The 57,671-nt window shown below is 61.9% G+C and carries 53 protein-coding genes, 1 pseudogene and 1 riboswitch (2 of these 55 cut by a window edge); of the genes and pseudogenes, 47 read left to right on the top strand and 7 right to left on the bottom strand.

Annotation, left to right across the window (positions count from 1 at the left end):
• The 6 genes from OSA81_07285 to OSA81_07260 form a co-directional block, all read left to right on the top strand.
• A protein-coding gene (locus OSA81_07285) for a pitrilysin family protein (protein MDE0898802.1) crosses the window boundary here: on the top strand, window positions 1-900 show its 3' portion. 378 nt of this gene lie to the left of the window's left edge; only the last 900 of its 1,278 coding nucleotides appear in the window; its start codon lies beyond the left edge, outside the window; its stop codon occupies window positions 898-900.
• The gene (locus OSA81_07280; GenBank protein ID MDE0898801.1) at window positions 897-2,261 is read left to right on the top strand and encodes a pitrilysin family protein; all 1,365 of its coding nucleotides are present in this window, start codon (window positions 897-899) and stop codon (window positions 2,259-2,261) included. Before OSA81_07285 ends, OSA81_07280 begins: the two co-directional genes overlap by 4 nt.
• A 238-nt stretch (window positions 2,262-2,499) precedes the next feature.
• Window positions 2,500-3,153 carry a sigma-70 family RNA polymerase sigma factor gene (locus OSA81_07275; protein MDE0898800.1) on the top strand — a complete coding sequence of 218 codons (654 nt, stop codon included), beginning with the start codon at window positions 2,500-2,502 and terminating at the stop codon, window positions 3,151-3,153.
• A gap of 181 nt (window positions 3,154-3,334) precedes the next feature.
• A complete protein-coding gene (locus OSA81_07270; protein MDE0898799.1) occupies window positions 3,335-3,886 on the top strand; it encodes a zf-HC2 domain-containing protein in 552 nt (183 codons plus the stop codon).
• Between the two features lie 47 nt (window positions 3,887-3,933).
• A complete protein-coding gene (gene holA / locus OSA81_07265; protein MDE0898798.1) occupies window positions 3,934-4,935 on the top strand; it encodes a DNA polymerase III subunit delta in 1,002 nt (333 codons plus the stop codon).
• Entirely contained in the window at window positions 4,932-5,855 is a 924-nt protein-coding gene (locus OSA81_07260; GenBank protein MDE0898797.1) for an SPOR domain-containing protein, read from the top strand. Before holA ends, OSA81_07260 begins: the two co-directional genes overlap by 4 nt.
• 232 nt (window positions 5,856-6,087) lie before the next feature.
• Here OSA81_07260 and OSA81_07255 read toward each other — a convergent pair whose 3' ends face one another.
• On the bottom strand, window positions 6,088-6,324 hold the full coding sequence (locus tag OSA81_07255) for a hypothetical protein (GenBank protein MDE0898796.1): 237 nt from the start codon (window positions 6,322-6,324) through the stop codon (window positions 6,088-6,090).
• Between the two features lie 48 nt (window positions 6,325-6,372).
• Between OSA81_07255 and OSA81_07250 the strand changes: the two genes are divergently transcribed.
• From OSA81_07250 to OSA81_07205, 10 genes are all read left to right on the top strand, one after another.
• Window positions 6,373-6,501 (top strand): hypothetical protein, encoded by a 129-nt coding sequence (locus OSA81_07250; GenBank protein MDE0898795.1) that lies wholly within the window; start codon window positions 6,373-6,375, stop codon window positions 6,499-6,501.
• Complete coding sequence (gene mutS / locus OSA81_07245) at window positions 6,488-9,106, top strand: DNA mismatch repair protein MutS (GenBank protein ID MDE0898794.1); 2,619 nt, start codon at window positions 6,488-6,490, stop codon at window positions 9,104-9,106. Before OSA81_07250 ends, mutS begins: the two co-directional genes overlap by 14 nt.
• Window positions 9,103-9,516 (top strand): energy transducer TonB, encoded by a 414-nt coding sequence (locus tag OSA81_07240; protein MDE0898793.1) that lies wholly within the window; start codon window positions 9,103-9,105, stop codon window positions 9,514-9,516. The genes mutS and OSA81_07240 overlap by 4 nt, the downstream gene beginning before the upstream one ends.
• 30 nt (window positions 9,517-9,546) lie before the next feature.
• Window positions 9,547-10,932 (top strand): pyridoxal-phosphate dependent enzyme, encoded by a 1,386-nt coding sequence (locus tag OSA81_07235; GenBank protein ID MDE0898792.1) that lies wholly within the window; start codon window positions 9,547-9,549, stop codon window positions 10,930-10,932.
• On the top strand, window positions 10,929-11,948 hold the full coding sequence (locus OSA81_07230) for a D-alanine--D-alanine ligase (GenBank protein ID MDE0898791.1): 1,020 nt from the start codon (window positions 10,929-10,931) through the stop codon (window positions 11,946-11,948). Before OSA81_07235 ends, OSA81_07230 begins: the two co-directional genes overlap by 4 nt.
• Window positions 11,949-12,054: 106 nt before the next feature.
• Window positions 12,055-12,903 (top strand): rhomboid family intramembrane serine protease, encoded by an 849-nt coding sequence (locus OSA81_07225; GenBank protein MDE0898790.1) that lies wholly within the window; start codon window positions 12,055-12,057, stop codon window positions 12,901-12,903.
• A 495-nt stretch (window positions 12,904-13,398) separates the two neighbouring features.
• Window positions 13,399-14,208, top strand: coding sequence for a hypothetical protein (locus OSA81_07220; protein ID MDE0898789.1), 810 nt, complete (start codon window positions 13,399-13,401; stop codon window positions 14,206-14,208).
• Window positions 14,208-16,025 carry a fumarate reductase/succinate dehydrogenase flavoprotein subunit gene (locus OSA81_07215; protein ID MDE0898788.1) on the top strand — a complete coding sequence of 606 codons (1,818 nt, stop codon included), beginning with the start codon at window positions 14,208-14,210 and terminating at the stop codon, window positions 16,023-16,025. Before OSA81_07220 ends, OSA81_07215 begins: the two co-directional genes overlap by 1 nt.
• Window positions 16,025-16,768 carry a succinate dehydrogenase/fumarate reductase iron-sulfur subunit gene (locus OSA81_07210; protein MDE0898787.1) on the top strand — a complete coding sequence of 248 codons (744 nt, stop codon included), beginning with the start codon at window positions 16,025-16,027 and terminating at the stop codon, window positions 16,766-16,768. Before OSA81_07215 ends, OSA81_07210 begins: the two co-directional genes overlap by 1 nt.
• Before the next feature lie 182 nt (window positions 16,769-16,950).
• Complete coding sequence (locus OSA81_07205) at window positions 16,951-19,506, top strand: acetamidase/formamidase family protein (protein ID MDE0898786.1); 2,556 nt, start codon at window positions 16,951-16,953, stop codon at window positions 19,504-19,506.
• Window positions 19,507-19,514: 8 nt separating this feature from the next.
• Here the strand turns inward: OSA81_07205 and OSA81_07200 are convergent, their stop codons facing one another.
• Window positions 19,515-19,955, bottom strand: a complete 441-nt coding sequence (locus tag OSA81_07200; GenBank protein MDE0898785.1) for a hypothetical protein — start codon at window positions 19,953-19,955, stop codon at window positions 19,515-19,517.
• A gap of 437 nt (window positions 19,956-20,392) precedes the next feature.
• On the opposite strand from OSA81_07200, the gene OSA81_07195 reads away from it, so the two are divergent.
• Window positions 20,393-20,749: a phage holin family protein gene (locus tag OSA81_07195; protein ID MDE0898784.1), complete on the top strand. Its 357-nt coding sequence runs from the start codon at window positions 20,393-20,395 to the stop codon at window positions 20,747-20,749.
• A gap of 39 nt (window positions 20,750-20,788) precedes the next feature.
• Window positions 20,789-20,897, top strand: a riboswitch (TPP riboswitch).
• Between the two features lie 61 nt (window positions 20,898-20,958).
• On the top strand, window positions 20,959-22,695 hold the full coding sequence (gene thiC, locus OSA81_07190) for a phosphomethylpyrimidine synthase ThiC (protein ID MDE0898783.1): 1,737 nt from the start codon (window positions 20,959-20,961) through the stop codon (window positions 22,693-22,695).
• A gap of 162 nt (window positions 22,696-22,857) precedes the next feature.
• Here thiC and OSA81_07185 read toward each other — a convergent pair whose 3' ends face one another.
• Together OSA81_07185 and OSA81_07180 are read right to left on the bottom strand one after the other, a co-directional pair.
• On the bottom strand, window positions 22,858-23,055 hold the full coding sequence (locus OSA81_07185) for a hypothetical protein (GenBank protein ID MDE0898782.1): 198 nt from the start codon (window positions 23,053-23,055) through the stop codon (window positions 22,858-22,860).
• Between the two features lie 52 nt (window positions 23,056-23,107).
• A complete protein-coding gene (locus tag OSA81_07180; GenBank protein MDE0898781.1) occupies window positions 23,108-23,590 on the bottom strand; it encodes a hypothetical protein in 483 nt (160 codons plus the stop codon).
• Window positions 23,591-23,789: 199 nt separating this feature from the next.
• Here OSA81_07180 and OSA81_07175 point away from each other — a divergent pair, with 199 nt between their 5' ends.
• The 3 genes from OSA81_07175 (at window position 23,790) to OSA81_07165 (ending at window position 27,294) form a co-directional block, all read left to right on the top strand.
• Complete coding sequence (locus tag OSA81_07175) at window positions 23,790-24,731, top strand: NAD-dependent epimerase/dehydratase family protein (GenBank protein MDE0898780.1); 942 nt, start codon at window positions 23,790-23,792, stop codon at window positions 24,729-24,731.
• A 13-nt stretch (window positions 24,732-24,744) separates the two neighbouring features.
• Window positions 24,745-25,971 (top strand): pyridoxal phosphate-dependent aminotransferase family protein, encoded by a 1,227-nt coding sequence (locus OSA81_07170; GenBank protein MDE0898779.1) that lies wholly within the window; start codon window positions 24,745-24,747, stop codon window positions 25,969-25,971.
• A gap of 147 nt (window positions 25,972-26,118) precedes the next feature.
• Window positions 26,119-27,294 carry a membrane dipeptidase gene (locus OSA81_07165; GenBank protein MDE0898778.1) on the top strand — a complete coding sequence of 392 codons (1,176 nt, stop codon included), beginning with the start codon at window positions 26,119-26,121 and terminating at the stop codon, window positions 27,292-27,294.
• Between the two features lie 95 nt (window positions 27,295-27,389).
• Here the strand turns inward: OSA81_07165 and OSA81_07160 are convergent, their stop codons facing one another.
• Together OSA81_07160 and OSA81_07155 are read right to left on the bottom strand one after the other, a co-directional pair.
• Complete coding sequence (locus tag OSA81_07160) at window positions 27,390-27,857, bottom strand: cytochrome c (protein MDE0898777.1); 468 nt, start codon at window positions 27,855-27,857, stop codon at window positions 27,390-27,392.
• Between the two features lie 73 nt (window positions 27,858-27,930).
• Window positions 27,931-29,886 carry a PQQ-binding-like beta-propeller repeat protein gene (locus OSA81_07155; protein ID MDE0898776.1) on the bottom strand — a complete coding sequence of 652 codons (1,956 nt, stop codon included), beginning with the start codon at window positions 29,884-29,886 and terminating at the stop codon, window positions 27,931-27,933.
• A gap of 139 nt (window positions 29,887-30,025) precedes the next feature.
• Between OSA81_07155 and OSA81_07150 the strand changes: the two genes are divergently transcribed.
• From OSA81_07150 to OSA81_07110, 9 genes are all read left to right on the top strand, one after another.
• On the top strand, window positions 30,026-32,866 hold the full coding sequence (locus OSA81_07150; protein MDE0898775.1) for a prolyl oligopeptidase family serine peptidase: 2,841 nt from the start codon (window positions 30,026-30,028) through the stop codon (window positions 32,864-32,866).
• A 153-nt stretch (window positions 32,867-33,019) separates the two neighbouring features.
• Window positions 33,020-34,678, top strand: coding sequence for an amidohydrolase (locus OSA81_07145; GenBank protein ID MDE0898774.1), 1,659 nt, complete (start codon window positions 33,020-33,022; stop codon window positions 34,676-34,678).
• Between the two features lie 83 nt (window positions 34,679-34,761).
• Complete coding sequence (locus OSA81_07140) at window positions 34,762-35,433, top strand: methyltransferase domain-containing protein (GenBank protein MDE0898773.1); 672 nt, start codon at window positions 34,762-34,764, stop codon at window positions 35,431-35,433.
• On the top strand, window positions 35,430-36,620 hold the full coding sequence (locus OSA81_07135; protein ID MDE0898772.1) for an NAD(P)/FAD-dependent oxidoreductase: 1,191 nt from the start codon (window positions 35,430-35,432) through the stop codon (window positions 36,618-36,620). The genes OSA81_07140 and OSA81_07135 overlap by 4 nt, the downstream gene beginning before the upstream one ends.
• A complete protein-coding gene (locus OSA81_07130; GenBank protein MDE0898771.1) occupies window positions 36,617-37,705 on the top strand; it encodes a type III polyketide synthase in 1,089 nt (362 codons plus the stop codon). Before OSA81_07135 ends, OSA81_07130 begins: the two co-directional genes overlap by 4 nt.
• A gap of 166 nt (window positions 37,706-37,871) precedes the next feature.
• A complete protein-coding gene (locus OSA81_07125; GenBank protein MDE0898770.1) occupies window positions 37,872-39,545 on the top strand; it encodes an amidase in 1,674 nt (557 codons plus the stop codon).
• 59 nt (window positions 39,546-39,604) lie between these two features.
• The gene (locus OSA81_07120) at window positions 39,605-41,287 is read left to right on the top strand and encodes an amidohydrolase (protein MDE0898769.1); all 1,683 of its coding nucleotides are present in this window, start codon (window positions 39,605-39,607) and stop codon (window positions 41,285-41,287) included.
• A 1-nt stretch (window position 41,288) separates the two neighbouring features.
• Window positions 41,289-42,893: an amidase gene (locus OSA81_07115; GenBank protein MDE0898768.1), complete on the top strand. Its 1,605-nt coding sequence runs from the start codon at window positions 41,289-41,291 to the stop codon at window positions 42,891-42,893.
• Between the two features lie 119 nt (window positions 42,894-43,012).
• Window positions 43,013-44,389 (top strand): hypothetical protein, encoded by a 1,377-nt coding sequence (locus OSA81_07110; protein MDE0898767.1) that lies wholly within the window; start codon window positions 43,013-43,015, stop codon window positions 44,387-44,389.
• A 545-nt stretch (window positions 44,390-44,934) separates the two neighbouring features.
• On the opposite strand, the pseudogene OSA81_07105 reads toward OSA81_07110, so the two are convergent.
• A pseudogene (locus OSA81_07105) lies at window positions 44,935-45,051 on the bottom strand (type II secretion system protein).
• Window positions 45,052-45,243: 192 nt separating this feature from the next.
• Between OSA81_07105 and OSA81_07100 the strand changes: the two are divergent.
• The 17 genes from OSA81_07100 to OSA81_07020 form a co-directional block, all read left to right on the top strand.
• Complete coding sequence (locus OSA81_07100) at window positions 45,244-45,990, top strand: YebC/PmpR family DNA-binding transcriptional regulator (protein MDE0898766.1); 747 nt, start codon at window positions 45,244-45,246, stop codon at window positions 45,988-45,990.
• 48 nt (window positions 45,991-46,038) lie between these two features.
• Complete coding sequence (gene ruvC / locus OSA81_07095) at window positions 46,039-46,548, top strand: crossover junction endodeoxyribonuclease RuvC (protein ID MDE0898765.1); 510 nt, start codon at window positions 46,039-46,041, stop codon at window positions 46,546-46,548.
• On the top strand, window positions 46,545-47,126 hold the full coding sequence (gene ruvA / locus OSA81_07090; GenBank protein ID MDE0898764.1) for a Holliday junction branch migration protein RuvA: 582 nt from the start codon (window positions 46,545-46,547) through the stop codon (window positions 47,124-47,126). The genes ruvC and ruvA overlap by 4 nt, the downstream gene beginning before the upstream one ends.
• A 9-nt stretch (window positions 47,127-47,135) precedes the next feature.
• Window positions 47,136-48,200 (top strand): Holliday junction branch migration DNA helicase RuvB, encoded by a 1,065-nt coding sequence (gene ruvB, locus OSA81_07085; GenBank protein MDE0898763.1) that lies wholly within the window; start codon window positions 47,136-47,138, stop codon window positions 48,198-48,200.
• The gene (locus OSA81_07080) at window positions 48,197-48,703 is read left to right on the top strand and encodes a hypothetical protein (protein MDE0898762.1); all 507 of its coding nucleotides are present in this window, start codon (window positions 48,197-48,199) and stop codon (window positions 48,701-48,703) included. Before ruvB ends, OSA81_07080 begins: the two co-directional genes overlap by 4 nt.
• A gap of 9 nt (window positions 48,704-48,712) precedes the next feature.
• Window positions 48,713-49,789 (top strand): tRNA preQ1(34) S-adenosylmethionine ribosyltransferase-isomerase QueA, encoded by a 1,077-nt coding sequence (queA, locus tag OSA81_07075; protein MDE0898761.1) that lies wholly within the window; start codon window positions 48,713-48,715, stop codon window positions 49,787-49,789.
• A 33-nt stretch (window positions 49,790-49,822) separates the two neighbouring features.
• Complete coding sequence (gene tgt, locus OSA81_07070; protein ID MDE0898760.1) at window positions 49,823-50,965, top strand: tRNA guanosine(34) transglycosylase Tgt; 1,143 nt, start codon at window positions 49,823-49,825, stop codon at window positions 50,963-50,965.
• On the top strand, window positions 50,962-51,288 hold the full coding sequence (gene yajC / locus OSA81_07065) for a preprotein translocase subunit YajC (GenBank protein ID MDE0898759.1): 327 nt from the start codon (window positions 50,962-50,964) through the stop codon (window positions 51,286-51,288). The genes tgt and yajC overlap by 4 nt, the downstream gene beginning before the upstream one ends.
• On the top strand, window positions 51,285-51,809 hold the full coding sequence (gene def / locus OSA81_07060; GenBank protein ID MDE0898758.1) for a peptide deformylase: 525 nt from the start codon (window positions 51,285-51,287) through the stop codon (window positions 51,807-51,809). Before yajC ends, def begins: the two co-directional genes overlap by 4 nt.
• A 7-nt stretch (window positions 51,810-51,816) precedes the next feature.
• Window positions 51,817-52,809: a methionyl-tRNA formyltransferase gene (gene fmt / locus OSA81_07055; GenBank protein ID MDE0898757.1), complete on the top strand. Its 993-nt coding sequence runs from the start codon at window positions 51,817-51,819 to the stop codon at window positions 52,807-52,809.
• Window positions 52,806-53,486 (top strand): thiamine phosphate synthase, encoded by a 681-nt coding sequence (locus OSA81_07050; protein ID MDE0898756.1) that lies wholly within the window; start codon window positions 52,806-52,808, stop codon window positions 53,484-53,486. Before fmt ends, OSA81_07050 begins: the two co-directional genes overlap by 4 nt.
• Window positions 53,483-53,701, top strand: a complete 219-nt coding sequence (thiS, locus tag OSA81_07045; protein MDE0898755.1) for a sulfur carrier protein ThiS — start codon at window positions 53,483-53,485, stop codon at window positions 53,699-53,701. Before OSA81_07050 ends, thiS begins: the two co-directional genes overlap by 4 nt.
• A gap of 13 nt (window positions 53,702-53,714) precedes the next feature.
• Complete coding sequence (locus OSA81_07040; protein ID MDE0898754.1) at window positions 53,715-54,521, top strand: thiazole synthase; 807 nt, start codon at window positions 53,715-53,717, stop codon at window positions 54,519-54,521.
• Window positions 54,522-54,556: 35 nt separating this feature from the next.
• The gene (locus tag OSA81_07035) at window positions 54,557-55,825 is read left to right on the top strand and encodes a hypothetical protein (GenBank protein ID MDE0898753.1); all 1,269 of its coding nucleotides are present in this window, start codon (window positions 54,557-54,559) and stop codon (window positions 55,823-55,825) included.
• The gene (locus OSA81_07030) at window positions 55,822-56,772 is read left to right on the top strand and encodes a PASTA domain-containing protein (protein MDE0898752.1); all 951 of its coding nucleotides are present in this window, start codon (window positions 55,822-55,824) and stop codon (window positions 56,770-56,772) included. Before OSA81_07035 ends, OSA81_07030 begins: the two co-directional genes overlap by 4 nt.
• Window positions 56,773-56,864: 92 nt before the next feature.
• A complete protein-coding gene (locus OSA81_07025) occupies window positions 56,865-57,371 on the top strand; it encodes a TlpA disulfide reductase family protein (protein ID MDE0898751.1) in 507 nt (168 codons plus the stop codon).
• A 4-nt stretch (window positions 57,372-57,375) separates the two neighbouring features.
• On the top strand, window positions 57,376-57,671 hold the 5' portion of the coding sequence (locus tag OSA81_07020; protein MDE0898750.1) for a CdaR family protein. Its footprint extends 721 nt past the window's final position; the window shows 296 of its 1,017 coding nt (coding positions 1-296); the start codon lies at window positions 57,376-57,378; its stop codon lies off the right edge, out of view.

The raw sequence follows: 57,671 nt of genomic DNA, 5'->3' as shown, positions 1-57,671 counted from the left end.
CAGCGCGACGTGGTGAAAAATGAAAAACTCCAGCGATACGACAATCAGCCGTATGGGGACTGGAGCGAACGCGTTCAGAAGCTGATCTACCCCGAGGGACATCCCTATCGGCACACTGTGATCGGCTCGATGGAGGACATCGATGCAGCGACACTCGACGATGTCGGCTCGTTTTTTGAAACGTTCTATGTGCCGGACAATGCAGTCCTGACGCTAGCGGGGGACATTGAGCCGGTAGCGGCCCTCGAGCAGATCAAACGGTATTTCGGAGACATCGAGCCCGGTGGGCCGATCCCGACGCTCCCCGGCAATCCGGATGTCGAACCTCTAATCGGGCAGACCGTGCGGGATCACGTGGTGGCGGATGTTCCCCTGCCTCGGGTCATTATGGCCTTCCGGTCTCCTTCGTATGATGCGGAGGACTTCGCAGTGGCAGAGGTTTCTCAGGCCCTTCTCGGTATGGGGCGGGCGTCCCGATTGTATCGGCGCCTTGTGCGGGAGCGACAGGTGGCGAAAGGGGTTGTGACGTACGTCTATCCGCTGCTGACGGGCGCCTCGATGTTCTTGGTCTGGGCCACGGGTTATCCAGGGGGCGACCCTGAAGAGCTTGAGCGGGCGATGATTGAGGAGATCGACGCACTGGCGGAGGCGCAACAGAGCGAGATCGATCGTGCGATCGCTCTCACCGAGACGGACTTGGTGCGAGCACTGGAGCGGACGGCTGAACGAGCCGACCTGCTCTCGATGTTCGACCTGTACTTCGATGATCCGGGCCGTTTGAATCGCGAGCTTGATCGGCTTCGGGCGGTCACCCTCGATCAGATCAAGGACTTCGCAGGAACCCGACTCGGAGCGGACAACCGAGCGATTGTTACTTACCAGCCGGAGACGAGCCGATGAGCCCGCTCGATCGGTCGTCCCCGCCGGCTTCGGGCGCGCCACGCGACTTTGCATTCCCGGCGGTTGAGCGGCGCACTGCCGCGCATGACCTTGACCTTCGAATCGGGTGCATGAATCGACTTCCGATGGTCAGCGTGAATCTCTTCATGAGGGCAGGGGAGGCGGCACTCGGTAGTGCAGCTGCAGGCCTCGGAGTGCTTACCGCGGACACACTCGAGGGTGGCACGAAGAAGAGAAGTGGCTCGGCCCTGGCGGAGTCCCTCGAACGAATTGGCGCCCGTGTCGGCGCGTCCGGTGGGTGGGAAGGCACGAGTATCGGGCTGTCATGTCTCGCGGACCGACTTCCCGAGGCGATGGCGATTCTGGCCGAGATGGTATTCGAACCCGACTTCCCTGAGGCGGAGGTGGCCCGAGCTCGTGAGCAGCAGCTAGCCCAGATCCGTCAACGACGCATGGATCCGGGAGCGCTAGCCACGGACTCGGCGAGGGTGCGCTACTTCGCGGACGGAGTTCCGTATCGGCGAGCCGTCGATGGTAGTGAGGAGTCCATCGCCGCGGTGACCCGCGAGGCTATGCTGGGCTACGTCGATGCGAACTATCGTCCGGAGGGTGGGGGAATGATCATCGTCGGCGACGTGGAGCCCGACGAGGTCGTCGCAATGATCGGTGAGCATTTTGGTGACTGGTCGGGGGCTCCTGCTTCTCGACCGGACTTCGTCGTCGAGCCAGCGACGCGCGACAGGCGACTCGTCGTGGTCGATCGGCCCGGCTCGGTCCAGTCGGAGGTCCGAATCGGCCATGTGGGAGCCGCTCGCTCTACTCGGGACTACTACCCGCTTTCGATCGCCAACATGGTGCTAGGAGGCATGTTTACGAGTCGCCTGAACCTGAATCTCCGCGAGGACCACGGCTACACGTACGGGATCCGCTCACGCTTCACCTTCCGTAGCGAGGCCGGTCCGTTTCAGATCGGCACCTCGGTCGGCAATGACGTAACCGCGCCTGCCGTGCGTGAGATCATAAAAGAGTTGCAGCTCATGGCTGACGATGGTCCCCGCGACGAGGAAGTCGCGGCCGCACGGGACTACGCGGCCGGGATTTTCGGTCTGCAGCTCGAGAGCGCGGGGCAGATCGCGACTCGCATCACCCAGCTCGTCGTCTTCGGGCTGCCGGACGACCATTTCGATCGTTACCGGGACACGGTTCGTGGGGTGACCACCGAGCAGTCGGCTGCGGCTGCGGCGAGGCACATGCGACCGGACGAGGTCCAGGTCATCGTTGCTGGCGATGCCGACATAATCACACCCGAACTCGAGTCTCTTGGTCTTGCGCCTGTGGAGGTCGTGGTCGCCGAGAGTTGAGCGGTGTGCAACCCGATTGGATCTCTGCCCTATCTGAAAGAGGGACAGGTAGATGCAACTCGATTCCTGCCGATGTGTCTTGATCGGCGTCGCTGAGACGTCACATGAATAGGACAGTAGGAGTTGATCTGCGGCGAGGTAGCGGGATTCTACGGTTGGCACGACCTATGCACTCCCAGAGGGCGTGTGAGGAGTGTATCTGCCGACAGTGCGGGTTGCCGCAACTAGGGGGTGAGACATGGCTAGGGCACGTAAGAAGGAAACAACTGAACTTCAGGTGATGCCGAGCGAAGCTCGTGACCACCGTCTGAAGCTGGGCGAAATGACCGATTCCGAGGTTGTCCAGGCATCTCTCGATGGAGATCCCCGGGCGTTCAACGATCTGGTGCGTCGATATGACCAGAGGCTGCTGAACTTCGTGTACCGGACCATCGGTGATCGCGAGCGCGGGCAGGACTTGGTTCAGGAGACGTTCGTCCGTGTCTACCGACACCTGCACCGTTTCGATAAGTCGAAGAAGTTTTCGACATGGATCTACACGATCGCGAGTAATCTTGCGAAGAACGAGCTGCGGAATCGGGCCCGTAATCCGCTGGTGCTCTTCCAGACGCTCAAGAAGAACTGGGACGCCGACCATCGGCCGCTCGAGTGGGAGGACACGCAGTACAAGCCTGACGACCTGTTCCGGAAGCGACACCTTCGGGCCAAGGTCGAAGAGGCCGTGGAGCAGCTGCCTGAGCATCACCGCATCGTTTTTGTCCTCCGCGAGATGGAAGGAAAGACGTACGAGGAGATCGCCGATATCACGGGCTGTAACCTCGGGACGGTAAAGAGTCGACTAAATCGTGCGCGGAACAACTTCGCGCACATCATTGCTCCCATGATTGACTGACGAGGTGTGCCACTGAAGCGTACTTCGTCCGAGTGTGAGGTGGGGTGGGGTGGGGAAAGCCCCCGCCGGGGAAACCCGGTGGGGGCTTGTTTTTTGTGGAACCCTGCCGTGCACGTGCAGTAGTAACCGGACACGGAGTTAAGGCCACTGGGGTCTGTAGTCGTCTTGAGAGACCGATTCGATGAACTGTTCCGAAGTCGTAGCTCGCCTCACGGAGTACCTGGACGGTGATACGTCCAGCGAGGAAGCAGCGTCTATTCAACGACACCTCGGCGCCTGTTCTGCGTGTGTCCGATACCGGCACGTCGTCGTTCATGGCGGACAGCTTCTTCGGTCGCTCCCCGAGCCGGAGCTGCGCGCGGACTTCGAACCCCGCCTGCGACACAGGCTGTTTCACGTCGATGATGAGCGCTTGCTCGGAGTTCATGCCGCGTCCGGTACGCCTGCGATGACCGTACTCGGTATCGCGCTGCTCCTGACTGCGGCGGCATGGTCTCCGACAATGTTCGCTGGGTCGAGAGCCGTGGAGTTGGCTCCGATCGTCGTCGATCGTGCGCCTTCCCGGTCACCCGTACGGGCAGCGAGTTCGCCTCCCCGCGTGTTCAGCTCGAAGGCGGGTGATGATCTGGACGAGGGTCTCTGGGAGAATACGATTCTCTACGACTACACACCTTTGTCGCAACGCTACGATCAGCAAGTTGGCGGGCGTCAGAGATTTCTCCCCGATCGTTGAGTTGATCGGTGGTTTCCAGAGGTGAGGCCCGAGGCGAGATTCGAGACGTGACTACGCTCGCCTCCATCCGGAAACTCGGTTCTGAACCCGGCGGTGTCTTCTACCTCCATGGCGAAGACCATTTCCGGAAAGACCTCACGGTCCGCGCGCTCATCGACGCGCATGTCGATCCGGGGACTCGGGATTTCAACCTCGATCGGATCAGCGGCAGCAACGTCGATGCGGAGACTCTGGCGTCGATCATTGCGACACCACCGATGATGGCCGAATGGCGGGTTGTCGTACTGAGCGAAGTCGAGGGGCTATCCGGATCGAAGCATGCGAGGGAAGCTCTGCTCGCGGTGGCGCAAAATCCGCCCCCGGGACTGGCGTTGATTCTCAGCTGTACTGTTCCCTCGGCGTCCAAGGCAAAATTCTACAGCCAACTGGCGAAGTTCAGCCGGACTGTCGAGTTCCGGGCGATCACCGAGGCGGATGTCCCGGGCTGGCTTATGGCGCGAGCCACGGAGGAGCACGGAGTCGAGTTTGAGGTCTCGGCCGCACAGGCGCTGGGCGCGGCGATCGGGACGAACCTTGGCGTTCTGTCGCAGGAAGTGGCGAAGTTGGCCGACTTCATCGACGAACGGAAGACCATCACACTGGCTGACGTCGATGCTGCGGGTACCAAGCTCCCCTCCCAGGATCGGTGGGGGTGGTTCGACCTGGTCGCCGATCGGAAATTTGAGCAGGCCGGCCGGGGCCTACCCGTTTTGCTGTCTCAGGGAGACTCCGGCGTCAGTCTCGTGATCGGACTGGCCACCCAATTCCTGCGACTCGGTATCGCACTAGAAAAGGGTCCGGGCGGCCTCGAAGCCGTGCTCCCGCATCATCAGAAGTGGTTGGCAAGGCGCGTCGGCTCTCAGGCACGAAAGTGGTCACTACCTCATGTCGACCACGCGCTCGAAGGGCTACTCGACGTGGACCGGCTGTTAAAGGCGAGCCCACATACCGACGAACATTTTCTGGAGTCGTGGCTGCTTGGGCTGCGGGTTTATGCGGAGGCAGCATGACCGGTAGAGAGCGGAGCCTTGCGGTGCGCGGTGGTTTGAGGGTCGGACTTGTGTCTGTGCTGACCGCGTTCACCCTGCTGATGCAGCCCGATGTTGTCGAGGCCCAATCGACGCTAGAGCCGGTCGAGCAACTGACTCGGATGGGACGGACAGACGAAGCCCGTGATGAGTTGATCGTCTGGTGGGAGGACGAACGGTTGGACGCCACCCGCAGGGAACGGCAGCGTGGGTTGTGGCTCAGGGGCCGTCTGACCGTGGACCCGGTCCAGGCTGAACTCGACTTCCGGCGTCTCGTCGTGTTGTACCCGTCGGGGCAGTTCACGCCGGACGCCGTGATGAGACTCGCGCAGGCCGCGTTCGCCATGGGTGATGAGGTCGCCGCCCGTGATTATGTGAACACGCTTTCCCGCGACTATCCACGATCAGATGCCCGTGGCCGAGCTGAGGCGTGGATTGCTAATGCCGGGCCGGTACCGCCGCCAGGTGACATCCCGACCCGCGCCACTTCGGCCACGTCGACTGAGAGTCCGTCGCCTGGGCCTGAGGGGGCTCCAATTACGCATGCTGCTAGTGGGTCAGCGATGGACTCGGCTACAGCGGCAGAGGCTTCAGCCACGGAGGCCTCGACGACAGACGACTCCGCTGTCACTGAAGAAGCCACCGAGCCTGCGATGAACTACTACGTCCAGCTCGGCGCGTTCGGCGAGGAAGAGCGCGCGCTCGTGCTATTCGCGGAAGTGAAGGCTGCAGGCGTCGATGTTCGCGTGGTGCGTGTGGAAGGTAGTCAGTTCACCCACGTCCGGGCCGGCCGGTTCGCCGAGCGGTCTGCGGCGGTCGATCTTCTTGAAGAGCTCGCCGCTCAGGGCGTCAATGCAGCCCTCGTCCGTGACGAGCGCCCAGAGTTGCTGATCCGCGATTGACTCAGGTGTGTCGAGTCTGCTCTACAGAGGCTCGATGACCCGCTTAGGCGGGTTGCGACATCCTCGCCGAGCGGCGCATGATCGTCTCGCCCCGAGCGTGTCATTGACCGCTCCGGCGACATCGATCTCGGTGAGGGCGCCGAACCTCTCGATTGTCAGCGCCTCGCGTACTCTCGTGTCGGCGTTATCGACGGCTACCCGCGGTGTCGTTTCGTAGCCACAGGAAATGCTCTCAGTCACTGAATACCTGCAATGTCATCCACCCGCGGTCACCATCATTCATCAGCTGGAATGAGTTGATCCTTCGCTGAAAGTGGAACGCGTCCGCTCGGCTGCAAAACGCCACATAGGTGCTGAAAACGTGGGCGATCAAGCCGAACTGTTCCGTCGTGCGACCGATCTCGGTTTCCACCAATCCATCTCGCACGACCATTTCTCCCGCCTTGTCGATCCAGGTCTGTGTTGTCATGACCGTGCGCCCGCCGGAAGCATCCTACCGTTGGGCAACTGAGTATAGATGAGTTGGACGCAGAGTCTGTGGGCCGACGGATTCGTTCGCACATATGCGTATATCTTGGCGGAAATTGCGGACCGAGCCTTGAGTGGACCCATCAGCCCGTCCAACTTCCCGCATGGCCTCCTCTGATACCCCGCTCATGCAGCAGTGGCGTGACGCCAAGTCGCGCCATCGGGACTCGCTCCTCTTCTTTCGGGTGGGCGACTTCTACGAGCTATTCCATGGTGATGCCGAGGAGGGAGCGAAGCTCCTGGGTCTCACCCTCACCTCACGGAACAACGGTGCGGCGGCGAAGGTCCCGCTCGCGGGTGTGCCCGCGAAGGCTCTCGACGACTACCTCTCGCGGCTCGTCAAGCTCGGACGGCGTGTCGCGATCTGTGACCAGGTGGAGGACCCGGCACTCGCCAAGGGCTTGGTCAAACGCGAGGTGACCGAAACCGTGACGCCGGGGACTGTTCTCGCAGACAATCTGCTCTCCGAACGGCGTAACAATTTTCTGGTAGCGCTTGTGGGGAGCCCGGATGGCTCGCACGGACTGGCCACACTCGATGTGTCCACCGGAGAGCTGTCGGTCCAGCGTGTCCCCGAAGGTGAGCTTCGCGCGGAGCTTGGCCGCCTCGAACCATCTGAGGTCCTTCTGCCCCGAGCCCTCGCGGAGAGCCCCGAGGTTGCCTTCGCCGCGCCTTCGACGTTGCCCCGCACCGTTCGTGACGACTGGATGTTCGAGGAGGATATTGCGGCTGCCGAGTTGCTCAAGGCCTATTCGGTTCAGTCGCTGGATGGGTTTGGCTTCCAGTCGCACGACGACGCACTGATTCGTGCCGGTGGCGCCCTGATTCAGTACCTGGCTGAGATTCGTCCGGCGGGTGTGACGCACCTCAAGGCCGTTCAAATCCGACGTCCAGGGCGGGTGATGCTCCTCGACGAGATGACCCGTAGAAATCTCGAACTGATCGAGCCTCTTCGCTCCGGTGAAGAAGGCGGAACGCTTCTCGACGTTCTCGACGGGTCCGTGACCCCGATGGGTGGCCGGCTCCTTCGTCGCTGGATTCTGGAGCCCTTGGTCGTCGCCGACGAAATCTGGACGCGCCAGGAGGCCGTGGCAGAGTGCGTCGCTTCGCCGGAACTCCGAGATGCTCTGCGAAGAGCCCTAAAAGGCGTGAGTGACCTGGAGCGACTCGCCGGCAAGATTGGAACGCTCAGGGTCGGGCCCCGTGACCTCGGGAGTCTTCGGAACTCGCTTGAGAGCCTGCCTGCGGTTGCTGAAGCGGCCGGTAACGCGTCGTCTGACCTGACCCAAAGTCTCGGCACCGACCTCGACTGCATGAAGGACGTGCTCGAATTGCTCGCATCGGCGGTTGCCGATGATCCCCCGGCGGCACTTCACGACGGGGGCGTGATCCGGACGGGTTGGTCGCAAGAGCTTGATGAGATCCGTGCCGTCCGGGACGGTGCACGCGACTTCATTGCGAGCCTTCAGACTCGGGAGCGCGAGCGGTCGGGCATCTCGTCCCTGAAGGTCGGTTTCAACAAAGTGTTCGGATACTATCTCGAGGTGACCAAGGCCAACCTCGACAAGGTGCCTGATGACTTCGTCCGGAAGCAGACCCTCACGAACGGCGAGCGCTACTTCACTCCGGAACTCAAGGAATGGGAGGAGAAGGTCTTCGGGGCCGAAGATCGTATCGGGCAGCTCGAGGTCGAGCTTTTTGCCGGAGTGCGAGCCCAGGTCGCCGGAGCCGTTCCGAGGCTGCAGGATTCCGGCGCCAGGATTGCGGCGCTCGACGTCCTGTCCGCCTTCGCCCACATAGCCGTCCGCCATCAATACGTTCGCCCGGAGATCCATACGGGCTTCGACCTGGAGATTCGGGCGGGTCGGCATCCTGTCGTCGAGACCATGATGCCGCGCGACGAATTCATTCCCAACGACATCGTACTCGATGATCACGGGCACATCGTCGTGCTCACCGGCCCGAACATGGCTGGCAAGAGCACAGTCTTGAGGCAGATCGGCCTTATCCAACTGCTTGGCCAACTGGGTTCTTTCGTCCCCGCCGACGCGGCCCGACTACCGGTGTCAGATCGGATTTTCACCCGCGTGGGTGCGTCGGACAATCTGGCCCGCGGGCAGTCCACCTTTATGGTGGAGATGAGCGAGACCGCGGCCATCGTCCACGGCGCGACTGATCGGAGCCTCGTACTGCTCGATGAAATCGGGCGAGGCACGTCGACCTACGACGGGGTGTCGATCGCCTGGGCGGTCACCGAGCACATTCACGAACACATTGGTGCGAAGACGATCTTCGCGACTCACTACCATGAGCTCACCCAGCTGGGCGATCAGCTCGATGGTGTGAAAAACATGAATGTTTCCGTTCGTGAGGTAGGTGAGGAGATCGTATTTCTTAGGCGACTCGCAGACGGAGGCGCTGATCGATCATATGGAATTCAGGTCGCGCGGCTCGCTGGTCTGCCCGACGGGATCGTATCGAGGGCCCGGGAACTTCTCGCGGAGCTCGAGGGAACACATACCAGTGGTGGGGAGGGACTCGGTCGACATGGGGCGCATGGCCCAGACTCGGAGGGGCCGCAGGAACAGCTCTCTATGTTTCAGGTCGAGCATCCGACGGTGACCCGACTTAAGGCCATCGATCCGAATGAACTGAGTCCGAAAGAGGCTCTCGACCTTCTGTATGAACTCGGCAACGCGACCCGGCTCGGGGAAGACGATTGAAGCGAATTCCAGACGATTCGACAGGGCTCAGGGGTAGCCGCCGTTCGGTAGGCCTCTGGGTAGCGGGCTGTGTGGCTATGGGTGGATGCGCCGCCGACGGTAAGATCCAGGAACCCCGCCCCCTCGGCGAGATCCCCATTGAGTATCCCCTTCATATGTGGGATCAGGATATGGAAGGCGAGACCGTTCTCCGGGTTCTCGTCGGAGATACGGGGGGCGTCGACAGCGTCGAGGTCGTCGAATCTTCAGGACACGCCGCCTTCGACTCCGCCGCTACGGAGGGGGCTCGCCATCTTCGTTTCACGCCAGCTCGGCAGGAAGACGGCGATCGAATCCAAGTTTGGGCCGAGGTGCCGGTACGTTTCTCGAAACGCCCCCGACCGGATACCCTTGGCGCACCCCAAAGCTGACAAACCACTCACCGTCTGGATTTGTAAAACATGGCTGAGCGTCACCCGCGCCCATACGACAGCGTTCTCGATCTCATCGGATGGACGCCGATGGTGCGCCTCAACGCGGTAACAGATGGGTGTCGCACACCGGTCTACGTGAAGTGTGAATTCATGGGTCCAGGTGGTTCGATCAAGGACCGAATCGGACTCGCGATGATCGAAGCCGCGGAGGCGGATGGCACCTTGAAGCCGGGCGGGACCGTCGTCGAGGCGACCGGGGGCAACACTGGCCTCGCGCTCGCGATGGCGGCCTCCCTGAAGGGCTACAAGTGCATTTGCACGATGCCGGACAAGATGAGCAGCGAGAAGGTGAAGCTGCTTCGTGCATTCGGCGCCGAGGTCGTAATCACGCCCACGGCCGTACCTCCGGATCATCCCGACCACTATCTGCAGCAGGCTCGAAGCATCACGGCCGAAACACCGGGTGCAGTGCTGGCAAATCAGTTCTACAACCAGGCTAATCCGGACGCTCATTACGCGACGACTGGCCTCGAGATCTGGGAGCAGAGCGAGGGGAAGGTCACCCATTTCGTCGCGTCTGCAGGTACCGGTGGCACCATTACAGGTGTGGGTCGCTACCTGAAGGAGCAGAGCGACTCGGTACGGATCGTCGGTGTGGACCCGGAGGGATCGATGATCGCACCCTTCTTTAATACTGGAGAAATGGTCGAAGGCTCTCCGTATAAGGTGGAGGGTATTGGGAACGACAAAATTCCAGGGAGTCTCGACCTCGATTACGTGGACGAATTTCGAAGTCACGGCGATGCGGAAGCCTTCAGGATGGCACGCCGCGTGTCCCGAGAGGAGGGCCTGTTTGCTGGTGGCTCGGCCGGCCTCATGGTGCACACTGCGGTCGAGCTTGCCAAAGAACTCGACGATCCCGACGCATTCGTGGTCACTCTGATCTGCGATTGGGGTGAGCGGTATCTGAGCAAGACATACGACGATGAATGGATGCGAGAGAACGGGTTTCTCGAGCGTCCCCGCCGCTCATCGCTGCTTGAGGCCGTCGCCGGCAAGGACGGCCGAGTGTCCGGACTCGTAACGGTCGAGCCGACGACTCCGATCCGGATCGCCCTCTCTGCGATCACCGCCCATGACATCGGCCAGCTTCCGGTCGTGCGCGACGGCGAGTGTATCGGGTCGATCACTGAGTCACGTCTGATGGCGCAGATCATCGAAGACCCGGAACTGCTTGACAAGACTTCAGAGACCGTCATGGGTGCGCCCTTTCCGGTCCTGGAGGGCCACGTCGATGCGGAAGAGATCCGTCCGCTTCTCGCCCGTGACAATGCGGCCTGCCTAGTGCGCGACGACGGCGAACTCGTGGGCATTATCACCCGATACGACGTCGTCCAGGCGCTGGCCGGGTGAAGGTCGCCGTTCTTCTCGGTGGTACGTCCGACGAAAGGGACGTCTCTCTGGCGTCCGGTGTTCAGGTCGCATCAGCGCTCCGCCAAGCAGGTCATGAAGTCGTAGCGGTCGATACGGTGCACGGCCGACTGGGCCCCGACCGGGAACGACAGCTGCTCGAAGAGGGCGTCAAGGCGGCGGCTCCTCCCAGTCCTGGAGCACTCGCAGCCCTCGACGAGAGTCACACCGTCGCGCTCACTCGCGATGCCGACCTCGCTGATGTCGATGTATTTTTCTTGGCCCTTCACGGGGGTAGTGGAGAAGACGGGACGATCCAGGCGCTCCTCGACGTCGCTGGTGTGACCTATACGGGCAGTGATCGCCTCGGGTGCTCACTCGCGATGGACAAGGAGGTTACCAAACGCCTGCTGCGGGATGCCGGGATTCCGACGCCCGATTGGATGGTCGGATCGCATAAGGTCGATGAAGTCGAGGCGGCGCTTGGGCTCCCTGTGATCGTGAAGGCGGCGGCGGGTGGATCATCACTGAGACTGTTTCTCGCGCACGATCGAGACGAGCTCGCCGCGGCGATTGCAGTGAGTGCGACGTGGGACGACGTCGTCTTGTTCGAGCGATACCACGCAGGACGGGAATTCACTGTGGGGGTTGTCGGCCCCGACACTTTCCCGGTGGGTGAGATCGTGCCTGAGCACGAGATTTTTGACTATGAGTGCAAATATCAACCAGGCATGGCGGAAGAGATTTTTCCCGCCGATATCCCGGCCGAACTCTCTGACGAGCTCCGTCGCCTCGCGCTCGAAGTCCACCGGGCTCTTCGCATGCGAGACTACTCGCGTATCGATTTCATTGTCGATGAAGGCGGCCGTCCATGGTGTCTGGAAGCCAACGCGCTTCCGGGGATGACGGCGAACAGCCTGGTACCCAAGGGGGCCCGCTCCGCAGGAATCACCTTTCCCGAACTCTGCGATCGGGTGGTGCGGCTCGCGTACAGGCGTTCCGGAAGCCATTCTTCGTGACCGTGGCTGCGGTTGAGGAGAGGGTCTGGCTTCCCGGAACCTGCTCTCGTTTCAGGGTGTTCAACCCACTCCCAATGGCCTCAGGACGAACGCGAGTTACGACCTCATGAGTTATCAGAGCGGTCACGGCTTCCAATCCTTTGGGCTGGGCCTCAAGCCTACCCCGATGGTGAAGCGGCTTCTGATTGCCAGCGCGGTCATATTTGCGTTCCAGTTGGCCCTGCCGGACGTGATGTTCAACTGGTTCGCCTTCCAGCCGAGCCAGATCGTGTTCAAGCCGTGGGGCCCGCTCACGTACATGTTCCTGCATGGCAACCTGATGCACCTCGTCGGGAACATGCTTTTCCTCTTCTTTTTTGGCCCCCCGCTCGAATCGAAGTGGGGCGAGCGGGAGTTCCTGAAGTTCTATCTGATCTGCGGGTTGGGTGGAGTCGCCCTGAGCCTCTTCTTTCAGGCGAGTGCTCTGATTGGAGCCTCCGCGGCTGTGTACGGCGTCATGCTAGCGTTCGCGATGAACTGGCCGAATACGCCTATCTATGTCTTTGGCATTTTTCCGGTTCTTGCGAAGTACCTCGTGGCGTTCATGGGCGTTTTGAATCTGTTGGGGGCCGCGGGTAGCGCGCAGGGTGGGAGCAACGTGGCTCATTTCGCGCACTTGGGTGGTCTACTGGCCGGCTACCTCTACCTGAAGGCGGACTGGCGGAGCAGCAAGCCGCTCGAAGGCTTGAAGAAGGCCGCGAGGAAGAAGAATCGACGGCTGGCGATCGTGCCGGGTGACGAGTCAGCGGCAGAAGATGCAGCCTCTGACAGTCGGCCGAACGTCCGTGAAGACGGAGCTCTCTACGACAAGGTCGACGCCGTGCTCGACAAGATCTCCGCTGAAGGAATGTCGTCGCTCACCAAAGACGAGCTAAGGCTTCTCGACGACGTTTCGAAGAAGCACCGCACGAACTGATTCTGCCTGTGCGAATGTCCTTGCCGGCTGCCTGATCGCGCTCTGCGCCTGCGCCCCCCCCCCTCAGCGCCGAATCCGGTGCCACCTGACGCGGCCATTCTTGATAAGGTGGCGACGCCCTTTGGCCAGGGATTCGGGATGGCGAAGGCGTAACCCCTCCTGATTAGCCGCTTCATGTCAGGGGATATCTCGGCGAGCGGTCGATCCAGGAGGATCGCCTTGGAGGAGTCGTTGAGGTGACACACAGGCTGATGCGCGTTCATTCGGCTCCATTGCCGAACACTATCCGGACGCAGGGAATCGAGCCGCGGAACGAGCTCGGCGTGGGCTTCGGGTCGGACCACATTGCTCATTTGTCGATCTTCGGGTTTGGCAACCCGTTGCAGTGGCGCGAGAGGCGTTGATATTACGGCGGCGCTGCGCCCCGACGCGCAGTAGCTACCTCAAAAAGACGCGAAGCTTCCAACGGTGCACCACACCCCCAAAGGTGAGTACATGCCGTCCAAAGTCACGACTCTGCCGGTCAAGCGATCGTGGGGCGAAACCATGCGGCAGGATGCATGGTGGCTCCAGCCACTCGCTGTATTCACAGTCTTCAGTGGATTCATTCTCTATTCGACGTGGGCCGCCTTTCAGGGCGAATTCTACCACTTCGAGAACCTCCTCTCTCCGTTCTACTCACCGGAGATCTGGGGACCCACCGAGCACGCGCTCATGCAGCGACCGGGATCGCCCTCGTGGTGGCCGTCGTTCATGCCGTATTCTCCTGCATTCCTCATTCTGTGGGCACCGGTGAGCTTCAGGCTCACCTGTTACTACTACAGGGGAGCGTACTACAAGGCCTACTGGCCGGGGCCGCCATCCTGCTCCGTCGGGACGCCCGGTAAGGGGTACATCGGTGAGCGGAAAATGCCGCTCCTGATCCAGAACCTTCACCGGTACGCATTGCCCTTTGCACTGGCGCTCCTCGTCTTCCTCGGCATCGACGCCTGGAACGCGATGTGGTTCCATACGGCTGCGGGCGGCAAGGAGTTCGGCCTCAGCGTCGGGACGATCGTCGTCACGCTGAACGTGGTCTTTCTCTCCGGCTATACGTTCGGATGTCACTCGCTCCGTCACCTTGTCGGCGGCGGCATAGACATCCTTTCGAGACGGCCGGTACGAAAAATGGTCTATGAGTGTGTGACCTGTCTGAATGGTCGACACATGGCATGGGCATGGACGAGCCTGCTCTGGGTGGCGTTCACCGATATCTATGTGCGCCTCTGTGCGATGGGCGTCTGGACCAATGTGAGGTTCTTCTGATGGCCGGGTACCAGGAGTTTGAGCACGACGTCATCGTCATCGGTGCAGGCGGCGCGGGATTGCGGGCCGCCATCGAAGCCGCGGCTGAAGGCGTCTCCGTCGGTCTGATCTGCAAGTCACTTCTCGGTAAGGCACACACCGTCATGGCCGAGGGTGGCATGGCGGCCGCGATGTCGAATGTCGACGAGCGTGACGGCTGGAATGTTCACTTCGCCGACACGATGCGTGGTGGTCAGTACCTCAACAGTTGGCGTATGGCCGAGCACCACGCGAAAGAGGCGCCGGAGCGTGCGCGCGAGCTCGAGTCGTGGGGCGCGCTCTTCGACAGAACGCCTGACGGCAAGATTTTGCAGCGCAATTTCGGTGGACATGCCTATCCGCGTCTCGCGCACGTGGGAGATCGGACCGGACTCGAAATGATCCGGACGCTTCAGGACCACGGCATCCATCAGGGCATCGATGTCCATATGGAGGTGACGGTCACCAGCCTGTTGAAGGATGGTGAGCGGTGTGTGGGCGCGTTCGGCTACGATCGCGAGCAGGGCCGTTTCCGCGTATACAAGGCGAAGGCCGTCATTCTTGCGACGGGTGGCCTTGGCCGCTCCTTCCTCGTCACAAGCAACAGTTGGGAAGGAACAGGCGACGGGCACTCGCTCGGATACCACGCGGGCGCTGAACTCGTCGACATGGAGTTCATCCAGTTCCACCCGACCGGCATGGTGTGGCCGCCCAGTGTTCGCGGCATTCTCGTGACGGAAGGTGTGCGGGGCGAAGGCGGCGTTCTGAAGAATAGTGAAGGCAAGCGCTTCATGTTCGACGATATCCCCCCGCTCTACGATGGTCAGACCGCGGAGACTGCTGAGGAGGGCTGGCGGTATGTGACTGGCGATCGGGATGCCCGGCGTCCCCCGGAGCTCCTCACGAGAGACCATGTGGCGCGGAAGATCGTGAAGGAAGTCCAGGAGGGTCGTGGGAGCCCACACGGGGGAGCCTTCCTCGACATCGCGTGGATCAAAGAGAACATCAAGGACTCCGAGGGCCATATCAAAAAGAAGCTTCCGAGCATGTACCATCAGTTCAAAGAACTGGCGGGCATCGACATCACGAAGGAGCCGATGGAAGTAGGCCCGACCACCCACTATGCGATGGGCGGAATCGCGGTCGATCCTGATACGCAGATGACCACCACGGTGCCGGGCCTGTTTGCGGCTGGCGAGGTCGCCGGTGGCTTGCACGGTGCCAATCGTCTAGGTGGGAACTCACTTTCGGATTTGGTCGTCTTCGGGAAGCGAGCCGGGGAGCACGCGGCGAAGTTCGCCAAAGAGCATGGGTCTTACTCCGTGGCCGAGGCCGACGTGGAAGCCGCGGCGACTGAAGCGCTCGCGCCGATTGAGCGTGAGAAGACGGAGCGGGGACCTTTCCAGCTTCAGTACGAACTACAGTCCCTGATGCAGGACAAAGTCGGCATCGCCCGCGTGGATGAAGGACTGACCGAGGCCGTCGACAAGATTCGCGAGATCGGCACACAGCTCACCGACGTCGGTGCAGGTGGAAACCGTTGGTTCAATCCCGGGTGGCACACGGCCCTCGACATGAAGCATCTCCTCACGGTTTCCGAAGCCATCGCATTGGCGGCTCGGGAGCGAAAGGAGAGCCGGGGTGCCCACTCGAGGCTCGATCACCTCGACAAGGATCCGGCGTGGGGCACGTTCAACCATATCGTCCGTCAGGCACCTGATGGATCGATGGAGATCGAGCGTCGCGACATCCCAGACATGCGTCAGGACCTCAAGGACATCATTGAGGAGCAAGGCTGATGGCTACCGCGACGTTCAAGGTGTGGCGGGGCAACAGCGACGGCGGTGACTTCGAGTCGTACGATGTGGAACTCGAACCTGGCTACGTCGTCCTCGACGCGGTCCACAAGATTCAGGCTGAGCAGGCCAACGACCTGGCGTGCCGATGGAACTGCAAGGCTGGGAAGTGCGGTTCATGCTCAGCGGAGATCAACGGATCCCCGAAGTTGATGTGCATGACTCGGGTAGAGGATTTGCCCGACGACAAGCCGATCACTGTCGAGCCGATGCGGACGTTCCCGGTCATCAAGGACCTCGTGAGCGACGTCTCCTGGAACTACGAAGTCAAAGCCGCGATCCAGCAGATTACGCCTCGGAAGCCGGATTTCGACGACGGTTCCTGGAACATACAGCAGTCCGATGTGGAGCGGCCGCAGGAATTCAGGAAGTGTATCGAATGCTTCCTGTGCCAAGACGTCTGCCACGTACTTCGTGACCACCAGATGCATGACAAGTTCGCGGGGCCTCGACACTTCGTGTTCGCGGCTCAGGCGGAGATGAACCCGATCGATACCGGAGATCGCACCGCGCACTTGCGGGACGACATGGGGATCGGGTACTGCAACATTACCAAGTGCTGCACGAAGGTGTGTCCTGAGCACATTGCGATTACAGACAACGCGATCATTCCGCTCAAGGAGCGGGTTGTGGACCGTTCGTATGATCCGATTGCAGCTCTCATGCGGATGGTGAAGGGCGGGTAACCCGAGGTTCCCCAGAGGTCGAGCATTCACCGACGACCCCGCAGACCAGTTGAAGACGGCCATCTCGGGCAAAGCGCTCGAGGTGGCCGTTCTTGTTTCTGGCCGTGGCCTCGGGTGGTGCTATGCCCGGTGGGGAAGGGTATCGTGTCCGTTCGCACGGCCGCTCTCAGAGAACTACCCGTATGAAGCACTCCAGATACGTCGCCCGTTTCGGATGGTTCGTCCTTGCTACATCGGCCCTCGGCCCGCTCATCGGAAACGGCCGGGTCGCGGCACAGGCAACGCACCGACTCGTGGCAGGACCCGAGACCGTGGCATACGGTCACTACGACCCGGAAAAGCCGGGGGTGTTGCGGATAGCGTCAGGTGATTTCCTCGAGATCACCACGATGCTCACCAGCAATCCCACGCGGCTACAGCAGATGGGTCTGCCCGCTGAAGAAGTGCAGCAGAACCTCGCGGCGATTGTCGAACAGGTTACGGACCGCGGGCCCGGTGGACACATCCTGACCGGCCCGATCCACATTGAAGGGGCCGAGCCCGGGGACGTGCTTGAGGTACGAATTCTCTCTGTCGATTACTCGATTCCATACGGGTACAACGGATGCAGTGGGTTCGTGCGTGACCTGTGCGACGAAAATGTGCGGTCTCGCCTGATTCGAATCGACACTCAGAACCATCGAGCCGAAATCGCACCGGGTGTGACGGTTACGACGCGGCCGTTCTTCGGAAGCATGGGGGTGGCCCCGCCGCCGGATTCGGGGCGTGTCAGCTCGAATCCACCGGGACGCCACGCAGGAAACATGGACCTCAAGGAGCTCGTTGCAGGGACGACTCTCTACGTGCCGGTGTGGGTCACAGGCGCACTGTTCGCGATCGGCGATGGGCACGCTGCCCAGGGCGATGGAGAGGTGAATCAGACGGGACTGGAGACTTCCCTCGAAGGTCGACTCCAGTTCATTCTCCACAAGGATCGAACACTGGACTGGCCTCGTGCCGAGACTCCCACGCATCACATCGCGATGGGCTTCGCGCCGGACCTAGAGGAGGCCACAGAGATCGCGATCCGCGAGACGGTCGAGTTGATTCAGGAGCGGACCGGCCTGAGCCAGGGGGAGGCTTACTCCGTGGTGTCCATGGCAGTCGATCTGGGAATCACGGAGCTGGTTGATGGCAATGTCGGCGTCCATTCGATGGTGCCGAAAGAGCTGCTCGGAGACGTTCCCGACGAAGTAGAGGTACTGATCCGTGGAGGGATGGTATACGACGGGTCAGGCTCAGAAGGCGTGATCAGAGACGTCGGAGTCTCGGGTGACCGAATCGTCTTTTTGGGAGATGCCACCGCTGCGGGTGTTGCAGGCACGCGCGTGATCAACGCGAGCGGACTCGTCGTGTCACCAGGCTTCATCGACCCCCATGCTCACGCTCAGCGTGACCTCGCTTCCGAGGAGCCGGTGCGTCGAGAGAATCTCAACTACCTCATGCAGGGGGTGACGACCGTGGTCGTCGGAAACGACGGGCACGGAACATTTGATATCGCGGAAAGCCGTGCAGCGATGGAGGGACGGGGGATAGGGACCAACGCGGCGCTCCTCGTTGGTTTCGGGTCGGTGCGCGGCGAGGTCATGGGCATGCGTGACGAACCCGCGTCGGACGATGAAATCGAGAAGATGAAGGGGCTCGTGGACCAGGCGATGCGGGACGGAGCTGCAGGACTCGCAACGGGTTTGTTCTACGCACCTCAGAGCTTCTCATCGACGGAAGAGGTCGTGGAGTTGGCCCGCGTGGCCGCCGCGTACGGCGGTACCTACGACTCGCACATGCGAGACGAGTCCTCTTATTCGATTGGGCTTCTGGGCTCGATCGCCGAGGTCATCCGCGTGGCGGAGGAGGCGGAGATTGCTGCGAACATCTCCCATATCAAGGCACTTGGGGTGGATGTGTGGGGCCAGAGCGGTGAAGCCATCGAGATGATTCGGACCGCGCGGGCCAGGGGCCTGCGTGTGACCGCGGACCAGTATCCGTATGAGGCGAGTGGATCATCTCTCAACGCCTCGCTGCTACCGAGGTGGGCTCAGTCAGGAGGTCGCGATTCGCTCCTAGCGCGTTTCGACGACCCGGTGGTGCGTGAGCGACTCGTCTCCGATATGCAGGACAACATGCGGAGGCGAAACGGACCGGATGCGATGCTTATTACGGGAGGGCGCGACGAGAGCATTCGAGGCCTTACGCTTGAGGCGGTCGCGGCGGCTCGGGGGCTTGATCCGATCGAAACAGCGATTGAGATCATTCGAGACGGTGGAGCGGGTATTGGGTCGTTCAACATGAACGAGAATGACATCGCGACATTTATGGCGGCCGAGTTCGTCATGACGGGCTCGGATGGTTCCGACGGCCATCCGCGGAAGTATGGCACCTATCCTCGGAAGATTCGAAAGTATGTGCTCGACGAGGAGGTCCTCTCCATGTCCCGCATGATTCGCGCTTCGAGTTCTCAGCCCGCCGAGGTCTTCGGCCTCACCGATCGTGGACGCATTGCAGTTGGCAGCTTTGCCGACATCGCGGTGTTCGACCCTGAGACGATTCGGGACGAGTCCACGTTCCTAGAGCCCCGTCTCCTCGCGACGGGAATGCGCTACGTCCTAGTCAACGGTGAGATGGCGGTGGATGAAGGGGAGCCACAGCACACGAGGGCAGGACGGGTCCTGCGGCGCGTGAGCAGGCCGATCTCCCAGTAGAAGCCCGGCTAGCCGGGCTCACACACCGTCTCCGGACCACGGCCCGACCTGCCTAGTCCGACCCACAAGTACAACGTGGTGTCCCGGGGCTCACTCCACCGGAAGTCGAAGTCGACCTGGGCGGTCATTCCGAAGTCATGCTCGAACGGCACACCTTGACCTGGTTCGGCATCGAGGCTCAGGACCGACCCGAGCACCTTCTCGTGTGCCTCGATCTTCCATGTGCCGGAATGGACGGACCAGACGTTGATGCATCCGGCGACGCTCATGGCCGCGGTCGGCAACGTGATCGTAGAGAACGTCCCACGGCCCTCCTCGATGGGAATGCTGACCCAGCCACCGCCCTCCCGGAATCCCGTCATGAGTTGTGCGATGCCCTGACTCGAGCCCGGAGATGGCATCGCGAGCAGGGACAGGGCGAATAGCGTAGGAAGGTGGAGTGGTCGCATGACCCTCGTACCGACTCAGGTGCTTGGGAGATCCAGCTCGTGGCTACAGAGGGGGTAGGATCAGGTCTCGTGCGGCCTCGACCCGGGCGATGGCGTTTGTCCGAATGTCGTCGGCCGCGGCTGCGAAACGCGGATCGTTTCGGACCGGCTCGAAGAGGGCAGACCCAAGAACGCGAGTATCGACCGCCGCGGGCGAGAGCTCGAAGGCGTAGCGTACCCATTCAATGGCTAGCGGTACGTCGCCGATGAACCCCTAGTAGGCGGCGAGATTCTGGGCTACGAGCTCCGGGAGGTACATGCCCGATGAAAAGGATCTGGACTGTAGAAGATCGGCCGCTTCTGTAACGAGTTGCTCCGCCTTGCCGCCTCTGGACTCGACAGCCTGCTTGAAAGCCTAAGCACGGAACGTTACCACACGGAATCCCGTAGGGTATCTCATGAAAAACTTCGCAATACGGTTGCTGGTGAATGCACTGGCACTTTCTGCAGCGGCCTGGATCGTTGGGGGAATTAACCTGACCGGAGGCTTCGGCGATGTTCTGGTGGTGGCCCTGATCTTCGGGATTCTGAATGCGCTCTTGAAGCCCATTTTGGTCTTATTTTCGATCCCGTTCCTGATCGTGACGCTCGGCATGTTCTCATTCGTCGTGAATGGGGCTCTCCTGCTGGCGACGGCGGGCCTGACCGACAGCCTCAATATCGACAGCCTGTGGTCGGCGATTCTCGGGAGCATCGTCATGTCGATCGTCACCATGGTTCTGGGGAAAAACATGAAGGATGGGGAGAAGGACTGATCTTCCCCTTCCTTCCTCCCCCAAGGGCACCCTAAGTTCACGAGCCGCCAGGGGCACCGAGGCCGTCATTGAGACGGTTCCGGTTGAGAATGACCCTTGGAACCTGATCCGGTTGAAACCGGCGTAGGGAGCGCGGCAAAGAGCGAGGCCGGGCATCCCCCGGCGGCAATGCCCCGCTCCGCGCACCTCGCCGCACGAGGTCAACGCTGATGAGTGAGCAAAACGGACGTACCCGAGTTTCACCGAAGACCGACGACGTCGGCAGTGATTACCCGGATGCTTTTCCCAATTCAAAGAAGGTCTTTGTTGAGGGGTCGCGAAACATCCACGTCCCGATGCGTGAGATCCAACTGTCCGGTGGCGAGCCTCCGTTTCGGGTCTACGACACGAGTGGCCCCGGCGATCTCGATGTCCGCATGGGACTGACGACCCTTCGTGATGACTGGATCTACGGCAGGGGGGATGTCACGGAGACGACCCGCACCCGGACGCCGACCGGTGCGGTCGAGATGCCGGCTGGCCTCCATCGCCGCACGCTGAAGGGTTCAGGCTCCGTCACTCAAATGACCTATGCCCGGAAGGGCGAGGTCACTCCTGAAATGGAGTTCGTCGCAATCCGCGAAGGCATGTCTCCAGACTTCGTGCGCGATGAAGTCGCGCGAGGTCGTGCGATCATTCCAGCGAACATCAACCACCCTGAAATCGAACCGATGATCATCGGGCGAAATTTCAAAGTGAAGATTAACGCGAATATCGGCAATTCCGCGGTCAGCTCCTCGATCGAAGAAGAGGTCGAGAAGCTCCGCTGGGCCACGCTCTGGGGCGCAGACACCGTCATGGATCTGTCGACGGGCCAGAACATCCACGAGACCCGCGAGTGGATCCTCCGGAATTCTCCAGTCCCGATCGGAACGGTGCCGATCTACCAGGCGCTCGAGAAGGTGGACGGGGTGCCGGAAGAGCTCACATGGGAGATCTACCGCGACACGATCATCGAGCAGTGTGAACAGGGCGTGGATTACTTCACCGTCCACGCGGGCGTGCTGCTGCGCTTCATTCCGATGACCGCCAACCGCATGACCGGCATCGTGTCGCGTGGAGGATCCATTCTCGCGAAGTGGTGCATGGCGCATCACAAGGAGAACTTCACCTACACGAACTTCCCCGAGCTTTGCGAGATCATGGCGGCTTATGACGTCTCCTTCTCGCTCGGGGACGGCTTGCGTCCAGGGTCGCTCTACGACGCGAACGACGAAGCTCAGTTCGCCGAGCTCAAGGTGCAGGGTGACCTGACGAAGATCGCGTGGAAGCACGGGGTTCAGGTCATGAACGAGGGCCCCGGTCATGTGCCCATGCATATGATCAAGGAGAACATGGACAAGCAGCTCGAGTGGTGTGAAGAGGCACCGTTCTACACCCTCGGGCCGCTCACCACGGACATCGCGCCGGCCTACGACCACATCACGTCGGCCATCGGTGCGGCGCAGATCGGCTGGTACGGAACGGCAATGCTTTGCTACGTCACGCCGAAGGAGCATCTCGGACTTCCCAACCGTGACGACGTGAAGCGCGGAGTGATCACCTACAAGATCGCCGCGCACGCTGCGGACCTAGCGAAGGGACACCCGGGTGCCCAAGACTGGGACAATGCAATTTCAAAGGCTCGGTTCGAGTTCCGTTGGCGTGACCAGTTCAATCTGGCGCTGGATCCGATTACGGCCCTCGAGTACCACGACGAGACACTGCCGGCAGAGGGAGCGAAGGTCGCGCACTTCTGCTCCATGTGCGGCCCGAAGTTCTGCTCCATGAAGATCACCGAGGACATCCGCCAGTTCGCGAAGGAGCAGGGGTTGGCTGCGGAGGCTGCGGTGGACACGGGCATGAAGCAGATGGCGTCAGAGTTTCGTGAGAAGGGTGGCGAGATATACTTGGAGGCCGGCGACTGAAGCACTGGTGTCCTCTCCACACGTGATTCTCGTGATTGCCTCCGCCGGGTGGGGGGACAGAGAAGGCGGTCGTGGACCTGGCTAATGCGCTTGTGGAGGTCGGACCGGTATCCGTGGCGGTCCCGAAAACGGCGGAGTTTATGGGGTGGCTCTCTCGGGACGTCATCGTACATGCCCTCCTGGATGGGAGTGGATATTCCGACGCCATTCCACGACCTGCCCAGTCATCGTAGCAGCCAGCTCATCTGCGGAGGCGTGCAGGACGTCGGCGTTCTGAGCCGAGGCGGCTGTGGCGGCCGCCAACGACAAGAAAGCAGCTGTGGCGAGCGAGCGCTGGACGGATCCGTGAATGGGCATCATGGGTCAAACTCCAAGTGAGGTCGCAAGAAGCCCAACCTCAGCCGCGGAGCGATCAAACGGGGCTCTGGAGGGCCCGCATGGAGGGGCAGCCGATCCGACGGATCCCGTCCCGGAGGCGTCCATCAGAAATGGGTCGGTCACTGACGGGGAGCGCGGGGCCATAGTGTCGGCCGCGATCTCTCTGCATCGCGCGCCGAACTTGATCCATCACCTCGTGGGGCGGGACGCCGTCGCGGATCAGGCGTCGGACCCGGGCCGGGATATCGAGCATCCGGCCGTCCTGCATTCTTTGGTCCATGGACTGACGTGTCCGCCAGCGCGCCATCTCCATGAGTTCGGCGAGCACCACCAGCGCTACTGGAGACCGGGGGCGATCGCGGGGCAGAGACCTGAGCGCCTCCGTCGGGACTCCGCGTTGAATGGCATCGGTGCTAGCAACGACGAGGGAAAATCGCCGCGGACGCGCCCAGCGCGGTACGGGCCTGGCCAAGGCGACGAGAAGAGCAGGAAGCGGGGACTGTCGCACGTTCTTCATCGGATGTCTCCATGGTTGAGTGTCCCTTCAGCGGCGCATTCGATGTAGAGACGGTGCGATCGGCGAAAAGGTAACGTGGCTCTTAGCGTCCATTCGACGAAGTCGGGCTCTCCCTTGTACATTCGGACCGCTTCGGACCCTCGCGCGTGAACCGCCGAGCGGGTTCGACCCGAAAACGCATCGCGGAAAGGCACACACGTTGAAGCGAATACTCGTTACTGGAGCCGGAGGGCAGATCGGCTCATGGCTGGTCCCCCGCTTGCGCAAGCTGTACGGCGAATCGGCGGTCATGGCGACAGATGTCCGGCACCTGGCCTCCGAGGTGATAGACGCAGGGCCGTTTCAGGTGCTCGACGCCACGGACGCCAAGGCGATTGGGGAGACGGTAACGCGGCACGGCGCCGATACCGTATACCACCTCGCGGCGATTCTCTCGGCGATCGGCGAGCGTGACCCGCGCCTCGCTTGGCACGTGAATATGTCCAGTCTGGAAGCGGTCTTAGAAGTTGCGCGAGAGCAGGATTGCGCGGTGTTCACTCCGAGTTCGATTGGGGTATTCGGCCCAAGTACCCCTAAGGATTCCACCCCGCAGGACACGCTCATGCGCCCCGCCACGATGTATGGCGTCACGAAGGTCGCTGGCGAGCTGCTCTGTGATTACTACCACACGCGATTCGGTGTGGACACGCGGGGCGTTCGCTTCCCGGGGCTTATTTCCTATGGGGCTCCTCCCGGAGGAGGCACCACCGACTGGGCTGTCGACATTTTCTATCAGGCCGTCGAGAAAGGCTCTTATACCTGCTTCTTGGGTCCGGAGTCGCAGCTGGACATGATGTACATGCCGGATGCCATCGACGCCCTCATTGGCATCATGGAAGCCGACCCGGACCGGCTGATCCATCGCAACGCGTTCAACGTCACGGGTATGCAGCTGACTCCGGAGGGCCTCTCATCAGAGATCCGCAAGCACTATCCCGACTTCGCCATCGACTACGATGTGGACCCGGTCCGTCAGACGATCGCCGATTCCTGGCCTGACCGGATTGAGGACACTGCCGCTCGCGAAGAGTGGGGCTGGAGTCCTTCGTATGATGCCGCTGCGATGACGGCGGACATGTTTTCACATCTCACCGCAGAATAGCACGGAGTAGCTCATGCCGGTCGATCGCCTGACCACGGTTCTCGAAGATCACGTTTCAGGGCTCCACGAGGCGGGGACCGCGAAGGGTGCGGAAACCGTCGTCACCGGAGTGCGGCGTGCTGAAGGTGAGCGCGGGCCACGCTTTCTCCTCGAGGGCGAAGGTGACAAGGAGTTCATGAGAATGAACTCCAATTCCTACCTTGGACTTGGCCTGCATCCCGCCGTTGTCGCCGCCGAGGAAAGGGCGACCGCTGAATTCGGTGCGGGGCCTGGGGCGGTGCGGTTCATTTCCGGGAGTTACCAAGCGCACGTGACGCTCGAGAGGGAGTTGGCCGCGTTCCATGGCCGCGATGCCGGGATGATTTTCTCATCCGCCTATGCGACGATCGTCTCAACCATCACGCCGCTGGTCACGCCGGACACCGTCCTCATTTCAGACGAGTTGAACCACAACTGCATCATCAGTGCGATGCGGCTGTCTCGTCCCGCGGGCAAGGCGATCTACGCCCACAATGACATGGCGCAGCTCGATGCCGCCCTAGAGAAGTGGAAGGGCAAGGCAAGACGTGCCCTGGTGGTTACCGACGGCATTTTCTCCATGCGCGGAGACCATGCGCCGCTCGACGAGGTTATGGCGCTTTGTGCGAAGCACGATGCTGGCTACGAAGAGAACGCGGTATGCATTGTGGATGACTCACACGGCGTTGGGGGCTTCGGGAAGACCGGACGAGGTACGGAGGAATACACGAACTGCTCACCGGCCGACATTCTCGTCGGTACGTTGGGCAAGGCGTTTGGGGTTAATGGCGGATATGTTGTCGCGAATGATGCCACGATCAATTTCCTTCGTGAGTCGTCACAGATGTATATCTATTCGAACCCGATCACGGTGGGTGAGGCTGCTGCCGCGCTCGCCTCGATACGATTGGTTGCGAGTGCCGAGGGCGAGGCGCTGCTCGACAATTTGCGGGCGCTGACGAAGCGCTTCCAAGACGGGCTTGGCCGGATTGGCATCGAGACGATCCCTGGTGAGCATCCGGTCGTACCGCTCATGATTCGTGACACTCAGAAGACCCACGACCTTGTGCGACACCTGTACGAAAATGGCGTGCTGGTTACGGGCCTTGCCTTTCCGGTTGTGCCGAAAGGCGACGAAGAGATTCGCACACAGATCAATGCGGACCACACCGAGTCGGACATCGATGAGGTCCTGAATATGCTTGAGGCGTACGTAGCCTAGAGATGGTGCCTGCCGGGGGTGCCGCTCTACGCACGACAAGTCTACGATTCGCTTCATACTGGCCGTGATGGCCTTCGCAATCGTTAAGGCAGGGGACCCGGCTCGAGCGCCGACCCATGATGTTGACAAGGCCGGGAGGGCCGATCCATGTCTGATTTGATCACTCGCAGGACACTCATCCGAAGCGGCGTTGGTGTGGCTGCTGCTGCGGTCGCTGCCCCCTTTGTGAACATGGGCCGATATCGACTTTTCGCGGCGAGCGCTCAGGAGTACACACGTAGGTGCGTGGATCTAGTAAACGATTCGCTCGTCATCGACATGCTGGGACTGACGACGTTGAATGGTGAACGACGACAGCGATGGGGAGTGGATTTTTCCGGCATGACGGAGACGGACGTCGAAGAGTTCCGTCAATCGGGAATCGACGTGTTTCATATCGCACGCGGTGTAGGCGGTGCGACAGCGGAACAGGCGTACCAGAACGTCCTCGCCTTCGTAGGGTCGTTCAACGCGATCATCGCGAATCGCCCGGACGTGTTTGTTCGGATCGATTCCGTTGAGGATCTCTTGGCCGTTCACGGGTCGGGCCGGGCTGGGATTTTGATCGGCCTTCAAAATTCCACCCATTTCCGATCGCCGGCAGACGTCGAGACATTTCACGGGCTAGGCCAGCGTGTGAGTCAGTTGACCTACAACGACCGCAACATGATCGGCAACGGCTCGACCGAGCGGGTCGACGGAGGCATCAGCGACTTCGGGGTCGCGATCGTCGAGGAAATGAACAGGGTCGGTATGGTCGTCGACGTGTCGCACTCGGGCGACCAGACCACACTGGACGCCTGTGACGTCTCTCGGGCTCCGGTGCTCTATACGCATTCCAACGCACGTGTCCTCAACCCGGGACACCCCCGCTGCAAAACGGACGAGGCGATTCTGCGAATGGCGCAGACCGGTGGCGTTATGGGGATCACTGGGGTCCGAATGTTCGTCTCTGATCAGGAGCCCACCACGGTCGAGCACTTCCTCGACCACTTCGATCACGTTCGCGATCTCATCGGGGTCGAGCATCTCGGGCTGGGTTCGGATATCGACTTGCATGGCTACGATGATATGCCAGCCGACGAGTACGAGAGCCTAAAGTCAGGCTACAAGGGGTCCTACGGGTTCAGAGACAAGATCGATATCGATGCGATCGCTCACCCTAAGCGGATGTTCGACGTCACGGACGGCCTGATCCGACGGGGGTACACGGATGACCACATTCGCGGAATTCTGGGTGCGAACTTCCAGCGTGTGCTCGGTGAGATCTGGCAGGGGATGTAGCCACCCACCGTCGCCTGCGGCTACGAGGAAGTCCTCTCCGGTTCGGTGACAGCAGAGAACTTTCTACGAGTGCTCCCGGGCGAGGCCACAGCGTACTAGCTCGCGGCGGGCCCCCGGTAGGACGTGTGACAGCCGCCACATGTAGCTTGGACGCCCTGCAACGCGGCGCCGATCGCTTCGACATCTCCCGATCGCGCAGCGGTCACGAGTCGCGCAGTAGCATTCTGGATGTCCGTAACCTTGTCCATGAAGTCGTCACGGTTCTCCCAGATGGCTGGCAGAGCTCTCGAGCCCGGCTCAGCGGTGCCTTCCGGGAATGCGTTGGCAAGGGCCTGAGCCATCCGCTCGAAGGCGACAGCGTGATGCTCGGCGTGCCCCATCGGTGCGGCCTCCCCCATTGCGGCGCGCACACCGCCCATGTGGGTCCGGAACGATCCCATGAGCGATTGGCGATACTGCACAACGGGTGAGGCGTCTTGCGCGGCTACCTGCATAGGCGGAGCGATGCCGAGGCTCATGGCCAGGGCCAGTCCGACGAAAATCTTCTGTGACGGATGCTTCACGGCTTTCCTCCGTGGTTGAGGGCTCGATTCTCCGGGCGGTCAGACGGTGCAGGTATAAGTACGGATTGCCACCTTAGCGAGCGCTTGGCGGCAGCGCGAGCGCGATCAGGCGGCCGGATGTGTTCCGATCGCCGATCGCTACGACGATGAATTGCCTGCCGTCCGACAGGTACGTCATTGGAGCTCCTGAGGTGCCGGCTGGCAGATCCATCTCCCAGACGACCTTGCCGGTGTTCTTGTCCCACGCCCGGAACGCCTTGCCGCCGGCGATCGGGAGAATCGACAGCGCGTCCTCGGTGCCTTCGCCGAGGAAGAGTAGGGTGCTCGTGAGCATCGGCGCCGGCCGACCACGCTGACCGAGCCACGGCAGGTCGAGGTGAGCGATCGCAGGGTGGTCGATAGGGCCTGGTCCATTCGCCTGCATCCAGAGGTGGTCACCTGAATTCATATCGATGGCGGTGACGCGCCCGTAGGGTGGCTTGAGGAGTGGCAAGCCGCCCGGCATCGGAACCTCGCGCGGAAGCCCGCGGATGTATCGATGGTCGGAGCTGTCTGGTAGGGGCGGGGGAACCAGCGCGGTCACGTTCGGCGAGGTGACTGAAGGAACGAAGAGCCGTCCCGTCTCCGGATCCACGGCGGCGCCGCCCCAGTTCGCCCCTCCCACCCAACCGGGCAGGAGGATCGTGCCGAGTTTTCCATCGACACCCTTCACCGTCGGTGGCGTGAACATTTCACCGTAGACGAAGTCCTCGAGGATGCCTTCAGCTTCGGCCCGCAACTCGGGCGTGAAGTCGATGAGGTCGTCGGTCGTGATGCCCTGGAGGTCGAACGGGGCCGGATGGGTGGGGAAGGGCTGCGTCGTGGCAGCGACTTCTCCCGGCACCGGGGACGGAGGTACGGCACGATCCTCGATCGGCCACAGCGGCTCACCCGTCTCGCGATTGAACGCAAACACGAACGCCTGCTTCGTCACCTGAACGACTGCCTTCACAGGCTGCCCGTCGACCACGACGTCCATGACGTTCGGTGCCGCCGGCGGGTCATAGTCCCAGATGCCGTGCCGGACCATCTGATAGTGCCAGACTCGCTCACCCGTATCGACATCGACTGCTACGACCGATTCGCCATAGAGGTTGTCTCCTGGCCTCGCTCCGCCGTACCAGTCGTTCGTTGTGGTCTTGAGCGGGAGGTAGACGTGACCGAGCTCCTCATCTGCGCTCATTAGCGTCCAGACGTTTCCGTTGCCGCTGTAGGCCCATGACGAGTCTGCCCACGTGCTGACTCCGGGGTCACCGGCTTCCGGAATCGGGTTGAAGCGCCACCGCAGCTCTCCGGTGCGCACATCGTACGCCCGGACGTACCCGGGAGGGGCAGTCGTCCAGTTCCGGTTGGGGACCATCGCAGTCGCTCCGACGATCACCACGTCGCGGACCACAAGGGGCGCCGATGACCACTGATAGGTGAGCACGCGAGGGTCCGGGTCGTCCGCCAGGTTCACGGCTCCTGCAGACCCGAAGTTCGGGTCTGGCTGTCCTGTGACAGCATCGATGGACACGAGGTGCTCACCTGAGCCGACGAAGATTCGCTCGCCCTGACCATCGCTCCAGTAACCGACCCCGCGGTTAGAGCGACCGGTTGGGGTGTCGCGAAGGCCTGCCGCGTATGGGTCGTAGCGCCAGACCTCTTCACCCGTTGTCGGGTCGAGGGCCAAAGCCTGTCCGAGATTGGTAGACGTGTATAGACGGTTTCCGATTTTGATCGGCGTCGCCTGAAAGTTCGGATTTACGGACGTCCCCTCGTGCTCCCCGGCCATTCGATAGTCGGCCGACTCCCACGTCCAGGCAACTTCGAGGTCACCAACGTTGGTGGCGTCGATTTGATCGAGTGGGCTGTACTTCGTCGCTGCGAGGTCTCGGGCGTAGTGGGGCCAGTCGCCGGGGTCGATGCCGTGTGTTGAAGCATCAGTACAGGCCGTTGAGGCCAGGACGATTGACGCCACTGTGAGCGCGAGGGGTGCGAATCGAGTCAATGGAAATCTCCAAACTTCAGGGCGGGGCGCCAACATGCCTCGGGGACTCCTTGCCCCGCAAACGCCGGTGAGGACGGCGGGCGGGTCGACGAGGGGTCGGTTGCCCAAGTTGCCCCGGCTCTGAACGGCGGACATCCTCATGCCCTTGCTGGTGTCCGTCAAATTGTACGAGGGAGTTCGCATGCAGGAAGGCCGGAAGGAAGTTGGTGTCTGGTGGAGGGTGGGCGTCGTCGGAATGCTCTGTACGCTCTGCGTCCCGGGACTTCTCGAAGCCCAGCAGCCCACGCTCACACCCGATGCCTACGGTCAGTTCGAGCGCCTCGGAGCTTTCGAACTCGATCCTCTCGGAGACTGGCTCGTCTCGACGATCACGAGAGTGGACGGGAGCAGCGAGTTGCGTCTGGCACCGGTCAGCGGCGCCGGGACAGCGATCGTTCTCCCACACGGGCGCACCCCGTTTTTCAGTGCGGACGGACGGTGGCTCGCCTACCGGAAGGGGGTCTCACAGGACGAAAGCGAGGCCGCCGAGGACCCGATTGAGGATCGACTCGGGCTCGTGAACCTCGAGAGCGCGACCGATACGGTCCTGTTTGACATCAGTTCGTTCGCGTTTCGTGATGACGGCACATGGCTGGCAGCCAGGGGTGTGCCCAGCGCGGACTCAGTAGGTGGGAACCTGATCGTGATGGATCCGATGACGGGTGAGCACACCGTCATCGGCAACGTCGACCTCTTCAGTTGGCAGGACGAGGGGATGCTGCTCGCCGCCACGTTGAAGACCGCCTGGGGTTCATCGAACGGTGTTGTTCTGTTCGATCCTGAGGCAGGCACGCTCCGCACACTCGACTCGGGAGACGCGGAGTATGCCGCGCTCGCATGGCGGGACGAATCCAGCCAGCTGGGTGTCCTTCGTTCGGTTGAGCGCGACGACTATGAGGAAGTCTCCCACGATCTGCTGGTCTGGGACGATGTGCGCTCCTCCTCCTCCGTGCAGGCGCTCGATGCGATCGAACACGCGGGCATCCCTGCAGATACACGCATCACGGACTACTCTGGCCTCCGCTTCAGCGAATCGGGCCGCACAGTGTTCGTGGGCCTCCGGCCCTGGGAGGGCTCAGGCGACGCCGATGAGGACCAGGAGTCAGGTGATGATGACTCGGAGGGGGAAGCCCAGGACTCCGAGGACGAAGATCACGACGACACTAAGGACGAAGTGGGACCCGCAGACGTTCAGGTCTGGCACTGGGATGACGATCAGGTTCTGAGGGCACAGGAGTACCGGTCCGGCCAGATCTCTCGTCAGACGAACCTTGCCGCCTGGAATCTGGATGAGGATCGGCTGGTCGTGCTGGGCGACGACCTGGAAGAATCGGTCCGAATCGTTGCAGGGGGTCAGTGGGGCCTCGTTGGCGACTACGACCCATACCTCTTCGAGCGACGCTTCGGAGCGGGCACCGCTGACTGGTATCGCGTGGACGTAGAGACCGGAGAGCGGATAGCGATCGCAGACCGCGTCGACTTCGGTGCTCAGTCGCATGCCGACCTCTCGCACGTCCTCGTGTACAAGGACGAACGCTGGACTGCGATTGACATGTCGAACCTCAAACGAGCGGTCCTCGGTGACGGGCGCAGTTTCACCCAGTCGCTTTCGGACTACGACTACCCCGGCTCGCGTCCGACGTGGGGTGTCGGCGGGTGGTCCTCCGATGGTGAGTGGGCGCTCCTTTACGACAAGCACGACGTCTGGCGGGCAGACCTCAGCGACGGCGCTCTTTCACAGGTTACCGACGGCGCGTCAGCCGGAGAGCAGTATCGCGTTGCCAATATCGACCCGGATCAGTCGGCATTCGGACCGGCCCTGCTCGACAGCGATGACGATCTGTGGCTCTCCGTTCGACACCTGACCACCAAGGCGTCCGGATATGTGAGGACTACCGACTCAGGACAGGAGCGAGCCCGGATTTCGATGGACGCCCGGGTGACGGGGTTCCGAAAGGCGCGCAACTCGGATCGTTTCGCTCTTCGGATGGAACGGTGGGAGGATTCTCCGGACGTTTTCGTCGGAGGAGACGATCTCTCTGACCTCACTCAGGTGACGCAGACGAATCCGTTCCAGGCCGACTTCGCGTGGGGACGCTCCGAGCTGCTCGACTACACCACGGACGCAGGTCACGACCTGCAGGCGATTCTGGTCTATCCGGCCGACTTCCAGGAAGGCCGGCAGTACCCGCTGATTCTCTACCAGTATGAACGACTGTCCGACAACCTCCACAGCTACGACGTCCCGGGGGAGCGCGACTACTACAACTATCAGGCGTGGTCTCAGGAGGGGTACTTCGTCCTGATGCCCGACATCGTCTACGAGCCGGGGCGCCCGGGGCCGTCTGCTCTCGATGCGGTCGAGCATGCTCTCGATGCTGCGGTCGCCACGGGACACGTCGATGCGGACGGGATGGGGCTCATTGGACATTCATGGGGAGGCTACCAGGCGTCGTATCTGCCGACCCGCACCGATCGTTTTGCTGCGTCCGTTGCCGGCGCGGCGATCACCAACTTCATGAGCTTCATGGGTGCAGTGCACTGGAACGGAGGCCTTCCCGAGGTTGGCCACTGGGAGACCGGTCAGGCCCGCATGGCGTCGCCGTACTGGGAGGACCTCAAGGGTCATCTCGAAAGCTCTCCGGCGAATTTCATCATGGATCTCAACACCCCGATGATGCTCATGCACGGCGACGCTGACGGGGTGGTCGATTTTTACCAAGGCCTGGAGTTCTACAACTACGCTCGCCGGGCAGGGAAGGAGGTGGTCTTGCTGGTCTACCCGGGTGCGGACCACGGGCTCAGCGAGGAAACGCAACAGGTCGACTACCACCGGCGCATCCTAGAGTGGTTCGGTCACCACCTCAGAGGCGACCCCGCCCCCGCGTGGATCACTGACGGTGAGACGTGGACGGAACGGGCGAAGCGGATCGGCGGATGACCGAGGGCCGCGTCCGGATGACTCTGGCCTCGACCGTCTGAGCCGGTGCGGATGCCCGGACCTTGGGTGGGGGCACTTGTCCGTCTCTCCCGCGGTTCCCATTCTGCCGCTTCCGCTTTCGCCACATCGTTTGTTCTTTCTGGAGAGACTCTCATGCGCTCGCTCCTACGACGCGTGCTGCCAGTCGCAGCGCTTCTCGGATTCTTGGTTCCGATTCAGGCCTCTGCGCAGGCCGACAACCGCCTTCCCGACCTCAAGGACGAAGTTCTCCAGATGGTCGAAGAGGATGCGAAGCAGGTCCAGGAGATCGTGGACATGCTCTTCAGCTTCGGCGAGCTCGGCTTTCAGGAATTCGAGACGCAGCGCTACCTGACGGGCATCCTCGAGGAGGCCGGCTTCGAGATTGAACTCGGCGTCGCGGGCATGCCCTCGGCATGGACGGCTCGATGGGCGAACGGTACCGGCTCTCCCGTCATCGCAATGGGTTCCGATGTCGACGGAATTCCGCAGTCGAACCAGAAGCCGGGTGTTGGCTACAGGGATCCGATTCTGTCGATGGCGCCGGGGCATGGCGAAGGGCACAACTCGGGACAGGCCGTGAACATCGTGGCCGCGCTGAACGTGAAGGAGTTGATGGAGCGGGAGAACATCGACGGGACCCTGCTCATGTGGCCGGGGATCGCGGAGGAGCAGCTCGGCTCGAAGGCGTTCTTTGTCCGGGACGGAGTATTCGACGGGGTTGATGTGAACCTCTTCACACACGTCTCGTCGAACTTCGGGATGGCTTGGGGGCAAGGCGGTGGAAACGCACTCGTCTCTGCTCAGTTCCGCTTCGTGGGCGAAACCGCTCATTCCGCCGGTTCCCCGTGGCGCGGTCGGTCGGCGCTCGACGCGATCATGCTGATGGCGCAGGCCTGGGAGTTCAAGCGCGAGCATCTTCGTCCGGCGGAGCGCTCGCACTACATCATCGTCGACGGTGGTGATCAGCCGAACGTTGTACCGCAGCTGGCGACGATCTGGTTCTACTTCCGTGAGATCAATTACGACCTCGTCATGGAGTCGTACAACGCTGCGAAGCTCATGGCCGAAGGCGCCGCACTCATGACGGGGACTCAGGTCGACACGATCATGACCGTCGGATCGGCATGGAGCCGGCACATGAGCCGGCCGGTTGCTGAGGTTTCCTACGCCAACATCGAGCGTGTAGGTCTGCCTGAGTGGACGAAGGACGATCACAACCTCGCCAAAGGCCTACAGCGAGAGCTCGGTCAGGAAGAGCGGGGGATGCCAAGTGAGATCGGATCGCTGAACGGCCCCGTTGACCTCTCCCGCTCTCTCGGTGGCGGGTCGGACGACATCGGCGACGTGTCGTGGAACATGCCTACCGTAACGATGCGATATCCGGCAAACATGCCGGGTGGCCCGGGGCACAACTGGGCGAACGGAATCGCGATGGCAACGCCGATCGCGCACAAGGGATCGCTGGCAGGCGCCCAAGTGCAGGCACTGACGCTTCTCGACCTCTTTCTCGACGGGGAGACGGTCGAATCGGCGTGGGACTATTTCAACGACGTGCAGACGGTGGAGACCACGTACACGCCATTCATCACGCCGGACGACAAGCCCGCGATCTTCCTCAACGAAGATCTCATGAATTCGTGGCGGGAGATCATGCGACCGTACTACTACAACCCGGACCAGTTCGACACCTATCTGGAGCAGCTTGGCATCGAGTACCCGACGCTGCGCACACAGCCCGTCAGCGAGGATGGCGCGGAGGCCGCTCCGGACGCATCGCGTCCGGGCGGATGAAGTGACACGGGTGAGCGTAAGGTAGTTTGCTCCTGAGCACTGCCGTTGTCGATATTTCGTCACGAGACCGACAGCCGGAGCTCATGGATGATCCCGGTCTTGACCGGGGCAGACACCTCGAGGCACTCCAAGCCCTCGAACGGATCAACTGGGTCTCGTTCGGGGGCCTGCGTGTCTGGCACGAAGTCCAAAGGCTCTACGCCGAGCGGAATGAGACCGTGCGCGTTCTCGATGTGGCGTGCGGTGGTGGTGATGTCCTCCGGGACGTCGCACGGCGGGCTGCGGGCTCCGGGATCTCGGTTGAGCTTCGCGGCTGCGACATCAGTTCGGTGGCTCTCGAGGAGGGGCGTCGGACCATCGGTGATGCAGGGCTCGCGGATTCTGTCGACCTCTTTAAACTCGACGCGTTGGAAGGTGATCTCCCCGAGGGCTATTGCCTCATCACTTCGTCGCTCTTCCTGCATCACCTCTCGCGGGTAGACGCGGTCTCACTCCTCAATCGGATGGCCGCGGCCACAACTCGATCAGTTCTTATTCAGGATCTCCGGCGGACGCGCCTCGGCTATCTGTTTGCCTGGGTGGGGCTGCACACGCTGACCCGATCCGACGTCGCTCGAACGGACGGACTGCGCTCTGTTTTCGGCGCTTTTTCAATGGGTGAGATTCGCAAAATCTGCGAGGATGCGGGCCTCTCCGGTGCGAAGGTCGACACGGGGTGGCCGCAGCGCTTCACGATTCGGTGGCGCCGCCCGTGACAGCCCTAGAACCAGTGGTCGAGGAGTGGGACGTCGTCGTCGTTGGCGCGGGGCCGGCAGGAAGTCTGGCCGCCCGGCAGGCAGCCACGAACGGCGCGTCAGTCCTCCTGGTGGACCGTGACCCGTTCCCGCGCTGGAAGGTGTGCGGTGCCTGCTTGGGACCCGCAGGACAAGATGTACTGCGGTCGGTGGGCTTAGGAGAACTCCCTGAACACCTCGGGGCGGTTCCGCTCGCGACTCTGCGTCTGAGCAGTAGCGGCTCGCATGCGACCATAACACTCGATGGGAACGTGGCTCTGTCTCGCCGAGCACTGGACACCGCGCTTGTGGCCGAAGCCGTCGAGGCCGGTGCGGACTTTCGCCCAGGGACCTCCGCCTCTGTGGTGTCGTCGCAGGATCAGCGGAGTGCCGCTCCCGGAGCTATCAGACTCGAACACGAGCCCGGACGGCTCGCTCTCACTCTGCGGACGGCTGGTGAGTGCTCGACTGTTGGTGCTCGTGTGGTGGTCGATGCCACCGGGCTCGCGGGAACGCTCGACTCCGCCCGGCCCGTGGTAGCGTCGGGCTCCTTCATGGGGGTCGGTGCGGTGTTCGACCAAATCCCGTTTGAGATCCTGCCTGGAAATCTGCATATGGTCATCGGCAAAGAAGGGTATGTCGGGCTTGTTCTCGATGAGGATGGCTCTCTCACGGTGGGCGCCGCGATCGGAGCGAAGACCGGCCGCGCACCGGCCGAGGTCGTTAACGGAATCCTCGCGCAGAGCGGATTCCCTGCCCTCAGCGCACGGCCGTCCGCCGGCTGGCGAGGGACGCCGTTGCTTACGCGCGGCAGCTTCGAGATCGCCAGTCCACGACTGTTTCGGATCGGAGACGCAGCGGGATATGTCGAGCCTTTCACGGGAGAAGGGATGGGGTGGGCGCTCGCTTCCGCGGTCGACTCGGCCCCCTATGTCGCCAGCGCGGTCGAGCGATGGGACGATCGCCTGGGCCGTGAATGGACAAGAGTGCATCGGAGGGGGGTGGGGCGTGCCCAGTGGTTCTGCAGAGGAATGGCTAAAGCCCTGCGGCGCCCGGCCTGGACACGCGCAGCGATCCGTGTGCTGGCGGCGCAGCCCGGTCTCGCCCGTCTCTTGGTTCGTGCGGGGTCTCGCAGCGCTCGTCCCACGCCTCATGGAGTGGCTCAATGATGATGCGAATCGATGGAATCGGAACAGCAGTACCTGAACACAGCATCACCCAGGCGCAGGCCGTCGACCTGCAGCGAAGCTTCGGAGTCGTCGACGACAAACGCGCTCGCGTCCTCCGCGCGCTCTATCGCCGGTCCGGGATCAAGACCCGACGGTCGGTCCTTTTGCGTGCGTCCGAGGGGCCACTCGAGGAGCGCCTCAGTTTCTATCCGCATGCACGTGACGAGCAGGACTGCGGCCCTTCGACGTCGGCCCGAATGGGCGTTTACGAGACTGCGGCGCCTGGGCTGGCCGTTGCGGCCGCCGGGAGGGCGCTGCTCGCGAGTGACACCCGACCCGAGGAGATCACTCACCTGATCACGGTGTCATGCACCGGTTTTGTGTCACCGGGCGTCGACACCGCATTGGTCGACCAACTGGGTCTCTCCCGAACAGCCGAGCGCACAAATGTCGGGTTCATGGGTTGTCACGGCGCCCTGAACGGCCTTCGCGCGGCGCGTTCGTTCGTCGAGGCTGACCCTGATGCCGTGCCTCTTCTGTGCGCGGTCGAGCTGTGTACGCTCCATTTCGCCTACGGGTGGGACCCGGACATGCTGGTTGCCAACGCTTTGTTCGGGGATGGCGCGGCGGCCCTGGTGGGACGGTCGACTGATACCGACGATCCGTGGCGAGTCCGGGCCACGGGTACTTTTCTCATGGCGGATTCCGAGGACGCGATGTCGTGGCGTGTCGGCGACCACGGCTTCCGGATGACGCTCTCGGCGCAGGTTCCGATCCTCATCGAGGCCAATCTGAAGTCGTGGCTCGCTCAGTGGCTTGGTGAGCACGGGTTGGCGATCGCTGACATCGCGTCATGGGCGGTACATCCGGGCGGTCCGAGGATTCTCACGTCGGTGCAGACCGCCCTGGGACTGTCCCGCGACCACACCTCGGTGTCGCGATCGGTTCTGGCCGAGAACGGAAACATGTCGTCCCCGACCATCCTCTTTATTATCGACCGAATGCGTACTGAGGGTGCCGACCTTCCCTGTGTCTCGCTTGCGTTCGGCCCCGGCCTCGCGGTCGAGGCTACCCTCTTTCTGTAGGGCTTCGGCGAGACCAAGTATGCGTTCGGTCCCATTTTTGTCCCGTTTCCGTTCGCCCCGGTTCACGTCGTCGTGTTCGCGAAGATCCTTATCTTAGGACGCTGATCTTGCCGGGTCACCCATGGCCCGGCATCCTCAGCCCAGGAGACACACCAGAGGAAGACTTATGGGCGCTCACCGGACCACGACAGATCTCTTGAAGCGACTTGAGAAGCTCGAGCGCCGCTCTTTCTTGAAGGCCGCGGCCGCATCTGCCCTGGCGGGGGTCGTGTCCCCCACCGAGTTGCTCGCTCGCGAGACCGACCCCGTACGGGCATCGGCCTTGGTCCGAGCCATCGCAGAGCAGTCGCAAGAGGGGCCTCCCCCCGTGCCGCTCGGGAACGGTGAGCATCCTGCGTCGGTCTACCAGGCTTATCCGGGTGGAACCGGCGCTTTGTACCAGAAGTGGCACGACGAGGGCATCGATCCGTTCGCACGACACGTGATTCCGATCGAGCCGTGGCGAGGAGCGGTTCCGGGTGACGCGGCGGATGTCGCGTTTCTCCCGGTGCATCGTCTCTCAGCCCTCATTCAGGGCGGTCACATGTCATCGGTCGAGCTCACCGAGATCTACCTCGAACGCATGAAGCGGTATGACCCGGTGTTGCTTTGCGCTGTGTCGATTCTCGAAGACCGGGCCATGGAAGAGGCGCAGCAGGCCGACCTGGATCTGCGAAATGGGAACAACCGCGGCCCGCTACACGGCATTCCGTACGGCGTGAAGGACCTCTTCATGGTGGCTGGCACACGCACCACCTGGGGCTCCGATGCGTTTGCCGATCGGATGATTGATGAGGACGCGGACATCGTGGTGAAGCTCCGCGAGAAAGGAGCCGTTCTCATCGCCAAGCTGGCGACGGGTGAGTTCGCTTCCGGCGACCGCTGGTTCCGTGGCCAGACCAGGAACCCGTGGAATCCGGAAGAAGGCTCTAGTGGCTCGTCAGCGGGTCCGGGGTCGGCAACGGCGGCGGCGACGGTCGCGTTTGCCATCGGGACGGAGACCCAGGGATCGATCGTCTCACCCGCACGGCGAAATGGATTGTCGGCCCTCCGGCCCACCTTCGGACGCGTCAGCCGCTACGGTGGGATGGTGCTTTCGTGGAGCATGGACAAGGCTGGCCCCATGTGTCGCAACATTGAGGACTGCGCGATCGTCTTCAACGAGTTGCACGGCGCGAGCGAGAACGATCCCGCATCGATGACAGCGCCGTTTGCTTTTGATCCGGACGCCGATCTAAGCACGTACCGAATCGGATACGACGAGGACGCGCCTGAGGAATTCCTCCAACAGCTTCAAGACATGGGGGTCGAGCTACGCGAGATGAACGAGATGCCGCAAGGCAGTTCGAACTCGCTGGGAGTCGAGTCCTCCGCGGCCTTCGATTTCCATGTCGCACCTGATGGGGTCGAGCCCGAGCTCATCCCTGACGGCCTCGAATCGCGTGAGGCTCGGCGGCGGGGTCGATTCCGCAGGGGGCGAGCCACGCTCGCTCTCGACTATGTCCAGAGTCAGCGCCGTCGGCTGATTCTCATGAAAGAGGTGCAGGCCGCCATGGACGGCTTCGACATGTTCGTGTCAGGGCGAGGAGAAGTCGGGCTCACCAACCAGACCGGACACCCGGCTGCGATTGTCCAGTACGGCTTCGGCGTTCGCGATGCGGAAGCAGACAGTCCGACCACCATGCCGTTGACCACGACGATCCTGGGCGACCTTTTCGCCGATGACAAGATTCTGAATCTGGCGCACGCATTCCAGAAAAGCACCGACTGGCACAAGCGTCGGCCAGCACTCGACCAGTAGAACGACCTATCTCTTTCTGTTTCATCAAGCTGCACCAGCTGAACACCGGAGACCGTCTCATGCGTTCATCGATCCTTCGTCTCGCCGCCGCGCTACTCGGCCTGACCCTTCTCCCCCTGAACGTGGATGCTCAGGCGGATCCTCGTCTCGACGACCTGAAGGACGAGGCGATGGAGATGGTTCAGGACAATGCAAAGCTCGTCCAAGAGATCATCGACCATCTCTTCTCGTTCGCCGAGCTCGGCATGCAGGAGTTCGAGACTCAGGCATACCTCACCGGACTTCTGGAAGACGAAGGCTTCGACATCGAGCTTGGTGTCGCAGGCATGCCGTCGGCCTGGACCGCCCGCTGGTCCAACGGGACGGGCGAGCCGGTGATCGCGCTGGGTTCTGATGTCGACGGGATTCCCCAGTCAAATCAGAAGCCCGGCGTGGCGTATCGCGATCCGATCCTTGGAATGGCTCCGGGGCACGGCGAAGGCCACAACTCGGGTCAGGCCGTTAATATCGTGGGCGCCCTCGCCGTGAAAGAGATCATGGAGCGAGAAAATATCAACGGATCGCTCCTGCTCTGGCCGGGCGTTGCAGAGGAGCAGGTCGCCTCCAAGGCGTTCTTCGTGCGTGAGGGTGTCTTCGACGACGTCGACGTGAACCTCTTCACCCACGTCAGCAGCGGCTTTGGCGTGGGCTGGGGGCAGGCCGGCGGCAACGCGCTCTGGTCCGTTCAATACCGATTCACAGGTGAGACCGCGCACTCGGCTGGCTCGCCGTGGCGAGGCCGCTCCGCGCTCGATGCGGTCATGCTGATGGCTTCGGCCTGGGAGTTCAAGCGTGAGCACCTGCGCCCGGCAGCCCGCTCGCACTACATCATCGTCGAGGGTGGCGATCAGCCGAATGTCGTGCCCCAGACGGCCACGATCTGGTTCTACTTTCGCGAGCGGGATTATGATCTGACGAAAGAGCAGTACGACGCTGCCGCGCTGATGGCTCAGGGCGCAGCACTGATGACGGGTACCACCATCGACACGATCATGACGGTCGGGTCCGCGTGGGGCAGGCACTTCAGTAAGCCAGTCGCAGAAGCCACCTACGCAAACATTGAGAGAGTCGGCATGCCCGACTGGGACGCGGACGACGTTCGGTTCGCCGAGGCATTCCAGGCAGAGATGAATGTCGAGGTGACCGGACTCGACACGATTGTCGGTGAGCTGAGGGGGCCGGTCGATCTGTCCCTGTCTCTCGGTGGTGGGTCAGACGACATCGGCGACATTTCTTGGAATATGCCGACCGTGACCATGGGCTATCCGTCGAACATGCGAGGCGGTCCCGGGCACAACTGGGCGAATGGCATCGCGATGGCGACCCCGATCGCGCACAAGGGCGGCGTCGCTGGTGCGCAGGCACAGGCGCTGACGCTCCTGGATCTGTTCCTCGATGGCGAGACAGTCGAGGCAGCGTGGGCGTACTTCAACGACGTCCAGACCGTCGATACGGAGTACATCCCCTTCATCGCTGAGACGGATCAGCCCGCGATCTGGCTGAACGAGGGCATCATGGGTGCATGGCGCGAACGGATGCGCCCGTTCTACTACGACGCCTCGAAGTTCGACACGTATCTCGAGCAACTCGGAATCGAGTACCCGACGATCAGGACACGTCCGGTTTCCGAGGATGATGAAGCTCAGCCTGAGGTAGATGGCGTGATCCCCGGTTCAGGCGAGCGGGGTCCGGGTGGCAAATAGTTTGAGTCTTATCAGGTGTGGAGCGCTCGCGGTCGCCATGGCGGCCGCGACGCTCTCGCCGGTTCAGGCAGTTTCTCAGGAGATCAACGTCGTCGAGCTCACAGTCGAAGACGTCCAGGAAGGTTATGCCTCGGGCGCCTTCACGGCTGTCGAACTCACACGGGCGTTCCTCTCTCGCATCACTGCCTACGAGGGGTATTACAACGCCTTCATTTCGATGAATCCCGACGCGCTGTCGATCGCTGAAGCGCTCGATGTGGAGTATGCCGGTTCTGGGCCGCGAGGCCCTCTGCACGGTGTGCCGGTCGTCATCAAGGACAACATCGACTATGGCGGACTCGTGACCACGGCGGGCTGGGAGGGTTTCAGCAGCCGGATGGGTGGCGTGGATATGGTGCCAGACGATGACGCAGCCGTGGTCACGCGACTGCGTGCCGCCGGGGCGATCATTCTCGGCAAGACCAACCTTCCCGATTTCGCCGGCCACGGCACGCGGACCAACAGCACTGTCGCCGGCATGACGCTCAACCCATACAACGTCGACAAGGTGCCGGGCGGGTCGAGCGGGGGGACGGCGACGGCTGTAAACGGGAGCTTTGCGGTGCTCGGGCTGGGGACGGAGACGGGTGGCTCCATTCAGAACCCGGCATCTGCTCAGGGACTGGTAGGTGTGAAGCCCACATACGGACTTGTCCCGATCGAGGGGGTTGTACCGCTGAGCGGTACCTACGTTGATGTGGTAGGGCCGATCGCGAAGACGGTAATGGATGCGGCAATCACACTGGACATTCTCGCAGGACCGACCACCGAAGACCTCGCGACCTTTGCTTCACAAGGGCACATGCCGGAGGGCGGATATGTGGCGGCCTTGGGACAGGCGTCGCTCGAGGGTAAGCGCTTTGGCCTCGTTGGCACTGGCTGGCGCGACGACTTTCTGCCACTCGATCCGCTGAGCCAAACCGCCTACGATGATGCCGTAACCATGCTCCAGAGTTTGGGTGCAGTGGTCGTTGAAGACCCGTTCGCAGATAGCGACTTCAAGGAGGTCTACGGCGAGCGAACGAACGTTCCCACGCAGGGCACTCACGACATGTTCGTGTATTTGCAAGGACTCGGGTCAGGCGCTCCTTTCACCTCCATCCAGGAGTGGGAGATGCTCAGCGGTGAGGTCTACAGCCGCGGACAGGGCCGAGGCGGTAACGGGCCGCCATCTCCGGCGCGCCCCAGTGCGACGGAGCAGGGTGACGCGTATCAGGCGTGGCGCTACAAGACCCGGAATCTCTTCCGTTCAGTTTTGGAAGAGAACGATCTCGATGGCCTCTTCTTCCCTCAGTCGGGGACCCCGAATCGACCCGTCGTCGAAGATCCTGAACGACCGGACTACACCCCCAACAACTGGGCCGAGATCCCGAGCAACATCATCAACGACCTGGGCGTACCGACGGTGACCTTGCCCTACAGCTACTTCGAAGATGGGACTCCTTTCGTGCTGGCGTTCATTGGGGATATGTGGAGCGAAGCCGAGCTTCTGGCCTTCGCCTTCGCGCTGGAGCAGGCCACGGAGGCCAGGCGGGCGCCAACGCTCACCGTGAAACCGGGCGGCTGACGTTACCTTCGTTTCGTCACCTGTCTTGCTTGCGAAGCCTTCGGTCCTTCTCAACTAAAATTCGTGGTCTGGTGTCGTGTGCACGACCGACATCAACACACCGACCTGCTCTGGTGCGCATGCCCTCTACACCTAAAGGCCTTATCTGCTGTAGTCCGTCCCATGGTGGAGTCGGTCAGACAATTGGATCTGCGCTCTTCTCAGTCGTGTTCGCGATCGCAGCATTAGTAGCCGTCGATGGCGGCTCGACAGCGCTCTCCGGCCAGAACGCGTCACCACCCCAGATCTTCTTTGATTGCGATGGACGGGACTGCAACTCGCAGTACTACCGGACCGAGATCACCTGGGTGAATTGGGTGAACGATCAGGAGGTTTCTGATGTGCATGTCATCATGGCGAGCACGACGACAGGGGCGGGCGGGAGGGAGTATCAGCTCGACTTCATCGGCAGGGGTACCCAGGACGGGTATCTCGATGTCATGCGGTACCAATCGCTCCCGACTGATACGGATCGAGAGCGGTTGGACGGAATCACGCATGCGCTCGGCGTCGGACTCGCTCGCTTCGCAAGCGTCGCGGGATACCGTGACATCGTGGCTCTGTCTGGCCCTGGTGCCGGAGGTGGTAGCCGGAGCGGGGGACGTGTCGTCTCCCAGGAGGAAGTCGACGACCCGTGGAATCTCTGGGTCTTCCGGCTCAATGGCAGCGGGAATCTCGATGGCGAAGAGACACGAAAGACCGAGCGGCTGAACGGAAGCTTCAACGCGTCTCGGGTAACTCCGACCTGGAAGATGCGGTTCAACGGCAACGTGAATTACAGCCGTCAGGAATTTGAGCTCGATGACGGGACCTTCAACGACTCACGGGTCGACTGGGGCTTCAATCCCCTCGTCGTGTATTCGCTCGCTGAGCACTGGTCGGTCGGCGTGCAGGGCCAGGTGGCTCGAATGACCCGCGTGAACCAGGACTTCCGTTGGGAGGTCACGCCTGCGGTCGAATTCAGCGTCTTCCCGTATGGAGAGGCGACCCGGAAGTCGTTCACGTTCTTCTACAAGGTCGGCCCAGCGTTTCGGGACTACCACGAAGAGACTGTGTTTGGGGAACTGGACGAGACCCGATGGGAGCAGGCACTCGAAATTGAGCTGTCGCAGCGCCAGACGTGGGGAGATGCGGGTGTCACGGTGTCGGGATCCCACTACCTCCATGACACCAACCTCTACAACGTCTCGCTCCGGGGTGATATCGACTTCCGGATCATGCGCGGATTCAGTGTGAATGCCCGGAGCAACATAGCTTGGGTCCAAGATCAGATTTATCTCTCGGCCAATGGTGCCACTGACGAAGAAGCCCTTCTACGCCTGCAGCAACGCGGAACGGACTTCAATTATGGGTTGTCGGTCGGTTTTTCGATCCAGTTTGGATCGATCTTCAACAACGTCGTGAACAACCGCTTCAATAACACCGGCGGTGGTGGCTACAGTGGCTACCGCAGGTAGGGGTCCAACCGAACACGAGCCACATCGGAAACCAATCAGATCGCTGGCTCGGACCTACCGCGGCGGCGATTCCGGACATTCCTCCGATTTGCTCACGCCGGGGAGTACTTCGGACTGGTGGGGCAGACCGTCGCCGGCTTGGTGACACTCCTCTCGGTCGTGCTCGTGTAGTCCGGTTTCGCGTTGGCATGGCGTCGACTCGCTGCGCCCCTGATGCGAGGTGCCAACGGCCGTACAATCTGAAGGACGGGGCTAGCTGACCCGGCCGACTAGTTGCACGCCATGGCTCTAGGGAAAGCTGCTGGATTCGCGCCGATGGCGTCAGCGTCGCCGTAGTAGATCCTGCAAAACTGTCCGGCAAGCCCCGTGTGTGTGCCCGTTGCGGCCCAGCCCGTTCTGGTGGCCGTGTTCACGGTGATCGTGACGGCGGGGCTGACCGACATTTCCAGGCTCACGATATCTGGAGCGTACGTGTGCTGGTCGCTCAGATAGATCTCCTGCAGGGTCGCAAAGTTCTTCAGGTCTGCCGTGACTGCCGCGATATATGACTTCGCGCGCATGCTTGAGAACTTTGGAATCGCGATGGCGGCCAGAATCCCAATGATCACAACAACGATGAGTAGCTCAATCAGCGTAAATCCCGTCTCCTTTGGTTCCCTCATTTTTATCTTGCCGATCTTTGGCGACTGAATTGAACGCTAGGGAAGACTCCACCTACGGTAACGAACGCTAGACAGGAGCCGCCTAAGCCGCAGGCACTTTCTTAGGGCCGGTCGGGCAATCCCAATTGATCGGATCCATGTCGAACCCGTAGTTTCCCATTCCGATATCATTCGAAGCACCGGAGGCATCCAGTGGCTGGCCATAACAAGTGGTCGAAGATCAAGCGCAAGAAGGGCGTCAATGACGCTAAGCGCGGCGCGCTCTTCACCAAGCTCATTCGAGAGATCACTGTCGCTGCGAAAGAAGGTGGAGGAAGCGTCGAGTTCAATTCCCGACTCCGACTCGCTGTAGAGACGTCGAAGGGAAACTCGATGCCTCAGGAGAACATCGATCGCGCCATCAAGAAGGGTACCGGTGAACTCGAGGGCATCAGCTACGAAGAGATCACGTACGAGGGATACGGCCCCGGTGGCGTGGCCCTGTTCATCGAATGCCTGACGGACAACACGAATCGGAGCGTCGCCGACGTGCGCCATGCGCTCAATAAGTGCGATGGCAGTCTCGGGACGGACGGCTCCGTTGCTTGGCAGTTCGACCGAAAGGGTCAGATCGTCATCGATGCGACGAAGTACACGGAGGACGCGGTATTCGAGGCAGCGATAGAGGCTGGGGCGGAGGACGTGGCAGGGGACGGCGAGGAATTCGTGGTCACCGCGGAGCCTGCCGAATTCGCAGGCGTTCAGGGTGCACTAAAGGATGCCGGGATCGAGGCGTCCTCGGCGGAGCTGACGCGTGTCGCCAAGAACGAAGTCGAGGTTGCTGGAAAGGACGCGGAAAAACTGCTCCGACTCATGGAGATGCTCGACGACCTCGACGATGTGCAGAAGGTCCACTCCAACGGGGATATCGACGACGCGGTTCTCGCTGAGGCGATGTGATAGAAGGCTTGGCGATCTTTTCCCGAGGCGGACCCCGGAGACTGGGCCATGGATAGCTCGCCGGCGGCTGAAGGCGTTCTGATTCTCGGAATCGACCCGGGGACCGCGGCCACAGGGTACGGGGTTGTGCGACGGGCTTCAGATGCGGGTGTGACGCTCGTCGAGTGTGGTGTGATCAGGACGACGCCTCGAGAGCCGCTCGCGATCCGCATCAGGGAAATTTACGACTCCATCGTGGCCATTATCGAACGCCATGAGCCGGCAAGGGTCTCCGTCGAGGATGTTTTCCACGGGAAGAACGCCCAGAGTGCGCTCAAGCTCGGCCATGCTCGGGGAGCGATTCTTCTCGCCGCGGCGCACAGCGACCTTATCATTGCCGAGTACGCGCCTCGCCAGATCAAGAAAGCCGTCGCAGGTCACGGCAACGCTTCAAAGGATCAGGTCGCCTTCATGGTGAAACAGCAGTTGAGACTCCTAGAGGCTCCGAAGCCGGCCGATGCGGCCGACGGTGTCGCGGCCGCATTATGCCACGCGCTCATGGGGAGCTTTCCCCGATGATCTCGAGATTGCGGGGAACGTTACTCTCGCTGGAGACCGATCGTGTCGAGGTCGAGACCACCGGGGGGGTCGTCTACGAAGTGGAAGTGCCGTTGACTGTCCTCCAGCGTCTCCCGTCACCTGGAGGCGTTTTAGAGTTGCGGACACTCCAAGTCGTAACCGATAATTCCGTCGCCCTCTACGGCTTCATTGACGAGAACGAGCGGACGCTGTTCAAGCGCCTCCTTACCGCCTCTGGCGTGGGAGCGAAGGTCGCCCTTGCGATGATGTCGACGTATCCGGCCGAGCGCCTAGCCCGAGCTCTGATGGAGAAAGACACGGTCGCGCTGCAGCAGGTCAGCGGAATCGGGAAGAAGAAGGCCGAGAAGATCGCCCTCGATCTTGCTGATAAGGTTGCCGATCTCGCGATCGTGACACCCACCGGGCCGCGTGAATCAACAGGAGCCCAGGAGGCCGTACAGGCGCTGGTCGCTCTCGGCCTCACGTTCGGCGATGCCGACCATGCCGTCCGGGCAGTACTCGAGGCAGGGGTGCCCGACTCCACGGAGGAGTTGATCCGCCGGGCATTGGCGGGGTAAGGTAGTCTTATGACCGACTACACTCACATCACTACACCGGAATCCCTCCCCGAGGATGGGGGGAGTGGGCCGTCACTCCGGCCGAGTCGGCTGGCGGAGTTCATTGGCCAGGCCAAGGTCCGCGAGGCCCTCTCGATCGCGATTGAGGCTGCGAAGGGTCGGAAGGAAGCGCTGGATCACGTTCTGTTCCATGGCCCTCCCGGACTGGGGAAGACCACACTGGCGGCCCTGCTCGCCCGTGAGATGGGGGTGAACATCAAGACCACATCAGGCCCGGTGCTCGAACGTCCTGCTGATCTGGTGAGCATCCTCACCAGCCAGCGAGAGGGGGACATCCTCTTCATCGACGAGATCCATCGGCTGAGACCCATTATCGAAGAGTTCCTCTACCCGGCGATGGAGGACTGGCAGGTGGACATCCGCCTGTCCGATGGACCGAAGGCCGAGACTATGACGATGAAGATCGAGCGCTTCACCTTGGTTGGAGCGACGACTCGCTTCGGCGCGTTGACGTCACCCATGCGAGCGCGCTTCGGCATCGTCCAGCGCATGAATTTTTATCCGTCCGAGGAACTGGTCATCATTGTCCGTCGAAGTGCCGAGATTCTTGGCATCGACACCACGGAGGACGGAGCGATCGAGATCGCCAAGCGCTCCCGAGGGACGCCCCGCGTCGCGAATCGACTCCTCAGGCGCGTCCGCGACTACGCACAGGTTCGGGGTGAAGGGCACATCGACGTCGATACTGCCCGCGCCGCCCTGACCCTCCTCGATGTCGATGAATATGGCCTCGACGAGATGGATGCTCAGGTCATCAAGACGCTGATCGAAAAATTCGAGGGTGGCCCGGTAGGCCTGAACTCCTTGGCGGTCGCCATGGGTGAGGACGCGACGACACTGGAAGAGGTGTACGAGCCGTTTCTGATCATGGAGGGCTTCCTGCAGCGCACACCGCAGGGAAGGATCGCCACCCCGCGAGCGTTCCGGCGGTTTGGCTATACGATCCCGGATGGCCGAGGCGGGCCTGAGGGGCAGAAAGGCCCGCAGGGTTCGCTCTTCGTGGAAGAGTCGTGACCCGGGCTACGCTCTGCTGCCTGACAGTGCTGCTGTGCGCTGCCGCCCCACCTCCGTCTTTGCAGGACGCGCAGATCGTATTCGCGGACTTTGATGCGGTGACCATGGAGTTGCGTGCAGGCGAAGGGGAGGCCGTCGAGGGAGACGTGGTCATCGCGCGCGGTGGCATTACGGACTGGGTGATCGAAGGTGACCCAGACGGTGACGAGAGCACCGAGGCCTTGGCCGTCGCATGGGTGTCGGGTGGAGGCAGCGGGACATTCATGGAGTTCGCCCTTTTCGAGCTGACTCCCGGCTCAGCGGCCTGGCAGTGGCAGGGAGCAGTCGCTCTGGGAGACCGTGTCGGGGTTCGAGCCATGACACTGGACGACGACACGGCCGAGCTTCACCTGACTGAACACGGTCCCGATGACGTGATGTGTTGCCCGACCGAGCCGGTCGTGCGGCGCTTCCGAGTCACGCCAGGTGGGATCGAAGCCGTGGATCAAGGCGATCAGGGCTGACGTCTCGAGATGATCTCTGGAGCAGGAAAGGGTCGTGAGCCTGATGGCTCCATCGTATCCGATTACGACTACGAACTCCCCACCGAACTGATCGCTCAGTATCCGGCCGAACAGCGTGACGCCAGCCGGCTATTGACCCTCGGGTCCGACGGTTCTGTCGGTCACGGTCGGTTCCCGGATGTCATCGGTCTGTTTGCCGAGGGTGACCTGCTCGTTGCGAACGAGAGTCGAGTCTTCCCCGCGCGCCTTCTCGGGCGGAAGCCGACCGGTGCGGCGGCGGAGGTATTCCTGATCCGCCAGACAGGCGATGACAGCTATGTCTGGGAGGCGCTGGTTCGCCCGGGAGGAAAGCTGAAGCCGGGCAGGACCGTGACTATCGCGGATGATCTGACTGTGGAAATCCTGTCGACGACTCCGTCAGGCAACCGAGTGGTACGACTGGTCACCGCCATGTCGGCGGAAGAAGCATTGGAACGACACGGCCACATTCCTCTTCCTCCGTACATCGAACGCTCCGACGACGAGGTCGACCGGGAGCGCTACCAGACGGTCTACGCCGGAACGCCGGGTTCGGTCGCGGCCCCAACCGCGGGGCTCCATTTCACGGAAGATCTCCTCCGCCGAATCCAGGCGAGTGGGGTCGCGTTTGCGTCGGTCACGCTTCACGTCGGTATCGGCACCTTCCGACCCATCGAGGTGGACCATCCGGCGGACCACCCGATGCATGCGGAGTCGTATACTCTTTCGGAGCAGACGGCTGACGCCGTCAACCAGACCCGCGATCGAGGCGGACGCGTGTGGGCGGTCGGTACGACGTCAGTTCGCACGCTCGAATCATGTGCCGATGCGGCCGGACGTGTGACCCCGGGCTCTGGCGAGACCCGGCTGTTCATCCGACCGCCCTACGACTTCCGCGTCGTCGATGGGCTGATCACGAATTTCCATCTGCCACGTTCCACGCTTCTCATGCTCGTCGCCGCGCACCGGGGCTATGAGGCGACGATGGGGGCCTATCGAGAGGCAGTGCTCAACGCGTACCGCTTTTATTCCTACGGCGATGCGATGGCGCTGCCGCCCGGCCGGTAATGGGCCAAGTCCGAAGCTGCTAGATTGCCGCCCATGTTCGACTACACACTCTCCTCGACGGACGGCTCTGCACGCGCAGGCACGTTTACCACGCCCCATGGTGACGTGCCGACCCCGGCATTCATGCCGGTGGGCACCGCCGGGACGGTGAAAAGTCTGATCATGGAGGAGGTCGGCGCGCTGCAGGCCCGTATGGTGCTCGCGAACACCTACCACCTTTACCTGCGTCCGGGGCACGAACTGGTCCAGAAGCTGGGCGGGTTGCACGACTTCATGCGCTGGGACGGGCCGATTCTCACTGACTCGGGCGGGTACCAGGTCTTCTCACTGGCCGATATCCGGCAGATCCATGATGAGGGCGTCGACTTCCAGAGCCACATCGATGGCTCGAAGCACTCTTTCACGCCGGAGTCTGTCATGGACGTCCAGCGGACGCTTGGCGCCGACGTCATCATGGCGTTCGATGAGTGCCCGCCCGGTGGGTGTGACCGAGCCACGGCTGAAGAAGCGAACCGCCGAACTCTTGCCTGGCTGGAACGATGCCGGGCCCGCTTCGGCGAGATCGAATCGGAGAGGGATGTGCCGCAACAGGCGTTGCTACCGGTGCTCCAGGGCAATGTCTTCGACGACCTGCGTCGCGAGCACGCTCGTCAGTTCATGGATGTCGGGGACTGGGCCGGCTTCGGCATCGGGGGGCTGAGCGTGGGCGAGGCCAAGACGGATATGTGGCGCGTTCTCGAAGTGCTCGACGGTGTTCTCCCGAGAGATCGTCCGCGCTATCTCATGGGTGTAGGCTATCCGGACGATCTACTCGAGGCGGTAGCCCGCGGGTGCGATCTTTTTGATTGTGTTGCTCCGACCCGGAACGCCCGTCACGGAACTGCCTGGACGACCGAGGAAGGCCAGGTCAATTTGAGGGCCGCTCGGTTCAGAGAGGACACCCGGCCGATCGACCCCGGGTGTGATTGTTACACTTGTTCACGGTATGATCGAGCGTATCTCCGCCATCTCATTGTTTCGTCCGAATGGCTTCCGGTACGTCTCGTCTCGATTCACAATCTCCGCTTTCTGGTTCGCCTCGGTGAAGAGGCCCGCCGCCGTGTAGGCGACGGGAGCTTTACGAGCTGGAGCAGCGAGTGGCTCGTACGCTATCGCAACGAAGGGAGTTTGGCTTGATATCGCTCAATTTGCTCTTTGCTGTACCGCGGGAGGGTGGCAACTCCTCGATGATCTTCCTCGCTCAGATGGTCGCGATCTTTGCGATCTTCTACTTCCTGCTCCTTCGCCCGCAGGCGAAAGAGCGATCCCGCGTCGAAGACATGCTCACGTCGATCAAGAAGGACGACGAGATCGTGACGAACGGAGGGATTATCGGGAAGGTCGTCCACGTGGAAGAGAAGCGCCTCACCATCAAGACGGGTGAGAACACTCGCCTGACCGTCGACCGGAGCCGTGTGGCTTCCGTCCTCGACGTTTATGGAGAGCCGAAAAAAGGATGATTCGGGATATCGTCCTCATGGGCGATCCGGTTCTCCGGACGGAGGCTGAGGCGATCACGGTTTTTGACGACGATCTCCGGTCTCTGGTGCGCGATATGTACGCGACGATGTACCATGCCGACGGCATCGGTCTGGCCGCACCTCAGATCGGCCTTCCACTTCGGATCATCGTCGTGGACCTTCGTCGCCCTGACAGTGATGACGAAGACGAGGATTTCGAACGCGTCGCTCTGGTGAACCCGGTCGTGACGTGGTCCAGTGACGAGACGGCGAAGCAATCGGAGGGATGTCTTTCAATTCCAGGCCTCGAGGAAACCGTTCAGCGGCCCGCAGAAGTCAGAGTCGAGGGTCGTGATCCCGAAGGGGACGAAATCATCATCGAAACCGATGGACTGTTCGGTCGGGCTCTCCAGCATGAAATCGATCATCTGAACGGAGTTCTTTTCGTCGATCGAGTGAGTCCCTTGAAGCGGCGCATGCTCATGAAGAAGTGGAAGAAACTGGAGGCCGAGGAGGCGTGAGCCGCTCGTGAGGATTCTGTTCTGGGGCACGCCAGCTTTTGCGGTTCCGTCGCTGCGAGCCATAGACGGCGAGGGCTTCGAGATCGTCGGAGTGGTGACACAGCCCGACCGCCCTGCGGGGCGTGGACGCCGGCTTCGTCCGTCACCGATTAAGGAAGTGGCCATCGAGCAGGGCTTCCCCGTCCTGACGCCGGACCTTCCGAAAACGCAAGAATTCATCGAGGAGGTTCGGGCGCTTGAGCCGGATATCTCTGTCGTCGTCGCATACGGCCACATTCTTACCACCGAGGTGTTGGAACTTCCGCGCCTCGGGTCGATCAATGTGCACGCCTCCCTGCTTCCCGAGCTTCGCGGGGCGGCCCCGATCAACTGGGCGATCGCACGCGGTCATCAGACGACCGGTGTCACCGTCATGCGCATGGTGAAGGCAATGGATGCGGGCGCCATGATCCATCGAGTCGAGGAGCTTATTCTCTCGGACGAGACCGCCGGAGACCTGACGACTCGCCTGTCCGAGCTCGGTGCGGCGGCCTTAGTCGAGGCACTTGCCCTGATGAGTATTGGCGCCGCCGAAGAGGTCGAGCAGGATCACACCTTGGCGACGTTCGCTCCCAAGGTGAATCGGGCGGTAGCACGAATCGATTGGAACCGTCCGGCTGCTGAGGTCGCCGGCCATGCAAGGGGAATGGACCCGGTGCCTGGGGCGTGGTCGATGCTGGCGGATGCTCCGGTGAAACTGTTTCGTCCGGCTGTCTGGTCAGGAGAGGACGTTGAGTCGCTCGAGGCTGGCGGACTGTCGACAAACGGTGGCCCCCGCACCGCGCAACTCAATGTGAGTCCGGGAACGGTACTGAGAGCATCGGTTGAGGACGGCGTTCTGGTCGCGACTAGCTCCGGCGGCGTTTCGTTCCATGAAGGACAGCCCCCCGGCAAGCGCCGGATGACGATCTCGGACTGGATCAACGGCCGTGGCATCGAGCCGGGCCAGCGCTTCGAGTGACGCGCGGTGACGGGCCACCGGCGATGGCGGCTTCGACCCTGATCCCCCGACTTCACATCGTGACGGACGATGATGCGCTCGCCAGAGATGAATGGCCGTCCGTAGCGGAGTCGATCCTGTCGATGGGTGGCTCGAACGTCGCCTTGCATGTTCGCGGCCCCCGCGCTTCCGGTGCGGAGGTGTTCCGAGCTTCGGCGCGGCTCCAGGTGGTCGCGGAGAAGAGCGACGGTTGGGTCGTGGCGAACGATCGTCTCGATGTCGCCAAGGCTCTGGGACTCCCGGCAGTACATCTTGGACGGCGCTCGCTCGACGTGAGAGATGCGCGGCGAGTGGTAGGTGAGGGTGTGTCCGTGGGTGTATCGGTACATTCCGAGGAGGAGGTCTGGGCCGCGGTGGAGCGAGCGCCAGACTACCTGTTCGCAGGTCCTGTCTATGCGACGCAATCACACCCGGGGACAGCTGGTATCGGAGCAGTCGCTCTGGGCGAACTGGTTGAGGCAGCGATGGGCACACCGGTCATTGGTATCGGTGGAATCGATCCGGCCGGAGTCACCGAAGTCATGGGCACGGGGTGTTACGGTGTCGCAGTGATTCGCGGCATCTGGGACGCACCGGATCCCGTGGAGGCCGTTGCAGAGTACATTTCGGTCCTCAGCCAGCACGGAGTAAAGGTGTGACGCAAACGAACACGATTCAGGTTCAGCTCAACGGGAAAGAGCGTGAGGTTTCGACGGGCCTCACCGTGCACTCCCTTCTCGAGTCTCTGGAGCTCCACCCGGGGATGGTCGTGGTTGAACTGAACCGCGACATCATTGAGCGAGACAGCTATCAGGACCACGCGGTGTCGGAAGGCGACACCCTTGAACTCGTTCACTTCGTGGGCGGTGGATGAAGATGCGCAAAGTATGACCGAAGCGATGATCGACGCAGCGAGGGCTCTGGATGGTCCTTTGACGATCGGGGGAGTTGAATTCACCTCTCGACTGATCGTGGGCACCGGGAAGTACGAGACCAATGAGATCATGGTCGACGCCATTCGCGCGGCCGGTACCGAGATGGTGACCGTCGCCGTGCGCCGGGTCGACCTCGACCGCACGAAGGAAGAGGCCATCCTGCATCACCTCAGCCCGGACGAGTTTTTTCTGCTCGCCAACACCGCGGGCTGCTACACTGCTGAGGACGCGATTCGATATGCACGACTCGCCAGGGCTGCGGGCTTCAACGAGTTCGTGAAGCTCGAAGTGATCGGCGACGAGAAGACATTGCTCCCTGACGTCCAGGCTACGCTGGAAGCGGCGAAAATTCTCGCCGATGAGGGTTTCAAGGTTATGGCTTATACCAACGATGACTTGGTCACGGCCCTCAGACTCGAGGACGCTGGGTGCGCGGCTGTCATGCCTCTTGCTTCTCCGATCGGCAGCGGGCTCGGTGTGGTGAACCCCTATTTCATTCGCGAGATCAAGAATCGACTTGAAGTGCCGGTGATCGTCGATGCCGGGGTCGGCACTGCTTCGCACGCCTGCATCACGATGGAACAAGGTGTCGACGGCGTGCTGATGAACACCGCGTTGGCGACTGCTGATGATCCGGTGTGCATGTCTCACGCGATGAAGCACGCGACCCTGGCGGGCAGGCTCGCCTATCTTGCCGGGCGCATGCCCTCGCGTGAAATCGCGGTTCCATCTTCTCCGACTGCTGGAATGCTCGACTGAGCCGGACCTCTCCGGGCCGCGCGGCGGCCTTCTCCATTCGCCTCGAAACAGAACGCGGTCGGCGACTCGATCGCGCGTTCAATGCCGTTGCCGGAAGTCTGGAGCCTAGGGACCGGGCTTTTGCTCACGAGCTGACTTACGGGGTCACACGACTTCGCGGTCGACTGGACCACCTGATCGCACCCCATGTGCGTCGTGGTCTGGAGTCGGTCGACGGAAAGGTTCTCGAACTCCTCCGTCTTGGCGCTTATCAGATTTTGTATATGGGCAGTGTCCCCGAGTACGCGGGGGTTTCCGAGACGGTGGATCAGATCAAAGAGGCAGTGGGTGGGCCGCCCGCGGGGTTTGCCAATGCCGTCCTCCGTAAAGTTGCCGCTGCGGGGGATGGACCGGACCGCTTCCCCTCAGAGCACGACGACTTTGCTGGCTATCTGGAACGCTGGGGCTCGCACCCGCGCTGGCTGATTGACCGGTGGCTCGCTCGATGGTCCACCGATGACGTCCGGCGCTTGGTGATCGCGAACAACCGGCGTCCGGCTACCCATATCGTCCCGCTCGAGTGCGACCTGGATCAGACGACAGAGCGGCTGATAGCCGCTGGATTCGAAGCCACTGCGGCTGGGCGGGGAGCTTTCTGCCTAAGGCTGCAGGACGGTGTTTCTGTCCGCGGCGCTCTGGCTGCAGCAGCCCCTGCGATTGTTCAGGATCCGGCAGCCAATCTCGTTTCTGTGTATGCGGATGTTCCATCCGGCACGATGGTTGCAGATCTTTGTGCGGCACCCGGCGGCAAGGTGCTCGCTCTGCCCGCCCGCCCGGAGTTTATCCTGGCCGCCGATCGTTCGGAGTCGCGTCTTCGCATGCTGAAAGACAACGCCCACCGCGTGGGGCACCCGATGGCGCTCGTCGTGGCGGATGCCCTGCACCCTCCGGTGTTGGGCGCTGATGTCGTGCTACTCGACGCTCCGTGTACAGGAACCGGAACCCTGGCTCGGCACCCGGACGCACGCTGGCGGCTGAGCCCGGACTCCATTAACGAGATGGCTGCCCTGCAGGGCGGTATGCTCGCAGCGGCCGCCGACTGCGTGCGCCCTGGTGGACTGGTCGTCTACTCCACGTGCACGCTTGAGCCGGAAGAGAACGAAGCGGTGGTTGAGGCATTCCTCTCCGACCGGGTGGATTTCTCAATCGAGGACAGCGGGGTGGTTCCTGCATCGATGAAAGCAGAGGACGGCACGCTGGTCGTCCTTCCCCAGGACACGGAGTTCGATGGTGCGTTCGCCGCCCGTCTCCGGAGGGTGTCATGAAACTCGGTGACTCGCTGGGCCGCAATCGACGCCGGCGAACGAAAAAGCAGAATGTATCTGACGATATGGGCTCGCAGGAGTCTGCGGAGAAGCCTGAGGGCATCGGGTTCGCCGCACCCATGTCGGAGAACACGTCTGCGGTTACAGCAGAGAAATCGAGCATGAATGCGGACAATGCCTCTTCAGTGCCTCGCAGGGTGGGGAAGGTGGGGCTGGCCGGGAGCAAGCTGGTCGGTGCGGTTGTGGGCATCGCAGTCATCGGCGGAGGCTTCGGTTATCTGGTCTCGACTCAGGTTCTGTTCCCTGCGCCGCCGCCACCTGGAGATCTGTTTGAGGTGCCTGATCTTCGCGGGATGGGCCTCGCTACTGCCGGCGAGCGGCTGGCAGGGGCCAACCTCGAGATGGGTATCGTCGACTCCCTTCGACACCCGTCCGTCGCCGCAGGGCTAATACTGGGGCAGTCTCCGCTGCCGACGCAGGTTGCGACGCCAGAGACACTGGTCCGCGTCACGATCAGCATGGGCCCCCAGATGCGGTCCGTCCCCGATGTTCTGCGGCTGGACGAGTCACGAGCTCGGGTTGTCCTTGAGACGAGCGGCTTCGTCGTATCGGTCGACACTGCAGAGGCGGATGCACCACGGGGACGGGTAATCGAGGTCTCTCCGTCTCCGGACAGTATCGTCGCCCTGCCGGCGCAGGTTCGTCTGGTTGTGAGCACGGGCCCGCCCGTTGTTCCCATGCCGCTGGTGCTCGGTCTCGAGCAGCTTGAGGCAGAGGCGCTGCTCGACTCGCTTGGACTCGTGGTGGCTGACGTGCAGGAAGTGTTCCGCTTTGGGCGTGATCAGGGCATCATCGTCGAACAGGAACCGGTAGCGGACACGGAACTGCAACGGGGAAGCGGCGTGCGTTTGAAGGTTGGCAGACGAGGTCTCGAGACGGAACAATGACCCCCGAAATTCGTAGCAGCTACAGCATGCACTTACTCCCGCGCTGGTTCGTCCGCTCGCCCTACTTGTGGGCCATCGTCGGCGTTGCTGCTATGGTGGCTTTCGCGTGGGTGGGGCGGGAGAACTACCAACCCGTGCTGCCCGGCAGCGTCGCGCCGGACTTCCTCGTGGTCGATATGGCCGGCGACGAAGTGGCCCTCAGTGACTACCTCGGGGACAAGGTCTTGCTCCTGAACGTGTGGGCGACCTGGTGTGGTCCGTGCGTGGTTGAGATGCCCTCGATGCAGCGTCTCTACGAGGCGCTCGATGGCGAGGATTTCGAAATTCTGGCGATCAGCGTTGATGCGCCCTTTGGGCAACGCGATATCGGGGGGCGCGCGGGTGGGAACTTGGCTGAGTTCACGACGTCGCTCGGTCTCACATTCCCGATCCTGCACAATCCATCGGGCAACATTCAGCGCATCTACCAGACTACGGGCGTGCCGGAGAGCTTTCTCATCGGCAAAGACGGCATCATCCACAAGAAGGTCGCCGGCGAGACCACGTGGGATGCGCCCGAGAACGAGGAGCTGATTCGCAGGCTCCTTAGCGCGGACTAGCACGGTGACCAGCCGATCTCAGACGCTTGTGCACAACTGGCGTCTGAAGGTGTCTGCCCTCGGGCTGTCCATCTTCCTCTGGGCGCTCGTCCAGACCGAGCCGACGAATCAGGAGACCTTCGAGGCGGTCCCGGTCCGTATTCAGGTCTTGGACACCGCTTGGACCACTTCCGGCGCATCTGCACCAGCAACGGTTGAGCTGCGGTTGGGTGGGCCCGCTCGAGAGATCATCAGCCTGGCTAGGGAAGGCACGAGCATCCGCGTTCCCATTGGGACCATCGGTGCTCGCGATACGCTCAT

The organism is Longimicrobiales bacterium, from assembly GCA_028823235.1.
In the GTDB taxonomy this organism is placed as follows: domain Bacteria; phylum Gemmatimonadota; class Gemmatimonadetes; order Longimicrobiales; family Gaopeijiaceae; genus UBA2589.
Note: the sequence above shows the minus strand (reverse complement) of the source record. Positions and strands in the feature narration are given on the sequence as shown.

Coding starts and splice junctions, on each gene's coding strand:
- def (MDE0898758.1), top strand. CDS start 51,285: ATGATTCGGGATATCGTCCTCATGGGCGATCCGGTTCTCCGGACGGAG.
- ruvC (MDE0898765.1), top strand. CDS start 46,039: ATGGATAGCTCGCCGGCGGCTGAAGGCGTTCTGATTCTCGGAATCGAC.
- OSA81_07125 (MDE0898770.1), top strand. CDS start 37,872: ATGGGCGCTCACCGGACCACGACAGATCTCTTGAAGCGACTTGAGAAG.
- OSA81_07255 (MDE0898796.1), bottom strand. CDS start 6,324: ATGACAACACAGACCTGGATCGACAAGGCGGGAGAAATGGTCGTGCGA.
- OSA81_07145 (MDE0898774.1), top strand. CDS start 33,020: ATGCGCTCGCTCCTACGACGCGTGCTGCCAGTCGCAGCGCTTCTCGGA.
- OSA81_07260 (MDE0898797.1), top strand. CDS start 4,932: ATGACCGGTAGAGAGCGGAGCCTTGCGGTGCGCGGTGGTTTGAGGGTC.
- ruvA (MDE0898764.1), top strand. CDS start 46,545: ATGATCTCGAGATTGCGGGGAACGTTACTCTCGCTGGAGACCGATCGT.
- OSA81_07200 (MDE0898785.1), bottom strand. CDS start 19,955: ATGCGACCACTCCACCTTCCTACGCTATTCGCCCTGTCCCTGCTCGCG.
- OSA81_07030 (MDE0898752.1), top strand. CDS start 55,822: ATGAAACTCGGTGACTCGCTGGGCCGCAATCGACGCCGGCGAACGAAA.
- OSA81_07220 (MDE0898789.1), top strand. CDS start 13,399: ATGCCGTCCAAAGTCACGACTCTGCCGGTCAAGCGATCGTGGGGCGAA.
- ruvB (MDE0898763.1), top strand. CDS start 47,136: ATGACCGACTACACTCACATCACTACACCGGAATCCCTCCCCGAGGAT.
- tgt (MDE0898760.1), top strand. CDS start 49,823: ATGTTCGACTACACACTCTCCTCGACGGACGGCTCTGCACGCGCAGGC.
- OSA81_07225 (MDE0898790.1), top strand. CDS start 12,055: ATGAGTTATCAGAGCGGTCACGGCTTCCAATCCTTTGGGCTGGGCCTC.
- OSA81_07215 (MDE0898788.1), top strand. CDS start 14,208: ATGGCCGGGTACCAGGAGTTTGAGCACGACGTCATCGTCATCGGTGCA.
- queA (MDE0898761.1), top strand. CDS start 48,713: ATGATCTCTGGAGCAGGAAAGGGTCGTGAGCCTGATGGCTCCATCGTA.
- OSA81_07170 (MDE0898779.1), top strand. CDS start 24,745: ATGCCGGTCGATCGCCTGACCACGGTTCTCGAAGATCACGTTTCAGGG.
- OSA81_07120 (MDE0898769.1), top strand. CDS start 39,605: ATGCGTTCATCGATCCTTCGTCTCGCCGCCGCGCTACTCGGCCTGACC.
- OSA81_07195 (MDE0898784.1), top strand. CDS start 20,393: ATGAAAAACTTCGCAATACGGTTGCTGGTGAATGCACTGGCACTTTCT.
- OSA81_07275 (MDE0898800.1), top strand. CDS start 2,500: ATGGCTAGGGCACGTAAGAAGGAAACAACTGAACTTCAGGTGATGCCG.
- OSA81_07025 (MDE0898751.1), top strand. CDS start 56,865: ATGGTGGCTTTCGCGTGGGTGGGGCGGGAGAACTACCAACCCGTGCTG.
- thiC (MDE0898783.1), top strand. CDS start 20,959: ATGAGTGAGCAAAACGGACGTACCCGAGTTTCACCGAAGACCGACGAC.
- OSA81_07250 (MDE0898795.1), top strand. CDS start 6,373: ATGAGTTGGACGCAGAGTCTGTGGGCCGACGGATTCGTTCGCACATAT.
- OSA81_07185 (MDE0898782.1), bottom strand. CDS start 23,055: ATGATGCCCATTCACGGATCCGTCCAGCGCTCGCTCGCCACAGCTGCT.
- OSA81_07130 (MDE0898771.1), top strand. CDS start 36,617: ATGATGATGCGAATCGATGGAATCGGAACAGCAGTACCTGAACACAGC.
- OSA81_07280 (MDE0898801.1), top strand. CDS start 897: ATGAGCCCGCTCGATCGGTCGTCCCCGCCGGCTTCGGGCGCGCCACGC.
- OSA81_07140 (MDE0898773.1), top strand. CDS start 34,762: ATGGATGATCCCGGTCTTGACCGGGGCAGACACCTCGAGGCACTCCAA.
- OSA81_07110 (MDE0898767.1), top strand. CDS start 43,013: ATGCCCTCTACACCTAAAGGCCTTATCTGCTGTAGTCCGTCCCATGGT.
- OSA81_07180 (MDE0898781.1), bottom strand. CDS start 23,590: ATGAAGAACGTGCGACAGTCCCCGCTTCCTGCTCTTCTCGTCGCCTTG.
- OSA81_07270 (MDE0898799.1), top strand. CDS start 3,335: ATGAACTGTTCCGAAGTCGTAGCTCGCCTCACGGAGTACCTGGACGGT.
- OSA81_07235 (MDE0898792.1), top strand. CDS start 9,547: ATGGCTGAGCGTCACCCGCGCCCATACGACAGCGTTCTCGATCTCATC.
- OSA81_07165 (MDE0898778.1), top strand. CDS start 26,119: ATGTCTGATTTGATCACTCGCAGGACACTCATCCGAAGCGGCGTTGGT.
- OSA81_07040 (MDE0898754.1), top strand. CDS start 53,715: ATGACCGAAGCGATGATCGACGCAGCGAGGGCTCTGGATGGTCCTTTG.
- OSA81_07205 (MDE0898786.1), top strand. CDS start 16,951: ATGAAGCACTCCAGATACGTCGCCCGTTTCGGATGGTTCGTCCTTGCT.
- mutS (MDE0898794.1), top strand. CDS start 6,488: ATGGCCTCCTCTGATACCCCGCTCATGCAGCAGTGGCGTGACGCCAAG.
- OSA81_07210 (MDE0898787.1), top strand. CDS start 16,025: ATGGCTACCGCGACGTTCAAGGTGTGGCGGGGCAACAGCGACGGCGGT.
- OSA81_07150 (MDE0898775.1), top strand. CDS start 30,026: ATGCCCTTGCTGGTGTCCGTCAAATTGTACGAGGGAGTTCGCATGCAG.